Annotated in this window: 48 protein-coding genes and 1 pseudogene; 25 read left to right on the top strand and 24 right to left on the bottom strand. The window is 66.8% G+C overall.

Annotated elements, in window-relative coordinates:
• Nucleotides 1-73: 73 nt before the first annotated feature.
• Nucleotides 74-1,447 carry a DEAD/DEAH box helicase gene (locus CEK65_RS17800; RefSeq protein WP_043093333.1) on the bottom strand — a complete coding sequence of 458 codons (1,374 nt, stop codon included), beginning with the start codon at nt 1,445-1,447 and terminating at the stop codon, nt 74-76.
• Nucleotides 1,448-1,792: 345 nt separating this feature from the next.
• On the opposite strand from CEK65_RS17800, the gene CEK65_RS17790 reads away from it, so the two are divergent.
• Together CEK65_RS17790 and maiA are read left to right on the top strand one after the other, a co-directional pair.
• Complete coding sequence (locus CEK65_RS17790) at nt 1,793-2,782, top strand: fumarylacetoacetate hydrolase family protein (protein ID WP_017908490.1); 990 nt, start codon at nt 1,793-1,795, stop codon at nt 2,780-2,782.
• 89 nt (nt 2,783-2,871) lie between these two features.
• Entirely contained in the window at nt 2,872-3,528 is a 657-nt protein-coding gene (gene maiA, locus CEK65_RS17785) for a maleylacetoacetate isomerase (RefSeq protein WP_152182542.1), read from the top strand.
• A gap of 394 nt (nt 3,529-3,922) precedes the next feature.
• Here maiA and CEK65_RS17780 read toward each other — a convergent pair whose 3' ends face one another.
• Nucleotides 3,923-5,062 carry a PilT/PilU family type 4a pilus ATPase gene (locus CEK65_RS17780; protein WP_017907532.1) on the bottom strand — a complete coding sequence of 380 codons (1,140 nt, stop codon included), beginning with the start codon at nt 5,060-5,062 and terminating at the stop codon, nt 3,923-3,925.
• Between the two features lie 99 nt (nt 5,063-5,161).
• Between CEK65_RS17780 and CEK65_RS17775 the strand changes: the two genes are divergently transcribed.
• From CEK65_RS17775 to CEK65_RS17740, 8 genes are all read left to right on the top strand, one after another.
• Nucleotides 5,162-5,554: a DUF4398 domain-containing protein gene (locus CEK65_RS17775; RefSeq protein WP_026144112.1), complete on the top strand. Its 393-nt coding sequence runs from the start codon at nt 5,162-5,164 to the stop codon at nt 5,552-5,554.
• A 17-nt stretch (nt 5,555-5,571) separates the two neighbouring features.
• Nucleotides 5,572-6,444: a hypothetical protein gene (locus tag CEK65_RS17770; RefSeq protein WP_152182544.1), complete on the top strand. Its 873-nt coding sequence runs from the start codon at nt 5,572-5,574 to the stop codon at nt 6,442-6,444.
• A gap of 334 nt (nt 6,445-6,778) precedes the next feature.
• Nucleotides 6,779-6,997, top strand: coding sequence for a YdcH family protein (locus CEK65_RS17765; RefSeq protein WP_010340228.1), 219 nt, complete (start codon nt 6,779-6,781; stop codon nt 6,995-6,997).
• 190 nt (nt 6,998-7,187) lie between these two features.
• The gene (locus CEK65_RS17760; RefSeq protein ID WP_148827338.1) at nt 7,188-8,558 is read left to right on the top strand and encodes a pyridoxal-phosphate dependent enzyme; all 1,371 of its coding nucleotides are present in this window, start codon (nt 7,188-7,190) and stop codon (nt 8,556-8,558) included.
• A gap of 84 nt (nt 8,559-8,642) precedes the next feature.
• The gene (locus tag CEK65_RS17755) at nt 8,643-9,848 is read left to right on the top strand and encodes a cystathionine gamma-synthase (protein WP_152182541.1); all 1,206 of its coding nucleotides are present in this window, start codon (nt 8,643-8,645) and stop codon (nt 9,846-9,848) included.
• Nucleotides 9,845-10,639, top strand: a complete 795-nt coding sequence (locus CEK65_RS17750) for an ABC transporter permease (RefSeq protein WP_017915641.1) — start codon at nt 9,845-9,847, stop codon at nt 10,637-10,639. Before CEK65_RS17755 ends, CEK65_RS17750 begins: the two co-directional genes overlap by 4 nt.
• Nucleotides 10,629-11,996, top strand: a complete 1,368-nt coding sequence (locus tag CEK65_RS17745) for an ABC transporter ATP-binding protein (protein ID WP_026143508.1) — start codon at nt 10,629-10,631, stop codon at nt 11,994-11,996. The genes CEK65_RS17750 and CEK65_RS17745 overlap by 11 nt, the downstream gene beginning before the upstream one ends.
• A complete protein-coding gene (locus tag CEK65_RS17740) occupies nt 11,993-15,550 on the top strand; it encodes a glycosyltransferase (RefSeq protein WP_152182540.1) in 3,558 nt (1,185 codons plus the stop codon). Before CEK65_RS17745 ends, CEK65_RS17740 begins: the two co-directional genes overlap by 4 nt.
• An 871-nt stretch (nt 15,551-16,421) precedes the next feature.
• Here the strand turns inward: CEK65_RS17740 and CEK65_RS17735 are convergent.
• The 8 genes and pseudogenes from CEK65_RS17735 to CEK65_RS17700 form a co-directional block, all read right to left on the bottom strand.
• Nucleotides 16,422-18,026: a hypothetical protein gene (locus CEK65_RS17735; protein ID WP_152182539.1), complete on the bottom strand. Its 1,605-nt coding sequence runs from the start codon at nt 18,024-18,026 to the stop codon at nt 16,422-16,424.
• Entirely contained in the window at nt 18,023-18,448 is a 426-nt protein-coding gene (locus CEK65_RS17730) for a GtrA family protein (protein WP_152182538.1), read from the bottom strand. Before CEK65_RS17730 ends, CEK65_RS17735 begins: the two co-directional genes overlap by 4 nt.
• The gene (locus tag CEK65_RS17725; RefSeq protein ID WP_026143889.1) at nt 18,445-19,173 is read right to left on the bottom strand and encodes an SDR family oxidoreductase; all 729 of its coding nucleotides are present in this window, start codon (nt 19,171-19,173) and stop codon (nt 18,445-18,447) included. Before CEK65_RS17725 ends, CEK65_RS17730 begins: the two co-directional genes overlap by 4 nt.
• A gap of 2 nt (nt 19,174-19,175) precedes the next feature.
• Nucleotides 19,176-20,483: an FAD-binding oxidoreductase gene (locus tag CEK65_RS17720; RefSeq protein ID WP_017917129.1), complete on the bottom strand. Its 1,308-nt coding sequence runs from the start codon at nt 20,481-20,483 to the stop codon at nt 19,176-19,178.
• Nucleotides 20,483-21,871 carry a UbiA family prenyltransferase gene (locus tag CEK65_RS17715; protein WP_255424553.1) on the bottom strand — a complete coding sequence of 463 codons (1,389 nt, stop codon included), beginning with the start codon at nt 21,869-21,871 and terminating at the stop codon, nt 20,483-20,485. The genes CEK65_RS17720 and CEK65_RS17715 overlap by 1 nt, the downstream gene beginning before the upstream one ends.
• Nucleotides 21,872-21,964: 93 nt before the next feature.
• Nucleotides 21,965-22,967, bottom strand: a pseudogene (locus tag CEK65_RS17710) (lysylphosphatidylglycerol synthase transmembrane domain-containing protein).
• Between the two features lie 20 nt (nt 22,968-22,987).
• Complete coding sequence (locus CEK65_RS17705) at nt 22,988-23,929, bottom strand: electron transfer flavoprotein subunit alpha/FixB family protein (RefSeq protein WP_017917126.1); 942 nt, start codon at nt 23,927-23,929, stop codon at nt 22,988-22,990.
• A complete protein-coding gene (locus tag CEK65_RS17700) occupies nt 23,929-24,675 on the bottom strand; it encodes an electron transfer flavoprotein subunit beta/FixA family protein (RefSeq protein WP_017917125.1) in 747 nt (248 codons plus the stop codon). Before CEK65_RS17700 ends, CEK65_RS17705 begins: the two co-directional genes overlap by 1 nt.
• Before the next feature lie 219 nt (nt 24,676-24,894).
• On the opposite strand from CEK65_RS17700, the gene rfbB reads away from it, so the two are divergent.
• From rfbB to rfbD, 4 genes are read left to right on the top strand one after another with little or no spacing between them, the layout of a single operon-like run.
• On the top strand, nt 24,895-25,950 hold the full coding sequence (rfbB, locus tag CEK65_RS17695; protein WP_017917124.1) for a dTDP-glucose 4,6-dehydratase: 1,056 nt from the start codon (nt 24,895-24,897) through the stop codon (nt 25,948-25,950).
• 58 nt (nt 25,951-26,008) lie between these two features.
• Nucleotides 26,009-26,896, top strand: coding sequence for a glucose-1-phosphate thymidylyltransferase RfbA (gene rfbA, locus CEK65_RS17690; RefSeq protein ID WP_017917123.1), 888 nt, complete (start codon nt 26,009-26,011; stop codon nt 26,894-26,896).
• Nucleotides 26,893-27,450 (top strand): dTDP-4-dehydrorhamnose 3,5-epimerase, encoded by a 558-nt coding sequence (gene rfbC, locus CEK65_RS17685; RefSeq protein ID WP_026143888.1) that lies wholly within the window; start codon nt 26,893-26,895, stop codon nt 27,448-27,450. The genes rfbA and rfbC overlap by 4 nt, the downstream gene beginning before the upstream one ends.
• Nucleotides 27,447-28,361 (top strand): dTDP-4-dehydrorhamnose reductase, encoded by a 915-nt coding sequence (gene rfbD, locus CEK65_RS17680; protein WP_017917121.1) that lies wholly within the window; start codon nt 27,447-27,449, stop codon nt 28,359-28,361. The genes rfbC and rfbD overlap by 4 nt, the downstream gene beginning before the upstream one ends.
• An 83-nt stretch (nt 28,362-28,444) precedes the next feature.
• Here rfbD and CEK65_RS17675 read toward each other — a convergent pair whose 3' ends face one another.
• Together CEK65_RS17675 and CEK65_RS17670 are read right to left on the bottom strand one after the other, a co-directional pair.
• On the bottom strand, nt 28,445-29,848 hold the full coding sequence (locus CEK65_RS17675) for a mannose-1-phosphate guanylyltransferase/mannose-6-phosphate isomerase (RefSeq protein ID WP_152182536.1): 1,404 nt from the start codon (nt 29,846-29,848) through the stop codon (nt 28,445-28,447).
• A gap of 44 nt (nt 29,849-29,892) precedes the next feature.
• On the bottom strand, nt 29,893-31,239 hold the full coding sequence (locus CEK65_RS17670) for a phosphomannomutase (RefSeq protein WP_152182535.1): 1,347 nt from the start codon (nt 31,237-31,239) through the stop codon (nt 29,893-29,895).
• A 133-nt stretch (nt 31,240-31,372) separates the two neighbouring features.
• On the opposite strand from CEK65_RS17670, the gene CEK65_RS17665 reads away from it, so the two are divergent.
• Complete coding sequence (locus CEK65_RS17665; RefSeq protein WP_017907508.1) at nt 31,373-32,110, top strand: CoA transferase subunit A; 738 nt, start codon at nt 31,373-31,375, stop codon at nt 32,108-32,110.
• A gap of 1 nt (nt 32,111) precedes the next feature.
• Nucleotides 32,112-32,744 carry a CoA transferase subunit B gene (locus tag CEK65_RS17660; RefSeq protein ID WP_017917117.1) on the top strand — a complete coding sequence of 211 codons (633 nt, stop codon included), beginning with the start codon at nt 32,112-32,114 and terminating at the stop codon, nt 32,742-32,744.
• 97 nt (nt 32,745-32,841) lie between these two features.
• On the opposite strand, the gene CEK65_RS17655 is transcribed toward CEK65_RS17660, so the two are convergent.
• The gene (locus CEK65_RS17655) at nt 32,842-34,485 is read right to left on the bottom strand and encodes an electron transfer flavoprotein-ubiquinone oxidoreductase (RefSeq protein ID WP_152182534.1); all 1,644 of its coding nucleotides are present in this window, start codon (nt 34,483-34,485) and stop codon (nt 32,842-32,844) included.
• 113 nt (nt 34,486-34,598) lie between these two features.
• Between CEK65_RS17655 and CEK65_RS17650 the strand changes: the two genes are divergently transcribed.
• Nucleotides 34,599-35,174 (top strand): alpha-ketoglutarate-dependent dioxygenase AlkB, encoded by a 576-nt coding sequence (locus tag CEK65_RS17650; RefSeq protein ID WP_152182533.1) that lies wholly within the window; start codon nt 34,599-34,601, stop codon nt 35,172-35,174.
• 586 nt (nt 35,175-35,760) lie between these two features.
• Here the strand turns inward: CEK65_RS17650 and CEK65_RS17645 are convergent.
• The 4 genes from CEK65_RS17645 to CEK65_RS17630 form a co-directional block, all read right to left on the bottom strand.
• On the bottom strand, nt 35,761-36,435 hold the full coding sequence (locus tag CEK65_RS17645; protein ID WP_152182532.1) for an ABC-type transport auxiliary lipoprotein family protein: 675 nt from the start codon (nt 36,433-36,435) through the stop codon (nt 35,761-35,763).
• The gene (locus CEK65_RS17640; protein WP_043093283.1) at nt 36,432-37,358 is read right to left on the bottom strand and encodes an MlaD family protein; all 927 of its coding nucleotides are present in this window, start codon (nt 37,356-37,358) and stop codon (nt 36,432-36,434) included. The genes CEK65_RS17645 and CEK65_RS17640 overlap by 4 nt, the downstream gene beginning before the upstream one ends.
• 4 nt (nt 37,359-37,362) lie before the next feature.
• Nucleotides 37,363-38,184, bottom strand: a complete 822-nt coding sequence (locus CEK65_RS17635) for an ABC transporter ATP-binding protein (protein WP_017907456.1) — start codon at nt 38,182-38,184, stop codon at nt 37,363-37,365.
• 81 nt (nt 38,185-38,265) lie between these two features.
• Nucleotides 38,266-39,378, bottom strand: a complete 1,113-nt coding sequence (locus CEK65_RS17630; RefSeq protein WP_010340194.1) for an ABC transporter permease — start codon at nt 39,376-39,378, stop codon at nt 38,266-38,268.
• Between the two features lie 100 nt (nt 39,379-39,478).
• Here CEK65_RS17630 and CEK65_RS17625 point away from each other — a divergent pair, with 100 nt between their 5' ends.
• Nucleotides 39,479-40,738, top strand: coding sequence for a threonine/serine exporter family protein (locus tag CEK65_RS17625; RefSeq protein ID WP_017907457.1), 1,260 nt, complete (start codon nt 39,479-39,481; stop codon nt 40,736-40,738).
• 59 nt (nt 40,739-40,797) lie between these two features.
• Here the strand turns inward: CEK65_RS17625 and CEK65_RS17620 are convergent, their stop codons facing one another.
• From CEK65_RS17620 to CEK65_RS17610, 3 genes are all read right to left on the bottom strand, one after another.
• A complete protein-coding gene (locus CEK65_RS17620; protein ID WP_152182531.1) occupies nt 40,798-41,259 on the bottom strand; it encodes an H-NS histone family protein in 462 nt (153 codons plus the stop codon).
• Between the two features lie 250 nt (nt 41,260-41,509).
• Nucleotides 41,510-43,204 carry a proline--tRNA ligase gene (locus CEK65_RS17615; protein ID WP_152182530.1) on the bottom strand — a complete coding sequence of 565 codons (1,695 nt, stop codon included), beginning with the start codon at nt 43,202-43,204 and terminating at the stop codon, nt 41,510-41,512.
• A gap of 89 nt (nt 43,205-43,293) precedes the next feature.
• Nucleotides 43,294-43,686: a DUF4124 domain-containing protein gene (locus tag CEK65_RS17610; RefSeq protein ID WP_017907460.1), complete on the bottom strand. Its 393-nt coding sequence runs from the start codon at nt 43,684-43,686 to the stop codon at nt 43,294-43,296.
• 77 nt (nt 43,687-43,763) lie between these two features.
• Here CEK65_RS17610 and pssA point away from each other — a divergent pair, with 77 nt between their 5' ends.
• The 4 genes from pssA to CEK65_RS17590 all read left to right on the top strand — a co-directional run bounded on the left by pssA (nt 43,764) and on the right by CEK65_RS17590 (nt 47,281).
• Nucleotides 43,764-44,540, top strand: a complete 777-nt coding sequence (gene pssA / locus CEK65_RS17605; RefSeq protein ID WP_017913906.1) for a CDP-diacylglycerol--serine O-phosphatidyltransferase — start codon at nt 43,764-43,766, stop codon at nt 44,538-44,540.
• 14 nt (nt 44,541-44,554) lie between these two features.
• Nucleotides 44,555-45,025 carry an alanine acetyltransferase gene (locus CEK65_RS17600; protein WP_193314827.1) on the top strand — a complete coding sequence of 157 codons (471 nt, stop codon included), beginning with the start codon at nt 44,555-44,557 and terminating at the stop codon, nt 45,023-45,025.
• Nucleotides 45,022-45,510, top strand: coding sequence for a ribosomal protein S18-alanine N-acetyltransferase (gene rimI / locus CEK65_RS17595; RefSeq protein ID WP_017907927.1), 489 nt, complete (start codon nt 45,022-45,024; stop codon nt 45,508-45,510). The genes CEK65_RS17600 and rimI overlap by 4 nt, the downstream gene beginning before the upstream one ends.
• 616 nt (nt 45,511-46,126) lie before the next feature.
• Nucleotides 46,127-47,281 (top strand): pectate lyase, encoded by a 1,155-nt coding sequence (locus CEK65_RS17590; protein ID WP_152182528.1) that lies wholly within the window; start codon nt 46,127-46,129, stop codon nt 47,279-47,281.
• Between the two features lie 447 nt (nt 47,282-47,728).
• Here the strand turns inward: CEK65_RS17590 and CEK65_RS17585 are convergent, their stop codons facing one another.
• From CEK65_RS17585 to CEK65_RS17575, 3 genes are all read right to left on the bottom strand, one after another.
• Nucleotides 47,729-50,728, bottom strand: a complete 3,000-nt coding sequence (locus CEK65_RS17585; RefSeq protein WP_152182527.1) for a valine--tRNA ligase — start codon at nt 50,726-50,728, stop codon at nt 47,729-47,731.
• Between the two features lie 115 nt (nt 50,729-50,843).
• On the bottom strand, nt 50,844-51,269 hold the full coding sequence (locus CEK65_RS17580) for a DNA polymerase III subunit chi (protein WP_026144777.1): 426 nt from the start codon (nt 51,267-51,269) through the stop codon (nt 50,844-50,846).
• Between the two features lie 111 nt (nt 51,270-51,380).
• Nucleotides 51,381-52,862 (bottom strand): leucyl aminopeptidase, encoded by a 1,482-nt coding sequence (locus tag CEK65_RS17575; protein WP_152182526.1) that lies wholly within the window; start codon nt 52,860-52,862, stop codon nt 51,381-51,383.
• A gap of 107 nt (nt 52,863-52,969) precedes the next feature.
• Between CEK65_RS17575 and lptF the strand changes: the two genes are divergently transcribed.
• Genes lptF through CEK65_RS17560 form a run of 3 tightly spaced genes read left to right on the top strand, consistent with a single transcriptional unit; the run spans nt 52,970 to nt 55,490 of the window.
• Nucleotides 52,970-54,055, top strand: a complete 1,086-nt coding sequence (gene lptF, locus CEK65_RS17570; protein ID WP_152182525.1) for an LPS export ABC transporter permease LptF — start codon at nt 52,970-52,972, stop codon at nt 54,053-54,055.
• A complete protein-coding gene (gene lptG / locus CEK65_RS17565; protein WP_017916644.1) occupies nt 54,052-55,158 on the top strand; it encodes an LPS export ABC transporter permease LptG in 1,107 nt (368 codons plus the stop codon). The genes lptF and lptG overlap by 4 nt, the downstream gene beginning before the upstream one ends.
• A gap of 2 nt (nt 55,159-55,160) precedes the next feature.
• The gene (locus CEK65_RS17560; RefSeq protein ID WP_043093260.1) at nt 55,161-55,490 is read left to right on the top strand and encodes a hypothetical protein; all 330 of its coding nucleotides are present in this window, start codon (nt 55,161-55,163) and stop codon (nt 55,488-55,490) included.
• 185 nt (nt 55,491-55,675) lie between these two features.
• Here the strand turns inward: CEK65_RS17560 and CEK65_RS17555 are convergent, their stop codons facing one another.
• Complete coding sequence (locus CEK65_RS17555; protein ID WP_152182524.1) at nt 55,676-56,152, bottom strand: RDD family protein; 477 nt, start codon at nt 56,150-56,152, stop codon at nt 55,676-55,678.
• Nucleotides 56,153-56,374: the final 222 nt, after the last annotated feature.

Here is a 56,374-nt window from a genome sequence, read left to right as displayed (position 1 = left end):
CGGGTGGAGCGGACAAAAAAGGCCGCCCCGAAGGGCGGCCCGAGGGCGTGCGCAGCGCGTGGCCGCGGACGGATCAGCGCGGCGCGGCGGGGCGGTTGCCGCCGCCGTTGCCGTGGCGGCGGCCCTGGCCCTGGCGGCGGGCGCCGTCGGCGTGGCTGCCACCGGGCTTCTTGCTGCCGGCGTGCGCATGCGCGTGCGCCGGCGCATCGCCATGGCCGCGACGGGCGTGGCTGCCGCGACGCGGCGGACGCTGGCCGCCCGGACGCTCGTCCGGCGGGTTGTTGTTGCCCCAGCGGATCGGCGTGACCGGCTCAAAGCCCGGCACGTCGCGGATGTCCATCTCGCGCTTGAGCATGCGTGCGATCGCGCGCAGCAGCTTGGCCTCGTCCTGCGCCACCAGCGAAATTGCTTCACCGGTCGAACCGTTGCGGCCGGTGCGGCCGATGCGGTGCACGTAGTCCTCGGCGACCATCGGCAGGTCGTAGTTGATGACCTTGGGCAACTGGTCGATGTCGATGCCGCGCGCGGCGATGTCGGTCGCCACCAGCACGGTGATGCGGCCGGCCTTGAAGTCGCTCAATGCGCGCAGGCGCTGGCCCTGGCTCTTGTTGCCATGGATCGCCGCGGTCTTCAACCCGGACTTGTCCAGGAACATGGTCAGCTTGTCGGCACCGTGCTTGGTGCGGGCGAACACCAGGGTCTGCTTGCGCGAGTCGGCGGCCAGCAGGTGCAGCAGCAGTTCGCGCTTGCGCGCACCGTCCACCGGATGCACGCGGTGGGTGATGGTGTCGGCCACGGTGTTGCTCGGGGTGGCCTGGATTTCCTGCGGGTCGTGCATGAACTCGCGGGCCAGCTGCTTGATGCCTTCCTCGAAGGTGGCCGAGAACAGCAGGGTCTGCCGGTTCTGCTTGGGCAGCTTGGCGAGGATGCGCTTGATCGACGGCAGGAAGCCCATGTCGAGCATGCGGTCGGCTTCGTCCAGCACCAGGATCTCGATGCCCGACAGGTCCACGCTGCGGCGCTCGAGGTGGTCGAGCAGGCGGCCCGGGCAGGCGATCAGCAGGTCCACGCCGCGGCGCAGCGCGTCGAGCTGGTTGCCCATGCCCACGCCGCCGTAGATGGTGGTGCTGGGGATGCGCAGGTACTTGCTGTAGCCGCGCAGGCTGTCGTGGACCTGGGTGGCCAGTTCGCGGGTCGGGGTCAGGATCAGCGCGCGCGGCTTGCGCGGGCCGGGGCCCACCGACTGCGGCGAAGTGCCCAGGTGCTGCAGCAGCGGCAGGCCGAACGCGGCGGTCTTGCCGGTGCCGGTCTGCGCGCCGGCCATCAGGTCATGGCCTTCCAGGGCGACGGGAATGGCCTGCGCCTGGATCGGGGTGGGGGTTTCGTAGCCCTGCTCGGCCAACGCGCGCAGCAGGAAGGGCGCAAGGCCCAGGGATTCGAACGACATGAGAATGCTCCGGATAACGCGCCGACGCCGGGACGGACCCGGCGCGCAGGCGCAAGTAGGTGAGGCTCGGAGCGTTCCCGTGAACCGCGCTGCGAGAGGGTGGATCAACCCGCAGCGCGAGGCTGGGGTTCGTCGGCACCACGAAAGGCGTCGGGCGGGGCGGGCGAGTCGGATCGTTGCGATCCTGGCCTCGCCGGCGATCCCTGAGGGAAACGGACGGCCGCATGCAGACCGGAATAGTGTACCTGAATTGGCGCGCTGCACAAAATGCGGGTCCGTTTCAGTTGAAACCAAGCCGGCGTCTGGCCGTACAATCGCCGGCTCAGCCCCCAGCACTGGACGGACATGAAGCTAGGTTCCCTGAAGGAAGGCGGTCGCGACGGCACCCTGATCGTCGTGTCCCGCGATCTGACCCGCGCCGTGCGCGCCACCGGCATCGCGCCGACCCTGCAGCGCGCGCTGGAGGACTGGAGCAACCTCGCTCCGCGCCTGAACGCCCTGTCCGAGTCGCTCAACGACGGCAGCGCCGACGGCCAGTTCGACCTGGACATGGCAGCGCTGGCGGCACCGCTGCCGCGCGCCTACGAGTTCCTCGACGGCAGCGCCTACCTGCCGCACGTCGAGCGCGTGCGCCGCGCGCGCGGCGCCGAGGTGCCGGAGAGCTTCTACACCGACCCGCTGATGTACCAGGCGGTCAGCGCCGGCTTCTACGGCCCGCGCGATGCGGTCAAGGTGGTCAGCGAGGACTACGGCATCGACCTGGAAGCCGAGATCGTGGTGGTCACCGACGACGTGCCGATGGCGGTCAGCCCGGCGCAGGCCGCCGCGCACATCCAGTTGATCGGCCTGGTCAACGACGTGTCGCTGCGCAACCTGATTCCGCCGGAACTGGCCAAGGGCTTCGGCTTCGTGCAGTCCAAGCCGCGTTCGGCGCTGTCGCCGGTGTTCGTCACTCCCGACGAACTGGGCGAGGCCTGGCAGGGCAACAAGGTGCACCTGCCGCTGCTGACCCACATCAACGGCGCCTGGTTCGGCGCGCCGGAGGCGGGCGAGGACATGCAGTTCGATTTCGCGCAACTGGTCGCGCACGCGGCCAAGACCCGGCCGCTGGCGGCGGGCGCGGTGGTCGGCTCGGGCACCATCGCCAACCAGGACACCACGCGCGGCGCCTCCTGCTTCGCCGAACAGCGCACCGTGGAAACCCTGCGCGACGGCAAGCCGAGCACGCCGTACATGTCCTTCGGCGACGTGGTGCGGATCGAGATGCTGGACCGTGACGGAGTGAGCATCTTCGGCGCGATCGAGCAGCGCATCGAGCAGGCGCCGCTGCCCTGACCCGGCCGGCGGCGGTGCCGGGGCGACCGGCGGCGCCGCAGCCCGGGTGTCCACCGGTATCGTTGTCGATTGCGCAGACGGAGGCGGGCATGGACGAGGCACTGCAGCTCTACACCTACTGGCGCTCCAGCGCCGCGTACCGGGTGCGCATCGGGCTGGAGCTCAAGCGTCTGGCCTACCAGTCGCTGCCGGTGCACCTGGTGCGCGACGGCGGGCAGCAACACTCGCCGGAATATGCGCGGTTGAACCCGCAGGAACTGGTGCCGACCCTGTGCCACGAGGGCCAGCCGATCCGCCAATCGCTGGCGATCCTGGAGTACCTGGACGAGCGCTGGCCGGAGCCGCCGCTGCTGCCGGACGCGCCGATCGATCGCGCCCGCGTGCGCGGTCTGGCGCAACTGATCGCCTGCGACATCCACCCGCTCAACAACCTGCGCGTGACGCAGTTCTTCGAGAGCGCCTGGAACGTGCCGCAACCCGAGCGCGAAGAGTGGATGCGGCACTGGATGCAGACCGGCTTCGATGCGCTGGAGCAGTTGCTGGCCGAGTCGCCCGACACCGGACGCTTCTGCCACGGCGAGCAGCCGGGCCTGGCCGACTGCTGCCTGGTGCCGCAGCTCTACAACGCGCGCCGCTTCGGCGTGGATCTGCAGGCCTACCCGACCCTGGAGCGGATCGAGCGCGCCTGCCTGGCGCTGCCGGCATTCGACGCGGCGCGCCCGGAACACCAGCCCGACGCGCAGTAAGCTGGGACTATCGTCGCAGGAGCGGCTTCAGCCGCGACCGGGCATCCGCTGCTGCCAGTCGGCCACCAGCCCCTGCCGCACCGGTGAGCATGAGGATGTGGGAGGGACTTCAGTCCCGACCGCAGTTTTCCGGACACTTCGGCCTTCACGCGTCGCAACGAAAGTCGCTTCCACACGCGCTTGCGGCGCACTCGCTGGGTGCACTGTGGGAGGGACTTCAGTCCCGACGCGCAGTTGCGTGGAAGTGGCGTTTGTCCGCGCAAGGGCGACCCGCGGCGACCGCCGCTGGACCTACGGTCCGTCGTTGCCGCCGTCGCTGCGGGGCCAGTTCGACCAGGCGGCTGCGAACGCCCGGTCGCGGCTGAAACCGCGCCTACGACAACACGGCGACGCCTCAGACGAAGCCGTGGGTGATCCGCGGCGCGGCGCTGGGGCCGCTGTCGTAGTCGGCGTAGGGATCGTGCTCGCCGCTGCCGCCTTCGGACAGGCGGAACTTCAGGGCCAGGCCGTCGCGCGAGTCGGCCGCGCGCAGCGCTTCCTCCTGCTCGATCTGGCCCTGCTTGACCATGCGGAACAGGCACTGGTCGAAGGTCTCCATGCCTTCCTCCAGCGACTCCTCCATCGCCTGCTTGATCTCGTGGACCTGGCCGCGGCGCAGCAGGTCGCGGATCATCGGCGTGTTCAGCAGCACTTCCGAGGCCGGCCGGCGGCGGCCGCTGCTGTCCTTGACCAGGCGCTGCGAGATCACCGCGCGCAGGTTCAGCGACAGGTTCATCAGCACGTTTTTGTGCGCGCTCTCGGGGAAGAAGTTGAGGATGCGCTCGATGGTCTGGTCGGCGTTGTTGGAGTGCAGGGTGGCCAGGCACAGATGTCCGGTCTCGGCGAAGGCGATGGCCGCCTCCATGGTTTCCGCGTCCAGGATCTCGCCGATCAGGATCACGTCCGGCGCCTCGCGCATCGCGTTCTTCAGTGCGTTGTGGAAGGCGTGGGTGTCCAGGCCGACCTCGCGCTGGTTGACGATGGACATCTTGTGCTTGTGCAGGTATTCGATCGGGTCCTCGATGGTGAGGATGTGCCCGGTGGTGGTGCTGTTGCGGTAGTCGATCATCGACGCCAGCGAGGTGGACTTGCCCGAGCCGGTCGAGCCGACCACCAGGACCAGTCCGCGCGGGGTCATGATCACGTCCTTGAGCACCTGCGGCAGGTGCAGCTCCTCGATGCTGGGGATCTTGCTGCGGATCGCGCGGATCACCATGCCGACCTCGCCGCGCTGCTTGAACACGTTGACGCGGAAGCGCCCGGCGTCCTGCAGGGCGATGGCCATGTTCAATTCCAGCTCCCGCTCGAACTGCGGCACCTGGCCCTCGTCCATCAACGAGTAGGCGATCTTCTTGACCATGCCCGGCGGCAGGCCGGTGGCGCCGAGCGGGTACAGCTTGCCTTCGATCTTGATATAGACCGGTGCTCCTGTGGTCAGGAACATGTCCGAGGCGTTCTTTTCGGTCATCAGCTTCAGGAAATAGCCGATATCCATGCGCAATGGTTCCCCAACGATCCGCAATCGCCCGTTGCAAGCGCGCCACAGGCTTCCGACAATGGCCGTGACCGACGTCTCCGTCCACGGCCCCCCTAGATGAAAACTAGCTTCGCACACTTCCGTTGTCAGCAGTATGTGATGGCCTGCGCATTGGCGTTGTTCGCCGCGCCGGCCGCGTTCGCCCAGGTGGCTTCGCCGGAGCTGCTGTCCGCGCAGCAGGCGGTGCAGCGTGCGGTCCAGGCCGATGCCGACCAGTACGCGCCGGACCTGCTGGCCAGTGCCCGCCAGGGCCTGGAACAGGCGCAACAGGCCGCGCTCGACCGCCGCCAGCGCAAGACCGCACCGCAACTGGCCCTGCGTGTGGCCGCCGATGCCGACCTTGCGCGCGCGCGCAGCGAGGAGGCGGTGGCCAATGCACAGTTGAAGCAGCGTCAGGCCGAGGTGGCCCAGCTGCAACAGACCCTGGGCACCGGGGAGGGCCGTCCATGAGCCGCACCCTGCACGGAATGCGCCGCCTGGCCCTGCTGGCGTTGCTGCTGGCGCCGCTGGGCGCGATGGCCGCGGACGACCCGGAACTGGCCGTGCTCAACCAGCGCCTGGTGGCGCTGCAGGCCGATCCGCTGAACGCCGATGTCGCCGCCTACGAACGCCTGCAGGCGCAGCAGGCGGTGGCCAACTTCGCCAACGCCAAGCGCAAGGAGCGCGACGAGGCGCGCTACCTGGCCGAGCGCCGGGTCGAGATCGCCGAAACCATGGCCCGTGCCGAGATCGCCCGTCGTCAGGTCGACCAGTTGGAGAAGACCCGCAGCGACCTGCTGATCGAGGCCAGCCGCCGCGAGGCCGCGCGGGCCCGGCAGGAGGCCGAGCGCCTGCGCGTGCAGGCGCAGATCCAGGCCGAGGAGGCCGAGAGTCTGCGTCAGGCGGCCGAGGCCGAGCAGGCCGCGCGGGCAGATGCGGATGCGGCGCTGGCCAGCGTCGCCGGTCAGCAGACCGCCAAGCTCAGCGCCGCGCAGCAGAAGTCGGCCAAGCTGGCGCGCGAGGAGGCCGAGCTGGTCGCCGGCACCAAGCTGCCGGCCTCGCGCTTCGAGGCGCGCGGCGAGGTCTTCACCTTCTCCGGCGCGGCCTTCGGCGCCGGCAAGGCGGCGCTGTCGGGCGATGCCACCAACCAGGCCAAGGCCCTGTCGCAGTACCTGCAGATCAGCAAGGGCAAGGTGCGGATCGAGGCCTACGACACCGACGCCGGGGTGGCGCAGAAGCGCGCCGATGCCCTGCGCGCGGCCTTGGTCAGCGGCGGCGTCGCCGCCAACCGGGTGCAGGCGGTCGGCAAGAAGGGGGCCTCGACCAAGGCCCGCTCGGCCGACGTCGTGATCGCGCCCTGAGGTCGGACGGCGCTCTGTGCAGGCGGTTTAACGGGGTTTTTCCCTGGGCCTGAGTGCCGAGCAACTGAATGCGGCAAAGCGGGCCTGCTTCTCTTGTCCACGGCGGTGGGGAGGCGTAGGGTCGGTACTCCAGGTGGCACTCCCGCCGCCTGGTGCCAACGGAGGAGTTCGAGCCGATGACGCAGTGGCGCGCACCGCAGTCCGACGTCCCGGGAACCGTGGTTCCAGGCGTTGCAGCGGTGCAGCCGGCGGCTCGCGCGCTTCCGCTCCCAGGCAACGCCCCGTGCCGCAGCGGCCGGGGCGTTCTTGTTTCTAGCTGAAGGAGGCTATTCCTATGTTCGAAGGGCAACCGCAGACCGAAATCGACGCGTTGATCAAGTCCGATCCGGAGTTCAAGCAGCTCTACCAGCGCCACAAGACCTTGGACAAGAAGTGCATGGACGCCGAGCTCGGCGTGCTGCCGATCGACGATGTCACCCTGGCGCAGATGAAGCGCGAAAAGCTCGCCGCCAAGGAAAAGCTGCTGCGCCTTTACGAGCAGAAGCCGCACTGACCGTACTATTCCCTCTTGTCGCGGGCGGTGGCTGGCCTCCTCGTCGGCTTGCCACCGTCCGCGTCATCCCCTTCGAAAGCCGCGCCCGCGGCTTTTTTCGTCCCTGCGGCGCGCATTCTCTGACTTTCCCTCCCCGAGCGCGGATAATGCCCGGTCCAGCCGCTGCCGCGGCGCGACGCATTCGGACCCGATGGCCATTCACTCCTCCGTACTCGATCTGATCGGCGACACCCCCATCGTCAAGGCCAGCAAGCTCGACACCGGGGTGTGCGAGCTGTACCTGAAGCTGGAGAGCGCCAATCCCGGCGGCTCGATCAAGGATCGGATCGGCCTGTCGATGATCGAGGCGGCCGAGCGCCGCGGCGATCTCAAGCCCGGCGCGGTGCTGGTCGAGGGTACGGCCGGCAACACCGGCATCGGCCTGGCCCTGGTCGCCCAGCAGAAGGGCTACAAGCTGATCCTGGTGGTGCCGGACAAGATGAGCCGGGAAAAGATCTTCAACCTCAAGGCGATGGGCGCCGAGGTGGTGCTGACCCGCTCGGACGTGGCCAAGGGCCACCCCGAGTACTACCAGGACCTGGCCGCGCGCATCGCCGCCGAGACCCCGGGGGCCTACTTCATCAACCAGTTCGGCAACCCCGACAACCCGGCCGCGCACGAGTTCGGCACCGGCCCGGAAATCCTGCGGCAGATGGACGGCCGGCTGGACGCGATCGTGTTCGGCTGCGGCAGCTCCGGCACCATGACCGGCCTGTCGCGCGCCTTCGCTGCCGCCTCGCCGCACACCGAACTGGTCCTGGCCGACCCGGTCGGCTCGATCCTGACCGAGTACATCGAGCAGGGCACGGTCAGCGAGAAGTCCGGCAGCTGGCTGGTGGAAGGCATCGGCGAGGATTTCCTGCCGGCGATCTCCGATTTCACCCGGGTCAAGAAGGCCTATTCGATCAGCGACGCCGAGAGCTTTCACACCGCGCGGGAACTGCTGGCCAAGGAGGGCATCCTTGGCGGCTCCTCCACCGGCACCCTGCTGGCGGCGGCGCTGAAGTACTGCCGCGCACAGACCGAGCCCAAGCGCGTGCTGGTGTTCGTCTGCGACACCGGCAACAAGTACCTGTCGAAGATGTACAACGACTACTGGATGCTGGACAACGGCTTCCTGGAGCGCCCGCAGCACGGCGACCTGCGCGACCTGATCCTGCGCCCCTACAGCCAGCGCGACACGGTGGTGGTCGGTCCCAAGGATCTGCTGACTACTGCGTATCAGCGCATGAAGCTGTACGACGTGTCGCAGCTGCCGGTCATGGAAGGCGATCAATTGGTCGGCATCGTCGACGAAAGCGACGTCTTGTTGCATGTATATGGCGACGAAGCGCGGTTCCGCGACCCCGTGGCCACGGCCATGGTCAGCAAGCTCGACCGGCTGGACGTCAAATCGCCGATCGAGGCCCTGCTGCCGGTGTTCGACCGTGGCCAGGTCGCCATCGTGATGAACGAGGGCGCCTTCCTCGGCCTGATCACCCGGATCGACCTGCTCAACTATCTGCGCCGCCGGGTGCAGTAATCCCTGCGGCCGGCACGGCCCCGTGCTGCATGGGGCCGTTCAGACCGCACTGCTAGAATCACGCCCCTTTTCCGGTAACCCCACATGACGGACAACACGTCGAATCCCCATGGCGACGGCCCCGCGCTGGCGCTGGCGCTGGCGACCCTGGCCATCCATGGCGGACAGCACCCGGACCCGTCCACCGGCGCGGTGATGCCGCCGATCTACGCGACCTCCACCTACGCCCAGTCCAGCCCCGGCGAACACCAGGGCTTCGAGTACTCGCGCACCCACAACCCGACCCGCTTCGCCTACGAGCGCTGCGTGGCGGCCCTGGAAGGCGGCAGCCGCGGCTTCGCCTTCGCCTCGGGCATGGCCGCGACGGCCACGGTGATCGAACTGCTGGACAGCGGCAGCCACGTCATTGCGATGGACGACCTGTACGGCGGCAGCTACCGCCTGTTCGAGCGGGTGCGCAAGCGCACCGCCGCGCTGGAGTTCGGTTTCGTCGACCTGACCGACCCGGCCGCGTTCGAGGCGGCGATCCGCCCGACCACGAAGATGGTGTGGATCGAGACCCCGACCAATCCGATGCTGAAGATCGTCGATATCGCGGCGATCGCCGCGATCGCGCGCAAGCACGGTCTGCTGGTGGTGGTCGACAACACCTTCGCCTCGCCGCTGCTGCAGCGGCCGCTGGCGCTGGGCGCGGACATCGTGGTGCATTCGGCGACCAAATATCTCAACGGCCACTCGGACATGGTCGGCGGCATGGCCGTGGTCGGCGACAACGCCGAGCTGGCCGAACAATTGGCTTTCCTGCAGAACTCGGTGGGCGGCGTGCAGGGCCCGTTCGACAGCTTCCTGGCCCTGCGCGGCCTGAAGACCCTGCCGCTGCGCATGCGCGCGCACTGCGACAACGCCCTGGCGCTGGCGCAGTGGCTGGAGACGCACCCGGCAGTGGAGAAGGTGATCTACCCGGGCCTGCCCTCGCACCCGCAGCACGCCCTGGCCGGCCGGCAGATGAGCGGCTACGGCGGCATCGTCTCGATCGTGCTCAAGGGCGGCTTCGACGCGGCCAAGCGCTTCTGCGAGCGCACCAATCTGTTCACCCTGGCCGAATCGCTGGGCGGCGTGGAGAGCCTGGTCAACCATCCTGCGGTGATGACCCATGCTTCGGTGCCGGTCGCACGCCGCGAGCAGCTCGGCATCAGCGATGCGCTGGTGCGGCTGAGCGTGGGCGTGGAGGATGTGGGGGATTTGCGTGGGGATTTGGACAGGGCGTTGGCACAAGGGCTGTCCGTATGACGATCCTTTCGGTTTTCGGCAAACATCGCTCGCTTGCCTTCGAACTCACCCGGCGCGAGGTGCTGGGCAAGTACCGCGGAGCGACCTTTGGACTGCTTTGGTCGTTGATCAGTCCGTTCTTGATGCTGTTGATCTATACACTCGCCTTTGGCTTCATTATGAAGAGCCGTTGGCCTGGTACCACAGGATCAACTTCTGAGTTCGCATTGATTCTGTTCGCAGGTTTAACGGTTCACGGATTCTTTGCTGAGTGCTTCACCCGCTCGCCTCAACTCATCGTGGCAAACACCGCTTACGTCAAGCGCGTTGTATTTCCGCTGGATGTGCTGGTGTGGAGCATGGCGTTCTCCGGCCTGTTCCATCTGGCGATGAACATGATTGTGCTTTTGGTGTTGCAGGCGGTCTGGGGAACTGGTGTGTCGCCGACTGCTTTACTGCTGCCGCTGGTGCTTGTGCCACTGGTCGTGATGACCGTTGGAGTATGTTGGCTCGTATCTGCTCTAGGTGTGTACTTGCGAGACATCGGCCAGGTTACAGGTGTGCTCGCAACTGCGATGCTGTTTCTGTCTTCGGCCATCATTCCGCTCAACTCCGTGCCGATGACCTATCGTTGGGTGTTCGAGATTAATCCTTTGACATTCATCATCGATCAGGTGCGCGAGGTGGTGATCTGGGGCCACATGCCGGATTGGACCGGGCTGGCTTTGTACTTGATAGCGTCAAGCGCCTTCGCATTTCTGGCGCATACCCTGTTCAGGAAGATGCGTGGAGGGTTTGCCGATGTCCTCTGACGACTCTTTCGATCCGCAACACATGGCCGTCTCCGTTGCGGGAGTCGGCAAGGCGTATCACATGTATGAGCGCCCCTCGCACCGTCTCTGGCAAGGGCTGTTCGGTAAGCGCAAATCGTTCTACCGTGACTACTGGGCGATCCGTGGCGTAGATTTCCAGGTTCGCAAGGGGCAGACAGTCGGTATTGTCGGACGCAATGGGTCAGGCAAGTCCACGTTGTTGCAGATCATCGCTGGCACGCTTACGCCGACCGAAGGACAGGTCAAGGTGAACGGAAAGGTGGCGGCACTGCTTGAACTGGGCAGTGGCTTCAACCCCGAGTTTACGGGGCGTGAGAACGTTTATCTTAACGCCGCGATTCTCGGCCTGAGCCGCGATCAAGTTGAGACGCGCATGGCCAGCATCCTTGCCTTCGCCGACATTGGCGAATTCATCGATCAGCCGGTGCGCAGCTATTCGAGCGGCATGGCTGTACGCCTCGCGTTCGCCGTGATCGTGCACGTGGATGCCGACATATTGATCATCGACGAGGCGCTCGCGGTGGGGGACGCGTTCTTTTCGCAAAAATGCATGCGCTTTCTGCGCGAGTTCCAGAAAAGCGGCACGCTGCTATTCGTCAGCCACGACGCCGCCGCTGTCACCAACCTCTGCGAGTACGCGGTTTGGCTGGACCATGGGCAGATGCGCATGGTGGGCACCTCACAGGAGGTTGTCGAAGCCTACATGACCGAGCAGCACGTGGCCGGCCGGCGCGAAATCGCCGGCGAAAAGCTGGTGGTGTCTTCGGGCGGCGAGCGCAGGGAGTTGGCAGACATGCCGGATTTCCGCCTGCATGCTCTGCTTGCGGAAGGCTGCACCAACCGCATGGCGGTGTTCGAGTTCGATCCCGACCGGACCGGTACCGAGTTCGGTGCGCAGGGTGCGCGGATCGTGGACGTGGCATTGCGGGACGACAACGGCGGCCGGTTGGTGATGGTGCAGGGCGGCGAGGTGGTAACGTTGCGCATCGAGGTCGAACTGCAACAGGCTCTGGGCGACCTGATCGCCGGGTTTTACGTCAAGGATAGGCTTGGGCAGAGGCTTTTCGGCGACAACACCTATTTCGCCTGCCGTGGTATGGAACTGAGCGGCAAGACCGGGGATCGCCTGTCCGCCTCGTTCAAGTTTCGTATGCCGATCCTGCCCTCCGGTTCGTACATGATCGACGCTGCTGTTGCCTCCGGCGACCAGAATGACCACGTGCAGCATCATTGGATCTACGACGCGCTGGAGTTCCGCGCACTGGACGAAACCATGCGCTTCGGGCTGGTTGGCCTGCCGATGATGGCGATTGACGCAAAGATTGAGGCTAAATGATGGAATTTACCGGCGAGCGCTTCGTTCCGACCGAATCTGGTGAACTGGCCTATGAGCATTGGCATCGTTATGCTTGGTGCCAGGAGCTTGCACGCGGGCGTCGCGTCTTGGACGTGGCCTGCGGCGAGGGCTACGGTTCGGCACTGCTCGCGGACGTGGCGGAGGCCGTGGATGGAGTTGACATCGCCGTTGAAGCGGTGAGTAGCGCACGGTCCACATATGGTACTCGCGCAAACCTGCGCTTCCATGAAGCCAGCGCCACCCGGCTTCCCTTCGCTAACGCTTCGTTCGACTTGGTAATCTCGTTCGAGACGGTCGAGCATCTGCTCGAGCAAGAGCAGATGCTGGAAGAATTGCGACGCGTGCTCAGGCCAGATGGCATTCTGGTAATTTCCTCGCCCAATCGCCCGATTTATTCCGATGCTCGTAACTATCGCAACGAATTCCACGTCCGCGAACTCGACTTTGAGGAGTTTTCCGCCTTGCTGGGCCGGCAGTTCCCGGCTGTAGATTTTTACGGCCAACGCATGTCATCGGGGTCGCTGTTGCTTCCATTGCAAGGCAGCCGAGATCAGTACAAGGCTTTCACGTCTTCAGGTAGGTTGGAAAACCGCACGGTCGACGCCGACAAGATCATGTATTTCGTGGCGGTATGTGCGGCTGTGCACGGGCTGCTTCCGCGCATGTCGGCGTCGTTTTACGTCGATGGCGGGTCGGATCTGTATGCACGGCACGAGTCTATCGCACATTGGGCGCAATCGCTGGAATCTGAACTTGTCCTAGCGCGAGGCCAGCTTGATCAGTTGCGCGGCGAGTTTGAAGCCAGAACTGAGTGGGCGCAATCGCTGGAATCCGAGCGCAGTCGTCTGCTAGACATGCTTGAGCAATTGCAGCGCGAATTCGACGAAAAGGTACGTTGGGCACTCAAGCTCGAGAGTGAGAGGGTGGATCTGGTTCAGCGGCTATGTGCTGTGCAAGCGGATTATCAGGAAAAAACTGCGCTGATTGAGGTATTTGCCGAAGACAAGCGCGTGGCTGTGGCTAGCGCGGAGGAAAGCGCGCGGCGGGCCGGTGTGTTGGAGCGTGAAGTGTCAGGGCTTCGCCAAGTCCTTGCTGAAAGCGAGCAGCAACTACAGGCAAACGCAGCTGAAGTGACTGCAAGTCAGGGCAAGATCGATGCGTTGCGCGATGATCTGCATTTCCTTCGCGAATCGGTGTCTTCTTCGAAAGCTCGGCGTCAGCAGGTTGGTGCTATCCGATTAGTCGAGCCCCTTCCCATTGCTGGACACGATTACGGTGCAGATATCGCTGCGTACCGTGCTGTTATTCGCGATCTTGAGCAGCAACTCAAAACTTTACTGGAGTCGCGTTCCTGGAGGTTGACGCGAGCGGTTCGTTTTGGAAGTCGCGTCGCGCGTGGCGATTGGAGTGCTGTAGTTGCGTCGCTCCGCGGAAAGCCGTTTGTGCGTCACCCCGCGCTGAAGCACCTGCGCACGCTGGTGCGGCGCTGGATGGCAGAGCGCGAGGCTGAGGCGCGGCCGCTACCGCCGCAACTTGTGGCGGCAAAAGTGGAGCAGGACCCAGAGACGTCATTGCGCGGAATCCGCTTTGAGAACGAGGAGCGACCTCTAGTCTCGGTGCTGATTCCGGTCTACGGCAACCTGTCATGCACATTGGTGTGCCTGCAATCATTATATGATCATTTGCCGAGTGTGCCGATCGAGATACTGGTCGCTGAGGATGCGTCCGGCGATCCGCAGATTTCGCGAATCGCTCAGATTCCCGGCCTTATATATTACGAAAATCCTCAGAATATGGGCTTCCTCCGCTCATGCAATGAGCTTGCGCGCAGGGCGCGCGGCGAGTACGTGTACTTCCTTAACAATGACACCGAAGTAACGAAGGGTTGGCTGGAGGCGCTTCTGTCTGTATTTCAGCGCGAAGACGCTGGTATGGTCGGTTCTAAGCTAATCTATCCCGACGGTCGCTTGCAGGAGGCTGGTGGAATCGTCTGGAAGGACGGTAGCGCTTGGAACTTCGGTCGCATGGAGAATCCGGCACGCGCACCGTATTCGTATCTGAAGGAGGTCGACTATATATCGGGCGCGTCGATCATGCTGCGTCGCGATCTGTTCGAAACGCTTGGTCGCTTCGACGAGCATTACGCACCGGCGTATTATGAGGACACTGACTTGGCATTCCGGGTCCGCGCGCAGGGCCTGAAGGTTTACCTGCAGCCGGCCTCGATTGTGGTGCATTATGAGGGCATTTCCAGCGGCACGGATGAGTCGAGCGGGGTTAAGGCTTACCAGGCCGTCAATCGCCTGAAATTCTTTGAGCGCTGGCGCCAGACCCTGGAGCGCGATCACCTTCCCAATGCGCAGGATGTTTTTTTGGCACGCGACCGTTCTATCGGACGTTCACACGTTCTGGTGGTTGATCATTACGTGCCGCAGCCAGACCGCGATGCTGGCTCTCGTGCCACCTGGCAATTGATGTCGCTACTGGTGCAGAAGGGCTATGCTGTGCACTTCTGGCCGGAAAATGCTTATTTCGATGCTGATTACACCCCGGCATTGCAGCAGCTCGGCATCGAGTCACTGTGCGGAGGGGAATATTTCGGTAGGTTCGAGGATTGGATGCGCGACAATGGCCATTATCTCTCTACAGTAATTCTTAATCGCCCGCATGTTTCGATTGGTTTGGTGGATATTGTCCGCGCGCATTCTGGCGCGCGTGTCATTTATTATGGGCACGATATTCATCACCTGAGGATGATGGAGCAACTCAAGCTAGCGCACGATGCCGGTCTTGAGGCGGAGATGACTCGTTTTCGCGACATGGAGTACACGATGTGGCGCAAGTCTGACGTGGTTCTGTATCCGTCAGCCGACGAAACCCGTCATGTCGAACAGTGGTTCATGGCTGAGGCTGTACAGGGAGCGGCGGCGACCGTGCCCTTGTATGCATATGATCCGGTCAGTGGCCCGGCGCTGGAAGGCCCGCGAGGCCGTCAAGGCATTCTGTTTGTCGCCGGTTTCGCGCATCCACCGAACGTCGATGCCGCCATCTGGTTCGTCAGCGAGGTATTGCCATTGGTGCGCAAGGACATGCCAGATGCTCATCTGACGATGGTCGGGTCAAATCCTCACGCGGACGTACAAGCGCTTGCTAGCGATTCTATTCGCGTTACCGGCTACGTTAGCGACGCAGATCTGGAGCGCTATTACCGAACTTCCCGAGTGTCTGTGGCTCCGTTGCGCTTTGGAGGCGGCGTTAAGGGAAAGGTAGTCGAAAGCATGCGCTTCGGTTTGCCATGCGTCACAACGCCTACGGGCATGCAAGGGTTGGGCGAGGCAGCGATCTTCATGCCGCACAGTGCAGACCCTCAGAATATGGCCGCTTCAATTGTTACGCTGTTACGCGATGATGCGGAGTGGGAGCGAGTGTCCGGCGCGTCGCGTGATTTTATTGCAAAAAATTATTCGCGCGAGGCTGTCTGGCGAGTGATAAGTGATGCATTCGATTCGCGTGTGAAAAATGGAGCTAGTTGAAAATAAGGTGCGATTTAGTCTACAAGATTTGAGTAGTGTTTTTGGGGGGGCGATTTTCCGTTCTCTTGATGTGCTCTGTATCGCTCCCGTCGGTTCTGCATCGATATCCGCATGCTGCCATGGATGGGATAGTGAACGCCGATCCAGGTGGCCATGGCAGGTTCTTGCTGCCGTGGTTTATTCCGGCCGGTCCTCGTATGCCGAACGCCGGGATAGTCGGTTTTCTAAGAAGGCTGCATGCGTGGCCGGGCTTTGCCATCCAGCTTGCTGCCTGACAAAGACGCATTTGCTGCGTTTTTTCAGTCAATGCATATAGATTGGGTAATGCGATACATCATTGGTGAGTCACCTAAATCCCGTCTTATTTTCTCGTATTTCCCACTATAGATTGTTCATGGCCTGATCATTTTCGTCGGTGCCCATTACCGCTATGGGCAGGCGGTGCCAGGTATTATTAATCTGTCCAGTTCTTGATTGCTGTGGCTGGCGCGCAGTGTAAATATTTGCCCGGGCGCGACCCAGCCAGGAATTGTTGGGCTCTCGTTGCTTCCGCCGGCGAACACTAGTTGCTTCTTGTCCTCTGGTCCGACCCATAGCTCTGTACCGTCCTTGGTCGGACTATTCCACTTGATAATCGCTGTGACCAGTTTCGAGCATGTCGGCTGCATTAGCTCAGCTCGCATCAAGCCCTTTACGCCACTTAATTTAAGAAAGGAGGTGTCGGCAGTTGCAGAGGGGGGCGTGTTCGCTATGTTGGAATCAGTTTCAGGCGGTGGCGGATTCTGGGTCAGCAGTGCTTCTGCATCACTAGGCTTGCCCCCGCATCCCCCCAAGAACAGAAGCCCAATGTAAATGACTTTGATCGGATGCCTCACTTCGCTTCCCTCCCTTTAGCGGGCTCCAATACCCGATACTGGTTAATGCAGAGAGCCTGCTTGGGTAGTACCCAATGGCATTTCGTGCGCGCTTTGGAGTAATCGCGGTCCTCCATCGCCCAGACATCAAGTACTGGAATCGGGTGACCAACACGATTAACGATATCTTGAGCATCTTCAAGTGCTGTCCGACGCAATTTGGTTGGATAAAAATAGCGCATGTGGCTTTGGGTGACCAAAGGGTTGTCCAAGGGTTGTGCCAAGCCGGCTGAATCCCATTGGAAAATCGGTAGTGTCGAATAATAGGAAATCATCCCAATTTCAGGATTTCGCAAGATGAATTCCCCGGTCTCGGGAAGTTTAAAGGTGCCATGATCGGTGCGCGACACTGCAAGTGACAAATAGCCTTGGGCTCGCGTTTGCTCGCCAGTGCGCCATTGGTTTGGGCCGTCGTTCGGTAGCCTTCCATAGCACAGTGACGTGATCAGTAAAACGCCCAGGGCGCCGGCTATCATATTTTGTGAGTCCTTTCGCTGCGTGAAAAAGGAGCGGCCTAATAGTGCTCCGATTATCAGGCTAAGGATATTCTGATAATACCACCAGAAATTTGCTGGCATGCGAAAAAAAATAATGACGTAGCACAAGACCATTGCGGCGATGGCAACTCGATTGATTCGTGGTTTATTGAGGGCTAGCGCTCCTAGTGTGCCGAGAATGCATGCCCAGCCAGCAATCGTGTTGACATTCGATGGAAATTGCGAGCGTAATAGGAGTGAAATGCCAAGTCGTTCGGGTAAGGCAACAAGTAGTGTTGTCTTCTCAAACAAGAACGGGAGGGCGGATTTCCCCCAGTATGTGACCGGAACTGGCCAGACCCTGAGTAGCGCGCAAAGAGTGACCCATGCAATTGAAAAGACTACTAGCGGCATCAGGATGGATTTGATCTGAGGCAGTAGTTGTGCTTTCCGGTTGCGGGTGCCGATATGCACGAAGTAAAGAGCCAGAATTGGTAGGCTCACATCGGGGCGAATGAGTGGGCCCAGTGGAAGCAGCCAGCTTAGCAAGCGCAGGTTTGTGGGCTGTTGGCGTACCAGCATTGCTAAAGTGGCAACCCACATCAGTAGAAGGCCACCCTCAAACTCGAAAATAGTGTCTAGGCAGGTGGACAGAAGTGCCAATGTTGCGCCTAGCCAAGCAAATGCGGTCAAATTCCGTCGCCAAAATGGCAAAAAGACCAGCCACGTGATCATACCGCTGAGTAAGATCGTGATTTTTGCATCTAGAAGGGTGCGTTGTCCGTGGCCGAAAAGCTCGGACAACGCGGCGGCCGCGGTCAATACCACGATCCTTATCGGTGAAGATGCCAGTAGCGCGCCGCGCTCTGCCAGGTGTGGGTAGTACTGCCACGTGCCGTAGTCCATCGCATTGCGCGCAACGGCGAGGTAGATGTATACGTCGTCGAAGAAGCCCTTTTTAAGCTCTAGGTAGTAATGAATGCAGAATGCGCCGGAGGCGAGTAGGGCCAGCCAAGGCAGTACGCGCATCCAGGTCGTACTCGCGGGGCGGGTGGATTGCGCGGCAGGGATGGAACGACTGATCATGGGTAGTAGGAAGTCCCACGGTTGATGAAAACAAAGCGCTTATCGAGTTGGTATTTGGAAACGTAGCCGATCGCAAGGCCAATGATGGCACCCACATAGCGCATTCCCTCGCTGCCGAACAGGCAATGAAAAACCAGTTCGCTACCCCAAAAGACTAGCGTGGTCATGCCTCCCATCACGGTATACATAGCAAAGGTGCGCGTATCGTGGCGGGCGTCACGCGTGGCGAAACGGAAAATCCAACGCTTATCCAGCAGGTACTTCACAAGCAGCCCTGTGAGTGTGCCGGCGGCGATGCTGGCCGGAACTGTGGTTGATGGCCACAGCCAAGCTCGTACAGCGATACACTGGGTGCCGATATTGACTGCGGCGGCGACCGCTGCGAAAGCCAGGTACAGCGTGATCAAGCGGATGCGCTTCATAGCTTGATCCGCATGAAAATTGGTTCTGGGATTAGCTTGATTACATGCATGATCGCCCACCAGAAACCGGGCAGGTAGGCGACCGCGCGGCGGCCGTCCACCGCGCGCAGGATGCCCTTGGCGATCTGGTCGGGCTTGGCCCACAGCACGCCCTTCTTGAAGGCGGCGGTCATCGGCGTATCGACGAAACCCGGCTTGATCGTGAGCACGTTGATGCCCTCCGAGCGCAGACGTTGGCCGAGGCCGCTCAGGTAGGCGCTGACCGCGGCCTTGGCACTGCCGTATAAGTAATTGCTGGCGCGGCCGCGGTCGCCGGCCACCGACGAGATCACCGCCAACGTCGCGCCCGTGCGCAGGCGCGGCACCAGTGCGGCGCACAGCGCGATGGTCGAGGTGCCGTTGGTGGCGAACTCGCGCATCGACAGCTCGACCGAGGCGTCGCACGCGGCCTGGTCGGGCAGTGTGCCGTGGGCGATCAGCACCACGTCCACGCCACCCAGCGCGGCCCAGGCGGCATCGAAGGCCGCCGCATGGCCGGCGCTGTCGTTGACGTCGAGCACGCCGACGCTGGCCCTGCCGCCGCGCGCCGACAGGTCCGACGCGATCGCGTCCAGGCGCGCGGCCTGGCGGCCGAGCAGGTGGAGGGCCGCGCCGCGCGCGGCGTAGTGCCGGGCGGTGGCCTCGGCGATCGCCGAGGTGGCACCGATGATGAGGACGCGTTGCATGTTCACTCCGTGACCCGGCGCCAGAAGCCGGAAGAAAAGCGGGGATCGAGATAGCGGTTGAAGTCCTGCCAGCGGGCATAGGCGCGCTGGAACGAGGCGGCGGACATGCGCGCGTCCTTGGCAGGGTACAGAGCGCCGCCAGCGGCGTCGACAATCCGGTCCAGCCGCTCCAGCAGGCGCAGTACGTCGGCGCCGTCGTTGGGGAAGTCCAGCGCCAGCGTGGTGCCCGGGCGAGGGAAGGACAGCATGCCGCGCGAAGGAAGGTCGCCGAATTCCTTAAGTACCGCCAGGAAGGAGCCGCTGCCGCTGCGGGCGATTTCCGCCAGCAGCGCATCCACACCGTCGCGTGCGGTGGCCGGCGGCAGCAAGCACTGATACTGCAGGAAGCCGCGCGGGCCGTACATGCGGTTCCAGTGGCGGATACCGTCCAGCGGATAGAAGAACGGCAGCACATGGCTCAGCCGGCGTTTGCTGCGCGCGGGCTGGCGCCAGTAGTACAGCGCGTTGAACGGCCGCAGCGACAGCTTGTTGACCAGCGAGACCGGCGGGGTCAGCGGCATCGCCAGGCCCTTGCCGGGCGAGACCGGGCGCTCCTCGGGCAGGCCGGCGCAGTGATCGGCGCGGGTGAAATGGCCGCGGCCGCGGGCGCGACCGCTGGCCAGGCAGTCGATCCAGGCGACGCTGTACTCGTGGCTGTCGGCCGAGGCGGCGGACAGCGCGAAGAACTCGTCGAGCGAGCCGAAGCGGATGTTCTCCGTCTCCAGGGCCGGGCCCGGCACGCGGCGCAACTGGATCTCCGCCCAGGTGATCAGCCCGGTCAGGCCAAGTCCGCCAACCGTGGCCGCGAACCAGCCCCCGGCATCGTCGTGCGGTGTGCACAGGCGGCGGCTGCCGTCGCTGCGCAGCAGTTCGAAGGCGAGCACGTGGTGGCCGAAATTGCCGGTGCGGTGATGGTTCTTGCCGTGCACGTCGTTGGCGATGGCGCCGGCCACGGTGACGTAGCGGGTGCCCGGGGTCACCGGCAGGAACCAGCCCTGCGGCAGTGCCAGATCGATGATCTCGGCGAGGGTGACCCCCGCCTCGCAGCGCAGGCGGCCGGAGGCCGGGTCGAAGCCGATGAAGCGGTCCAGGCCGCGGGCGCACAGCAGGGTGCCGTCCGGGTTGAGGCAGCTGTCGCCGTAGCTGCGGCCATTGCCCCGCGGCAGTGCGTGGCCGGCGAAGGCCGGCAGCGCAGCCGCCCGGTCGGCGATCGGCAGCAGCGTTTGCGTCACCCGTGGGTAGCGCCCCCAGGACTGCCCGGCGTCCGCCATCAGATGGCGCTCAGCGCGAACAGCCCGCACAACACGACGACCATCTGGCTGACCCGGTCCGTGGCGGCGAACACGATCGGGTCGTCGTGCATGTCGCCGCGGTGCGCCACGATCCACACCCGGCTGACCCAGTACAGCAGCACCGGGCAGATCAGCCACAGCAGCTGCGGATGCCGATACAACTGCACGCTTGCCGGGCTATTGATGTACAGCGCCATCACCAGCACCGCGATGTAGCCGGCCGCCGCGCCCATCGACTGCAGCAGCACCAGGTCCTCCACCGAATAGGCGCGCCCGCTAGCTTTGGTCTTGCCGCTGCCCAGCATGGCGTGCAACTCGGTGTAGCGCTTGAGCAGCGCCAGCGAGAGGAAAATGAACATCGAGAACGCCAGCAGCCAGAACGACAGCTCCAGGTCGATCGCGACCGCGCCGCCGATGATGCGCACGGTGTACAGCGCCGCCAGCAGCACCACGTCGATCATCACGATGCGCTTGAGGCGCAGCGAGTACGCCAGCGTCATCACGTAATAGGCCAGCAGCACCAGGGTGAACTGCAGGTTGCAGGCCAGCGACAGCGCCAGTCCGGCCAGGGTCAGGGCGGGCGCGGCGAACAGGCCCTGCAGCAGTGGCAGCCGGCCGGCGGCGAACGGCCGCTTGCGCTTGCGCGGATGCTGGCGGTCGGGGGTGAGGTCGAGCAGGTCGTTGAGCACGTAGACGCCGGAGGCGCAGAGCCCGAACGCGACCATGGCGATCACCGACTGCAGCACCGAGGCGCCGTCCAGGAAGCGATGCGCGGTCAGCAGCGGCACGAACACCAGCAGGTTCTTCAGCCATTGGTGCAGGCGCAGCGCCTTGAGCCAGGCACGGGCGCGCGGCGGCGCCGGCCAGTGGCCGTGGACGGTGGTGCGCTGTGCGGCAGCGGCGCGCAGTCCGTTGCCGTTGTTGACCACCCAGGCGCCACCGGCCTTGTCCCATACGTGCAGGTCCACGCGGCCATTGCCGGCGTAGTCGAAATTGCCTTCGCCGAACCGCTGCACCAGCACGTCGGCCTTGTTGCGGCCGGACAGGTTGCGCTGGCCGTCGCTGGCGATGACCTCTTCGAACAGGCCCAGGTGCGCGGCGATCGGCGCGACCAGCAGCTGGTCTGAGGCGGTGCACAGCACGCGCGGGCGCTGCGTGGTCGTACGCAGCAGCTCCAGCACGTGCTCGTTGTAGGGCAGGGTCTCGGCCGGGAGCGTGACCCGCGCGGCCAGTTCGCGCTTCAGCGCGGCCTTGCCGCGCAGCAGCCACAGCGGCAGCAGGAACACGTACAGCGGATTGCGCGCCAGCAGGGCCAGCAGGGACTCGTAGAGGATGTCCGAATTCAGCAGGGTGCCGTCCAGATCCACACAGAGCGCGCGCCCTGAAGCAGCCGGGCGGTCGGCGGGAAAGCTGGGGGGGACGGACATTCTGCGGCCTGGTGATGCATAGCGGGGCCGCGATTATACCCGCGACACGCCCTGGCCCCGCTCAGTCCGCTGACGCCGTTGCAGGAACTCGGTTGCGCTCATCGCCAGGGCGCCCACGGCGACCGCATACCAGAGCGTCACCAGCCGCGCGGCCACCGCGACTGCGATCGCATCGGCGGTGGCGACGCCCAGCCGGTCCAGCATCAGCACGATCGCCAGTTCGGTGGTGCCGACACCGCCGGGCACGAAGGACAGCGCGCCGATCAGCATCGCCAGCGGGTAGATGCCGAACGCGACCAGCGGGTCCAGGTCCAGGCCCAGGCCGCTGCACAGCCCGACGAAGACCGCCGAGGTCAGGCCCCAGGCGCCGGCACCGGCAATCAGGCTGCGCACCAGTTGCGAGGCGCCCAGGCAGGCACGCAACTCCATGGCGGCGAATACGGCGAACTGCGCCGTCCCCCGCAGCCAGCGGCCGGGCAGGCGCGCCCACATTCTCCAGCCATGTAAGCAGGGCCGGCCAGGCGGCAGCGCCGAACAGCAGCGCGACGAAGCCCAACACCACCGCGGCGAGGGTGCCCAGGGTGGGGAAGACCGGCGCAGCCAACAGCGACAGCGCCAGGATCACCAGCAGGTCGGAGGCGCGCTCGAACACGAATACCGCCAGCGTCCGCCCGGCCGGTACGCCCATGCGGGCGAAATAGCGGATGCGCAGCAATTCCCCGGCCTTGCCCGGGGTCGCGGTCAAGGCGAAGCCGGCCAGGTAGGCGGCCCAGCCCAGCCAGAACGGCACCGCATGGCCTTGCCGTTGCAGCAGCCAGCGCCAGCGCCAGAAGCGCAACAGGTAGCTGACCGAGACCGGCAGCACCGCCAGCGCGAGCAACGGCCAGACCGCGCCGAGCCGGGCGAACGTGCCGTTGCCGCGGTCCACCCACCATAGGGCAGCCAGGTAGCCGCCGCACAGCAGCACGACGAACGCCGCCAGATGATCCGCACGGTGGCGCGGCGCGGGCACGCCGTCGGCGCCGTGCGGCATCATCCCCAGGTCCTCCTGACTGCTCAGCCCAGTGCCTTTTCCAGCTCCGGCAGCACCGTGAACAGGTCGCCGACCAGGCCGATGTCGGCGATCTCGAAGATCGGCGATTCCGGGTCCTTGTTGATCGCGACGATGGTGCCGGCGTCCTTGATGCCGGTCAGGTGCTGGATGGCGCCGGAGATGCCGATCGCCACGTACAGCTCCGGCGCGATGATCTTGCCGGTCTGGCCGACCTGCAGTTCGTTGGGCACGTAGCCGGCGTCGACCGCCGCGCGCGAGGCGCCGACCGCCGCGCCCAGCTTGTCGGCGAGCTGGTACACGATCTGGAAGTTCTCCGCCGAACCGACGCCGCGGCCGCCGGAGACCACGCGCTTGGCGCTCTGCAGGTCGGGGCGGTCGGACTTGCCCGCAGCCAGGCCGACGAAGCGGGTGTGGCTCGGCAGCGCCGCGTCGACGCTGGCCGCTTCGACCGCCGCGCTGCCGCCCTGCGCCGCTTCCGGCCACGAGGCGCTGCGCACGGTGGCGACCACGATCTGGTCGGCCGGGGCCTGCACGCTGATGATGGCGTTGCCGGCGTAGATCGGGCGCTTGAACGCGTAGTCGCCGTCCACCGCCATCAGGTCGGAGATCTGGTTGACGCCGAGCAGGGCCGCCACCACCGGCATCAGGTCCTTGCCGAACGTGGTGGAGGGGCCGAACACGTGGGTGTAGCTCTTCGCCAAGGCGGCGATCTGCGGGCCCAGCACCTGCGCGATGGCGTGTTCGTTGGCGGAGTTGGCGACGGTGAGGACGCGGGCGACGCCGGCGATCTGCGCGGCCTGGGCAGCCACCGCGGCCGGATCGGACGCCAGCACCACGATGTCGATGGCCTCGGCCGACAGCGCCTGCGCGGCGCTGACGCACTTGGCGGTGGCGGCGTTGAGCTGCCCGTTGAGATGTTCGGCGACGACGAGGATCTTGGCCATTACAGCAACCCCTTCTGCTTGAGTGCGGCCACCAGTTCGGCGGCATCCTTGACCATCACGCCGCGGCTGCGCTTGGCCGGCGGGGCGTAGTGGGTGGTGGTGAGGCTGTCGTTGGCCTCCACGCCCAGGTCGGCGAAGGCCAGCGTCTGCAGCGGCTTGCTCTTGGCCTTCATGATGTCCGGCAGCTTGATGAAGCGCGGCTCGTTCAGGCGCAGGTCGGTGGTGACCACCGCCGGCAGGTCCACTTCCAGGGTCTCCAGGCCGGCGTCGACCTCGCGGGTCACCGTCGCCTTGCCGTCGGCCACCACCAGCTTGCCGGCGAAGGTCGCCTGCGGACGGCCCCACAGCGTGGCCAGCATCTGCCCGGTCTGGTTGGCGTCGTCGTCGATCGCCTGCTTGCCCAGGATCACCAGGTCCGGCTGCTCCTGCTCGACCAGCTTGAGCAGGGTGCGCGCCGCGGTCAGCGGCTGGATCGCCGCGTCGGCGACCACGTGGATGGCACGGTTGGCGCCCATCGCCAGGCCGTTGCGCAGGTGCGCGGCGGCGTCGGCCGGGGCGATGGTGGCGACCACCACCTCGCTGGCGATGCCGGCGTCGCGCAGGCGCAGCGCCTCTTCCAGGGCGATTTCGTCGAACGGGTTGGCGGAGAGCTTGACGCCCTCGGTGATCACGCCGGAGCCGTCCGGCTTGACCTGGATGCGGACGTTGTAGTCCACCACGCGCTTGTAGGCGACGAGGATTTTCATCGTGTACGAGATCCTTCAGCAGTGCGGGAAGGCCCGGCCGCGGCGGCTGGCGCGGGGCAGTCGGAGGATTCTAACCGGGCGCGGAGAACCATGCGAGGGCGTATGGTCTGGTTTGGTGCACTTCATCGGAGGCATCGAACGACGATCTGTTCATATAAAGCGTATATCCTGCGAGGTTTGCATAAGGCGCGCTTTCGGCGCGAAATTGGGAGAAATACAGTGGCGACTTGGCTCGTAACCGGCGGTGCCGGCTTCATCGGCGGTAACTTCGTGCTCGAGGCGGTGGCGCGCGGCATCCGTGTGATCAACCTGGACGCGTTGACCTATGCCGGGAACCTGAACACGCTGGCGTCGCTGGACGGCAACCCGGACCATGTGTTCGTGCACGGGGATATCGGCGACCGCGATCTGGTGGGCCGCCTGCTCGCCGAGCACCAGCCCGACGCGGTGGTCAATTTCGCCGCCGAAAGTCACGTGGACCGCTCGATCGACGGGCCCGGCGCCTTCATCCAGACCAACGTGGTGGGCACCCTCGGCCTGCTGGAGTCTGTGCGCGATCATTGGAAGGCGCTGCCTGAAGACCGCCGCGACGCGTTCCGCTTCCTGCACGTGTCCACCGACGAGGTCTACGGCACGCTCGGCGAGACCGGCAAGTTCAGCGAAACCACGCCTTACGCGCCGAACTCGCCGTATTCGGCGTCCAAGGCCGCGTCCGACCATCTGGTGCGCGCGTTCCACCACACCTACGGCCTGCCGGTGCTGACCACCAACTGCTCCAACAACTACGGCCCGTACCACTTCCCCGAGAAGCTCATCCCGCTGGTGATCGCCAAGGCGCTGGCCGGCGAGCCGCTGCCGGTGTACGGCGACGGCAAGCAGGTACGCGATTGGCTGTTCGTCGGCGACCACTGCGAGGCGATCCGCACCGTGCTGGCCAAGGGCAAGGTGGGCGAGACCTACAACGTCGGCGGCAATTCCGAGAAACAGAACATCGAGGTGGTGCAGGCGATCTGCGCGCTGCTGGACGCGCGGCGTCCGCGCGAGGACGGCAAGCCGCGCGCCAGCCAGATCACCTACGTCGCCGATCGGCCCGGCCACGACCGCCGCTACGCCATCGATGCGTCCAAGCTGAAGAACGAACTGGGCTGGGAGCCGCAGTACACCTTCGAACAGGGCATCGCGCTCACCGTGGACTGGTACCTGAGCCACCAGGACTGGGTGCAGGGCGTGCTCGACGGCAGCTATCGGCTGGAACGCATCGGCACCGCGGCATAACGCCAGTCCCTCGCAAGAATCCGCCCATGCGCGTGCGGACTTCACCAGGAAATACCTCATGACACAACGCAAGGGCATCATCCTCGCTGGCGGCTCCGGCACGCGGCTGTACCCGATCACCAAGGGCGTCAGCAAGCAGCTGCTGCCGGTGTACGACAAGCCGATGATCTACTACCCGCTCAGCGTGCTGATGCTGGCCGGCATCCGCGAGGTGCTGATCATCAACACCCCGCACGAGCAGGCGCTGTTCCAGGCGCTGCTGGGCGATGGCGCGCAGTGGGGCATGGACATCCAGTACGCGGTGCAGCCGAGCCCGGACGGGCTGGCCCAGGCCTACCTGATCGGCCGCGACTTCGTCGCCGGCAAACCGAGTTGCCTGGTGCTGGGCGACAACATCTTCCACGGCCACGGCCTGACCGAGACCCTGCGCCGCGCCGATGCGCGCCAGCATGGCGCGACCGTGTTCGGCTACTGGGTCAACGACCCCGAGCGCTACGGCGTGGCCGAGTTCGACGCCTCCGGCAAGGTCATCGACATCGAGGAAAAGCCGGCCAAGCCGCGCTCCAACTACGCGGTTACCGGCCTGTATTTCTACGATGGTCAGGCCAGCGACCATGCCGCGGAGCTGACGCCGTCGCCGCGCGGCGAACTGGAGATCACCGATCTCAACCGCCGTTACCTGGAGGCCGGCGAACTGCACCTGGAGGCATTGGGTCGCGGCTACGCGTGGCTGGATACCGGCACCCACCAGTCGCTGCACGAGGCCTCCAATTTCATCGAGACCATCCAGTCGCGACAGGGCCTGCAGGTCTGCTGCCCGGAAGAGATCGCCTTCGGGCAGGGATGGATCGACGCGGCGCAGCTGGAGACACTTGCCGCTCCGCTGCGCAAGAACGCTTATGGCACCTACCTGCATGAACTGGCTGTACGAGGATCCGTTCCGTGAAAGTGATTGAAACCAATCTGCCTGGCTGCGTGGTGATCGAGCCGGCAGTGTTCGGCGACGCGCGTGGCTATTTCTTCGAGACCTGGAACGCCGAGCGTTTTGGTGAACACGGCTTGCCGACCAAGTTCGTGCAGAGCAACGTCTCCACCTCGGCCAAGGGCGTGCTGCGCGGCCTGCATTACCAGTGGCCGCGGCCGCAGGGCAAGCTGGTCAGCGTGCTGGAAGGCGAGGTGTACGACGTCGCCGTCGACATCCGCCACGGCTCGCCGCACTTCGGCCGCTGGGCCGCGGTGGTGCTGAGCGCGGAGAACAAGAAGCAGTTCTGGATTCCGGAAGGCTTCGCCCACGGGTTTGCCGTGCTGTCGGAGCGCGCGGTGTTCAGCTATCTGTGCACCGACGTGTACGTCAAGGAAGCCGATGCCGGCGTGCGCTGGGACGATGCTGCGATCGGCGTGGACTGGCCGATCTCCGAGCCGGTGCTGTCGGGCAAGGACGCGGTTGCGCCGTCCCTGGCCGACATCCCGGTCGAGCGCCTGCCGGTCTACCAGCCATGAGCGTGCTGGTCTTCGGCGGCAACGGCCAGGTCGGGCAGGAACTGCTGCGGGCGCTGGCCGGGCAGGGGCCGGTGGTCGCGACCACGCGCAGCGGCCAGTTGCCAGACGGCAGCGCCTGCGAGCGCGCCGATTTCGACCAGCCGCAGACCCTGGGCGAACTGCTGGACCGGCTGCGGCCGACGGCGGTGGTCAACGCCGCGGCCTACACTGCGGTCGATCGTGCCGAGCAGGACGCGGAAGCGGCGCACCGCGCCAATGCCGAGTCGCCGGCGGCGATCGCCGCCTGGTGCGCGGCGCACGGCATGCCGCTGGTGCATTACTCCACCGACTATGTGTTCGATGGCCAGGGCACCCAGCCTTATCCGGAGGACGCGCCGACCGCGCCGCTGGGCGTGTACGGCGCCACCAAGCTCGCTGGCGAAGAGGCGATCCGCGCCTCCGGGGCGCAGCACCTGATCTTCCGCACTGCCTGGGTCTACGCCGCGCACGGGCACAATTTCCTGCGCACCATGTTGCGGGTCGGCGCCGACCGCGACGAACTCAAGGTGGTCGCCGACCAGGTCGGCACGCCGACGCCGGCGGTGCTGATCGCCGATGTCACCGCGCGCGTGCTGGCCCAGCGCGCGACGCTGCCGTCCGGCACCTGGCATCTGACCGCGGCCGGCGAGACCACCTGGCACGGTTTCGCCGAGGCGATCTTCGCCGAGGCGGTGGCGGCGGGATTGTTGCCGCGCGCGCCGCGTGTGCTGCCGATCACCACCGCGGACTATCCGACCCCGGCCAAGCGTCCGGCGTATTCGCGCCTGGACGTGTCGCGCCTGCAGCGCGATTTCGCGCTGGAGCTGCCGCAGTGGCGCGATGGTCTGCGCCAGGTGATCGGCGAACTCGCCGCGGCAGCGCCGGCCGCCTGACCGCCGCACACGTTAAACCACGCAGCCGAAAAACAAAGAGCCGGGCAATGCCCGGCTCTTTGCGTTTGCGGCGCGCGCCGAACTCAGGTGCGCCCGTAGGTGTCCTCGAAGCGCACGATGTCGTCCTCGCCCAGGTAGCTGCCCGACTGCACTTCGATCAGCTCCAGCGGCAGCTTGCCCGGGTTCTTCAAACGATGCGTCACGCCGAGCGGGATGTAGGTGCTCTGGTTCTCGGTGAGCAGCAGCACCTCTTCGCCACGCGTGACCTCGGCGGTGCCGCTGACCACGATCCAGTGCTCGGCACGGTGGTGATGCATCTGCAGGCTCAGCGTGGCGCCGGGCTTGACCGTGATGCGCTTGACCTGGAAGCGCTGGCCGTTGTCGATCGAATCGTAGGCGCCCCACGGGCGGTACACCTTGCGGTGCCAGGTGGCTTCGGAACGCCCATCGGCCTTGATCCTGCCGACGATGTCCTTCACTTCCTGGATGCGTTGGCGATGGCCGACCAGTACCGCGTCGTCGGTCTCCACCACCACCACGTCCTGCAGGCCCACCATCGCGATCAGGCGCGAGCCGTAGGCGTAGGTGTTGCGGCAATCGATCTCGATCACATCGCCATGGTGGGCGTTGCCGTTGGCGTCCTGCGGCGACACGTCCAGCAGCGCCGACCACGAGCCGACGTCGCTCCACTTGGCGTCCAGCGGCACCACCACCGCGTCGGCGGTCTTCTCCATCACCGCGTAGTCGATGGAATCGGAGGGACTGGCGGCGAAGGCCTCCTTGTCCAGGCGGGTGAAGTCGGCATCGCGCTTGGCCGATTGCCAGGCCTTGGTGCAGGCATCGGCGATGGCGGGCTGGAACTTGCGCAGTTCTTCCAGGTAGCGCGAAGCGCGGAACAGGAACATGCCGCTGTTCCAGTAGTACTCGCCAGAGGCCAGGTAGCTTTTCGCGGTCGCCAGGTCGGGCTTTTCGACGAAGCGCTCGACCGCGCGTGCGCCGTCGCCGGCCGCCGCCTTGATGTAGCCGTAGCCGGTTTCCGGTGCGGTCGGCTTGATCCCGAACGTCACCAGCTTGCCTTGCTCGGCCGCAACGGCGGCCACGCGTACCGCTACCTGGAAGGCGGCTTCGTCGCCGATCACGTGGTCGGACGGCAGGACCAGCAACAGCGGATCGGCGCCATCGCGCGCGGCCTCCAGCGCCGCCACGGCGATCGCCGGCGCGGTGTTGCGGCCCTTGGGTTCGAGCAGGATCGCATGCGGCTTCACGCCGATCTGCTGCAATTGCTCGGCCGCGACGAAGCGGTGCTCCTCGTTGGCGACCACGATGGGGGCATGCGCGGCGACCGGGGCCGCGCGCTGCCAGGTGGCCTGAAGCATGCTCTGTTCGCCGACCAGCGGCAGGAACTGCTTCGGATACGACTCGCGCGACAACGGCCACAGGCGCGTGCCGGAGCCGCCGGACAGGATGATGGGAAGGACGTCGCTCATGGGCGATGGAACTCCATAGTGCGTCTAGGGGGAGGGTGGTGGGATCAGCCGCGCAGCAGCTCGGAGATCTCCTGGGTGCGCTGCTCCAGCAGCGCCGCGTCGCCGCGGGTTTCCACGTTCAGGCGCAGCAGCGGTTCGGTGTTGGAACTGCGCAGGTTGAAACGCCAGTCGGCGAATTCGGCGCTGACGCCGTCGGTGTAGTCCAGCGTCGGCGCATGCGAGGCGAAGTGCTCCATCACCCGCGCCACGGCGGCCTTGGCGTCGGCGACCTTGAAGTTGATCTCGCCGCTGCACGGGAATTTCTGCATGCGCGCCTCGACCAGGTCGGCCAGCGAGCGGCCGGACTGCGACACCAGTTCGGCGATCAGCAGCCACGGGATCATCCCCGAGTCGGCGTAGGCGAATTCGCGGAAGTAATGGTGCGCGCTCATTTCGCCGCCATATACGGCGTTTTCGCTGCGCATCTTCTCCTTGATGAAGGCATGGCCGCTCTTGCACAGCACCGGGATGCCGCCGGCTTCTTCGACCTGTTCGATGGTGTTCCAGGTCAGGCGCGGGTCGTGCACGACCTTGCCGCCCGGCTGCTTGGCCAGGATCGCCTGCGCCAGCAGGCCCACCAGGTAGTAGCCCTCGATGAAGCGGCCGTCGGCGTCGAAGAAGAAGCAGCGGTCGAAGTCGCCGTCCCAGGCGATACCGAAGTCGGCGCCGTGCTGCTTGACCGCGTTGGCGGTGGCGGCGCGGTTCTCCGGCAGCAGCGGGTTGGGAATGCCGTTGGGGAAGTGGCCGTCCGGCTCGTGGAAGACGCGCACGAACTCGAACGGCAGGTGCGGCGCCAGCAGATCGACGATGGCGCCGGCACCGCCGTTGCCGGCATTGACCACCAGCTTCAGCGGCTTGAGCGTGGCGCGGTCGACATAGCTGAGCAGGTGTTCGATGTAGGCGCTCTTGTCCGGACGGTGGTGCTCGGCAGCGGTCGGCTCGACGGCCGCCGCGGTGTCGGCGGCGACGGTGTCGCGGATCGCGAACAGGCCGGTATCGGAGCTGATCGGGCGCGCGTTCTCGCGCACCAGCTTCATGCCGTTGTAGTCCATCGGGTTGTGGCTGGCGGTGACCATCACGCCGCCGGCGGCCTGCAGGTGGTCGGTCTGGAAATACACTTCCTCGGTGCCGCACAGGCCGATGTCGATGACCTCGCGGCCGCTGGCGCGCAGGCCCGCCGACAGCGCGTCCTGCAGCCCCTGGCTGGCCAGGCGCACGTCGTGGCCGACCACCACCGGGCCGCTACCCAATTGCCCCGCCAGCGCCACGCCGATGCGGCGGGCCAAGTCCTCGTTCAGTTCGTCGGGTACGCGACCGCGGATGTCGTAGGCCTTGAATGCGGGAAGCGACATGGAAGAGGGTCCTAGTTGGGGGAAGCCGGAGTGTAACGTTACGGCGCTTAATCGGTCGTTGCGGCGGTGCGGCGGGGGTCGCAGTCCCCAAGCGGCTAAACTAGCTGTCTACATTCCAATGCGGAGCTGGCGAATGGGCGACACCTCTACCCCTGCGGGCGGGCGGCGCGGCAAGCTTTTCCCCGATGCGGCCACGGCGCTGGCCGATGTGGTGGCGGACGGACAGACCCTGGCGGTCGGCGGGTTCGGCCTGTGCGGTATTCCCGAGGCCTTGATCGCGGCCTTGCGCGACAGCGGCGTCGGCGGCCTCACGGTGATCTCCAACAATGCCGGCGTCGATGGCTTCGGCCTGGGCCAGCTGCTGGCGACGCGGCAGATCCGCAAGATGATTTCGTCCTACGTCGGCGAGAACAAGGAGTTCGAGCGCCAGTACCTGGCCGGCGAACTGGAACTGGAGTTCAACCCGCAGGGCACCCTGGCCGAGCGCCTGCGCGCTGGTGGTGCCGGCATCCCCGCGTTCTTCACCGCCACCGGCTACGGCACGGTGGTGGCCGAGGGCAAGGAGACCCGCGAGTTCGACGGCAAGCACTACGTGCTGGAGACCGCGTTGCGCGCCGACGTGGCCCTGGTCAAGGCGTGGAAGGCCGATGCCGCTGGCAACCTGGTGTTCCGCAAGACCGCGCGCAACTTCAACCCGGCCTGCGCGATGGCCGGCAAGCTTTGCATCGCCGAGGTCGAGGACGTCGTGGAGACCGGCAGCCTGGATCCGGACCAGGTGCACCTGCCCGGCATCTACGTCGACCGCATCGTGCACAACCCGCATCCCGAAAAACGCATCGAACAGCGCACCCTGCGCCAGAAGGACGCCTGACATGGCCTGGACCCGCGACGACATGGCGCAGCGCGCCGCCCGCGAACTCACCGACGGCGCCTACGTGAACCTGGGCATCGGCCTGCCGACCCTGGTCGCCAACCACATTCCCGAGGGCGTGGACGTGTGGCTGCAATCGGAGAACGGCCTGCTCGGCATCGGCCCGTTCCCGACCGAGGACGAGGTCGACGCCGACCTGATCAACGCCGGCAAGCAGACCGTCACCGCCCGCGCCGGCGCCAGCTACTTCGGCAGCCACGACTCCTTCGCGATGATCCGCGGTGGTCATATCGATCTGGCGATTCTCGGCGCGATGCAAGTGAGCGAGAAGGGCGACCTGGCCAACTGGATGGTGCCCGGCAAGATGGTCAAGGGCATGGGCGGGGCGATGGACTTGGTGGCCGGGGTCAAGCGCGTGGTCGTGCTGATGGAACACGTGGCCAAGGACGGCAGTCACAAGATCCTGCCGGCCTGCGACCTGCCGCTGACCGGCGTCGGCGTGGTCGACCGCATCATCACCGACCTGGCCGTGTTCGACGTCACCGACAGCGGCCTGGTGCTGGTGGAAACCGCCGAGGGTGTGGACGAGGCCGAACTGGTCGCCAAGACCGGCGTGCCGTTTCGCCTTGCCTAAATGGGAGGCGAAATTACTGCCCCTTTCTCAATGAGCGCATAAGCGCAGCACGTGAGTAAATGCCGCTCTGCGACATCGCGTCGCAGACGACATGCGCTCACAGGTTCTGGTAATTCGGCCCGGAGCCGCCTTCCGGCGTCACCCAGTCGATGATCGCGTAGGGATCCTTGATGTCGCAGGTCTTGCAGTGCACGCAGTTGGCGGCGTTGATCTGCAGGCGCTTGCCGGCCGCGTCGTCGACGATCTCGTACACCGCCGCCGGGCAGAAGCGCGTGCAGGGGTTGCCGTATTCCTCGGTGCAGCGGGTCACGCAGATCTGCGGATCGAGCACGTGTAGGTGCACCGGCTGGTCCTCGTCGTGCTCGGTGGCGGCGAAGTACACGCCCTGCAGGCGGTCGCGCGGCGCCAGCTCGCGCTGCACGTAATCGCGCTTGGGTTGCTCGTGCTCGCCCAGCCGGTCCAGGCTCTTCCAGTCGGCACCGACCTTCAGCGTCCACGGCGAGGCGCCCTTGACCAGGGTTTCCCAGGCGCCGTTGAGCAGGCCGAACCACAGCCCCTTCTTGAAGCCGGGCTTGATGTTGCGTACCTGACGGAGCTCGGCCATCACTTCGGAGTTGCGCAGGCGCGCGTCGAAGCCGGCCGGGTCCAGCGCGGCACCGGCGGCGAGGTGTTCGGCGGCGAGCATGCCGCTGCGGATCGCCTGGTGGGTACCCTTGATCTTGGGCACGTTGAGCAGGCCGGCGGTGTCGCCGATCAGCAGCGCGCCGGGCATCTCCACCTTCGGCAGCGACTGCCAGCCGCCGCTGGCGATGGCGCGCGCACCCGCCGAGAGGATGGTGCCGCCGTCCAGCAGCGACTTCATCATCGGGTGGTTCTTCCATTGCTGGAAGGCTTCCCACGGGCGGTATTCGGGGTCGTGGTAGTCCAGGCCGCTGACGTAGCCCAGCGCCACCTGGTTGTTCTCCAGGTGGTACAGGAAGCTGCCGCCATAGGTCTTGCTGTCGGCCGGCCAGCCCAGGGTGTGCACGATCTTGCCGGGGCTGACGCGGCCTTCGGGCAGCTGCCACAGCTCCTTGATGCCGATCGAGAACGCCTGCGGATCGTGCCCGGCGTCGAGCCCGAAGCGCGCGATCAGGCGCTTGGTCAGGTGTCCGCGCGCGCCTTCGGCCAGCACCGTGACCTTGGCGCGGATGTCGATGCCGGCGGTGTAGCCGGGCTTGTGCGATCCGTCCTTGGCCACGCCCATGTCGCCGATGCGCACGCCCAGCACCGTGCCGTTCTCGGCGTGCAGGGTCTCGGCGGCGGCGAAGCCCGGGTAGATCTCCACGCCCAGTGCCTCGGCCTGCGGCGCCAGCCAGGCGCACATCGCGCCGAGGCTGACGATGAAGTTGCCGTGGTTGCGCATGCCCGGCGGCACCATCGGGAACTTGTGCCCGCCGTCCTTGCTCAGGTACCAGAACTCGTCCTCGGCCGCGGGTACGCAGATCGGCGGCGGGTTGTCGCGCCAGCCCGGCAGCAGCGCATCCAGCGGCGCCGGTTCGATCACCGCGCCGGACAGGATGTGCGCGCCTATGGTGCTGGCTTTCTCGATCACGCAGACCGAGAGGTCGGGGTTGAGCTGCTTGAGCCGGATCGCGAACGCCAACCCGGCCGGGCCTGCGCCGACGGTGACGACGTCGTATTCCATGACGTCGCGCTCCACTGGCTGCGGCGCGTTGGCGCCGCCCTCGGTTCCCGTCATCTGCTCCGCTCCCGTTGGCTCGTTCTGGCTGCCTGCATTTTCAGGGTTTGCGCGTGAAGGGGCAAATTCCGCACGCCGGCGTATGGTGGTGGCCGGCATGCTAGCGTGGTGCGATGGAACTGGACCTGCCCGGCGCGGATCTGCGCTGGTATCCCGAGTGGCTGGACCCAGCTGCGGCGTCGGCGCTGTGCGCGCAGTTGCTGCAGGACGTGCCATGGGAGGTGCACCGCATCCGCCTGTTCGGCAAGCTGGTCGATTCGCCGCGGCTGAGCTGCTGGATCGGCGACGCCGACGCCAGCTACCGTTATTCTGGCACCCGCTTCGCGCCGCATCCGTGGCCAGCAGCGCTGCTGCCGCTGCGCGCGCGCTTGGTGGCCGAGACCGGGGTGGCGTTCAACAGCGTGCTCGCCAATCGTTACCGCGACGGCCGCGACGCCATGGGCTGGCACAGCGACGACGAGCGCGAACTCGGTCCGACGCCGGTGATCGCCTCGCTGAGCCTGGGTGCGACGCGTCGCTTCGTGCTGCGCCATCGTCGGGAGCCGGCACTGCGCCAGGCGCTGGAACTGACCTCCGGCGGGCTGCTGCTGATGGCGGGCGAGACCCAGCGCTTGTACCAGCATGCGCTGCCGCGTACGACCAAGCCGGTGGGGGAGCGGATCAATCTGACCTTCCGCAGGATCGTGTGATGCCTGATTCCTTCTCCCTTTGGGAGAAGGTGCCCCGAAGGGGCGGATGAGGGTCGGATGGCTAGGGGCGTGTCTGGGGAACTGACTCCGCGGCCGCCGCACCCTCACCCCCGACCCCTCTCCCTGTGGGAGAGGGGAGCGAAGCCGTGATCCTTCTCCCTTTGGGAGAAGGTGCCCCGAAGGGGCGGATGAGGGTTGGGTGGCTAGGCAGGTGTCTGGAGAAGACGGCTCCGCGGTCGTCGCACCCTCGCCCCCGACCCCTCTCCCGGTGGGAGAGCGGAGCGAAGCTGTGAGCCCTTCTCCCTTTGGGAGAAGGTGCCCCGAAGGGGCGGATGAGGGTCGGGTGGCTGGGGAGGTGTCTGGAGAAGACGACTCCGCGGTCGTCGCACCCTCACCCCCGGCCCCTCTCCCGGTGGGAGAGGGGAGCGAAGCCGTGATCCCTTTTCCCGCCGGGACCACGGCCCCCTTTTTGGGGGAAGGTACCCCGAAGGGGCGGATGAGGGTTGGGTGGCTAGGGAGGTGTCTGGAGAAGACGGCTCCGCGGCCGCCGCACCCCCGACCCCTCTCCCGATGGGGGAGGGAGTCATCAGCGCCGCGGTGGCTTCTGGCTGGCCGGCGGTGGCACGCTGGGCGCCAGCGCGGTGGTGGCGTCGGCCTGGCCCTGCTGCAGGGTCCAGCCGACCACGTCGTGGCCGAGTTGCGACATGGCCTGGCCGAAGGCGTCGACCACCTGCGATTCGGCTGTGCCGGCGGCGGGCTGGGTCACCAGGAAGGTGCGCGAGGCGACCACGCGCTGGTCGGCGCTGTACAGCAGCTTGGCGTTGAGCTCGATGGTCGCCGACGGCACCGTGCGCCCGGCGTAGTCCGATTCGAAACGGCGCAGGTCCAGCAGCAGCTTGTAGTCGGCGCGGATGCCGGTGCCGAGCCGGGCCACGCCGGGAATGCGCCCGGAATCCTCGAACGCGCGCAGCAGCATGTCCTCAAGCATGTCGGTGGCCGGTTGCGCCCAGCTGACGCCGCCGTACACCTGCAGTTCGTCAGGCGTCGGCCGCACCGCGATGCGCGAACTGTCGACCACGCGCGCGGCGCTGGGCTTGGTCAGCGCCAGTTGCCAGCTCACCTGCGGCCAGGCCGGGTCGGCGGTGACCCGCACGTCCGGCGCGTAGATCGTCACCGGCTCCTTGTTGCCGCCGGGCAGCGAACAGCCGGCCAGCAGCAGGGCCGGGACGGCGAGCAGGAGGAAGGCGCGCATCGGCTTCATTTGGGTTTGAACTCCTTCGGGGCGTCGCGGCCGAGCAGGTAGCGCGCGGGATTGTTGTCCAGGCGGTCGCTGACCCGGCGCAGGTCGCGGATCAGACCGCGCAGTTCGGTCAGGGTCGGGCCGAGCTGGCCGAGGCCGTCGTTGGCGAAGCTGTTGATCGCCGAGCGGTTCTCGCCAAGGATCTTGTCGGCATTGCCGGCGGCCGAATCCAGCTTGCTCAGCGTGTCCTCCAGCTTGTCCAGGATCGGCGGCAGCTGCTGCACCAGGTTCTGGTCCAGGCGCTGGATGGTGCCGTTGGTGGTCTTGAGCGTGGTGTCCAGGTTGCGCGCCGCATCGCGCGCGCTGACGATCAGCGACTGCATGCCCTGGTCGCGGTCGGCCAGGCCGCCGCTGATGGTCTCCAGGTTGTGCAGGGTGGCGGTGATGCTGGCGACGTTGCGGTCGCTGAGCACCTCGTCCAGGCGCTCGACGATGCGGTTGGCGGTGTCGGTGATGTTCTGCAGCGCCGAGGGCGTGGTCTGGATGATCGGCGCATCGCTGTTGTCGATCGAGGTCAGCGACGGCGCTTCCGGAGTGCCGCCGGAGAGCTGGATGATCGACGGGCCGGTCAGGCTGGTGATGCCCAGCTTGGCGCGGGTGTCGCTCTTGATCGGCGTGGTCGAGTTGACCCGGATCCGCGCCACCACTTGGCGCGGATCGTTCGGCGCCAGGGTCAGCTCGGTGATCGAGCCCACCGCGATGCCGTTGTACTGCACCGGGCTGCCGACCGACAGGCCGGTCACCGCCTCGCGGAACACCACGCGGTATTCCTGCCAGGTGCGGTCGGAGGAGTATTTGGCGGCCCAGAGTCCGAACAGCAGTAGCGCGATCCCCACCACGATGGTGAAGGCGCCGATCAGCACGTAATTGGCTTTGGTTTCCATGGGCTCAGGGGGTCTCGGTCCAGGCGGTCTTGGCATCGCGCGCGGCGCGGGCGCGCGGGCCGTGGAAATACTCTTGGATCCACGGATGGTCCACTTGCTCGATCTCGGCCAGCGGCGCGTTGGCGATGACCTTGCGGTCGGCCAGCACCGCCACGCGGTCGCAGATAGCGTACAAGGTGTCCAGATCGTGGGTGATGAGGAACACGGTCAGGCCCAGCGCTTCCTGCAGGGTGCGGATCAGCCGGTCGAAAGCGGCCGCGCCAATCGGGTCCAGGCCGGCGGTGGGTTCGTCCAGGAACAACAGAGGCGGATCCAGCGCCAGCGCGCGCGCCAGCCCGGCGCGCTTGCGCATGCCGCCGGACAGCTGCGACGGCAGCTTGTTCAGCGCGTCGGCGGGCAGGCCGGCCAGCTTCACCTTCAGCAGCGCCAGCTCGTAGTGCCAGCTGTCGGGCAGTTCGCCGAAATGCTCCTTCAGCGGCACCTGCACGTTCTCGCCGACGGTCAGCGAGGAGAACAGCGCGCCGTCCTGGAACAGCACGCCGGTGTTGCGCTCCACGTGCAGGCGATCGGCGCGGCGGCCGGAATCGGTATCCACGCCGAGCACCTGGATCTTGCCGGCATCGGGCTCGCGCAGGCCGAGGATGGTGCGCATCAGCACCGACTTGCCGGTGCCCGATCCGCCGACCACGCCGAGGATCTCGCCGCGGCGCACGTCCAGGTCCAGGTCCTCGTGCACGGTCTGGCTGCCGAAGCGATTGACCAGGCCGCGGACGGAGATGGCGAGTTCCTGGTCGGGAATCGGGAGTGGGGAATCGGGAATGGTCAAGGCATGCGCTCCCGGTCGACGTCGCTGACGCGGCCGGCGTTCCCCATTCCCGATTCTCGATTCCCGATTCCCGGCTTCAACTCACCACCCCATGTTCATGAACCACAGCGCGGCGATCGCGTCGATGATGATCACCAGCGAGATCGTCTGCACCACGCTGGAGGTGGTGCGCTCACCGACGGACTGCGCGGTGCCTTCCACGCGCAGTCCCTCCAGGCAGCCGATCAGGCCGATCACGATGGCGAAGATCGGCGCCTTGGACAGGCCCACCAGCATGTGCCGGATCTGGATGGTGTCGTGCATGCGCGCCAGGTACATCTGCGGCGGGATGCCCAGGTCGAAGGCGCCGACGGTGACGCCGCCGGCCAGACCGGCGATCATCGCCACGAAGGTCAGCAGCGGCAGCATCAGCAGCAGCGCCACCAGCCGCGGGATCACCAGCAGATCCATCGGGTCCAGGCCCAGGGTCTGGATCGCGTCGACCTCCTCGCGCGCCTTCATCGCGCCGATCTGCGCGGTGAACGCGCTGGCGGTGCGTCCGGCCAGCACGATCGCGGTCAGCAGCACCGCGAACTCGCGCAGGAAGGCGATGCTGACCAGTTCCACCACGTAGATCTCGGCGCCGAAGTCGCGCAGGATCGTGGAGCCGAGGAAGGCGATCACCGCGCCGACCAGATACGACAGCAGCGCCACCAGCGGCACCGCGTCCAGGCCGACCTGCTCCATGTGGTGCACGGTGGCGGTCAGGCGGAACCGGCGCGGCGCGTGCAGCAGCCGCAGCAGCTTGACCAGGGTCTCGCCGAGGAAACCGACCAGGGCGACGATTTCCTTGCCGTTGCGGTGCACCGCGTAGCCCAGGCGTTCCAGCGCCGCGGCGAAACCGTAGTCGCGCTTGCGCTTGGGGCGGTCGTCGGCCACGTCCTCGATGGTCGAGACCAGGGCGCGGTGATCCTGGCGGAAATCCAGCGCCTCGTGGGCGATGCCGTTGCGGGTGGCGTAGCGCATCAGTTGCAGCACCCCGGCCGAATCCAGCTGGCCGATGCCGCTGGCGTCGATGCCGGTGGTGCCGGCCGGCATGCCGCGCAGCACTTCCGAGGAGGCCAGGGCGGTGGCCAGGGTCCAACTGCCGGTCAGCCGCACCCGCGAGGGGTCTCGGTCGTCCTGGCTGAGTTTGGGCGGTTGCGGTTCGATCATGGGGGCGTCCGGTGCGCGAGCATACCTGTTTCGCCCGTGTTGCAGATGTGGTGATCGCGACGGGGTGGCCGGGCGCGGCGTTCGCGCCATACTAGCCGACATGCCCGCCGCTCCCACCGTCAGTCCCTCCGCCAACGCGACCTACGCGCAGCGCATCGCCTTCGTTTCCGACATCGCCGGGCGACTGCACACCTACGGCACCACCGCGCAGCGGCTGGAGGCGGCGGTGGTGGCGCTGGCGCAGCAGTTGGACCTGGACTGCGAGCCCTGGTCCAACCCGACCGGGCTGATCCTCAGCTTCAGCGACCCGACCAAGGCGATCGGCTCCAGCGACATCACCCGCGTGGTGCGGCTGGCGCCCGGCGACAACGACCTGCACAAGCTCAGCGTCGCCGACCGCATCGCCGACGACGTGGCCAGCGGGCGCATGAGCGTGGCCCAGGGCCACACCGCGCTGCGCCAGTTGGACCAGCCGCCGGGGCGGCGCTGGATGGCGATGCAGGTGCTCGGCTTCGGCCTGGCCGCGGCCGGCGTGGCCGGGTTGTGGCGCCTGCCGTGGCTGGACATCGCCACCGCCAGCGCGATCGGCCTGCTGATCGGCGTGCTCACCCAGCTCACCGACAAGCGCCCGGCCACCAAGGAAGCCAACGACGCGCTGGCGGCCTTGCTGGCCGGTTTCGTCGCGACCCTGGTGGCCAGTTTCGTGGCGCCGCTGAATCTCAATACGGTGATCATCGCCTCGCTGGTGGTGCTGCTGCCGGGTATGGCGCTGACCAATGCGGTCAACGAACTCACCAGCCAGCACTGGGTCTCGGGCACGGCGCGCTTCGCCGGCGCGGTCACTACCATCGTCAAGCTGACCGTCGGCGCGGTGATCGCGGTGACCCTGGCGCAACTGCTGGGCCTGGAGCCGATGGTGCGGGCATCGCGGCCGCAGCACGGCTGGGTGGAATGGGCCTCGCTGCTGGTGGCCGCCTACGCGTTCGCACTGCTGTTCAAGGCCAGCCTGCGCGATTATCCGTTCGTGATGGCGGCATCGGTGGCCGGCTACGCGATCGCGCGTTTCGCCGGCGACGCCTGGGGCAGCCCGGTCGGCATCTTCCTGTCGGCGATGGTATTGACCGCGGCCGGCAATCTGTTCGGACGCATCGTGCACCGGCCGGGTGCGCTGGTGCGGTTGCCGGGCATCATCATGCTGGTGCCCGGGAGTGCCAGCTTGCGCGGGCTGTTGACCCTGGTCCAGCAGCAGGACGTGCTCGGCGGGCAATCGGCGCTGCTGACGGTGACCAATATCGTGATGGCGCTGGTCGCCGGCCTGCTGTTCGGCAATCTGTTGGTGCCGGCGCGCAAGAATCTTTGAATGCGGCAATAAAAAACGCCGGCATGCGCCGGCGTTTCGACTGCGGTTGCCGTGGCGGATCAGGCCTTCGGCGCAGCGCTCTTGCTGGCCTTCTTGGGGACGCGCTTGACCGCCTTCTTGGCGGTCTTTTTGGCCGGCGCGGCGGATTTGGCGGCGCCGCCGGCGATCAGGAAATCGTCGACCTTCTTGCCCTTGGCGACCAGATCGGCCAGCCAGCGCGGCTGCTTGCCGCGGCCGGTCCAGGTTTCGGCGGCATTGGCGGGGTTGCGGTATTTCGGCGGAACCTTGCCCAGTTTGCGGCCCGGCTTCGGACCCGGCTTGCCGGCCTTGCGACCGCGCGCGGCGGGGGCGCCGCCGAAGACTTCCTCGATGCTGTAGCCGTGGCTCTTGGCCAGGCGCGCCAGCTGGGTGCGGACCTTGGCGATGGGGGTGCGCTTGGCGACGATGGACTGCTGCTTCTTGGCGGTCTTGATGAGGGCGCCCAACTGCTTGGCCGACAGGCCACTGAGATCGATGGTCATCTTTACTCCGGAAAATGGGTGGTGGCTTCCGCCATTCCCTGGCCAGCGCAGGATCATAATGATGCTTTATCGGATTGACAAATACCCTGCTTAATTCGCGGCGGGTATTTTCGGTCGCAATGCCGTGGGAATATGTCCTTATGGATCCCTGGCGGCCGTAATCAATTGAAAACAGACCGCTCTGGTTTCCCCCATAAGGCGTGACGGCGGCGTAAAGAAAAAGGGCCGGGATATCCTCCCGGCCCTTTCGTCATGCCTGCAGGCGTGCCAGCAAGGCGGTCCGATCCAGGTGTTCGGCATCGCCGCCGCTGCGCGCGCGATATTCGAAGGTGCCGGCGGCCAGGCCCCGCTCCGAGACCACCACCCGGTGCGGAACGCCGATCAATTCGATATCGGCGAACATCGCGCCGGGGCGCAGGCCGCGGTCGTCCAGCACCGCGTCCAGTCCGGCCTGCTGCAGCTCGGCCAGCAGCGCCTCGCCGGCGGCGTCGACCGCCGGATCGCGCTTGGGATTGATCACGCACACCGCCACCGTCCACGGCGCCATCGGCTGCGGCCAGCGGATGCCGGCGTCGTCGTGGTTCTGCTCGATCGCCGCGGCGACGATGCGGGAAATGCCGATGCCGTAGCAGCCCATCGCCAGCGTCACGGTCTTGCCATTCTCGTCCACCACGGTGGCGTCCAGCGCCTGCGCATACTGGCGGCCGAGCTGGAACACATGGCCGACCTCGATGCCGCGGGCCAGGCGGATCTCGCCGCCGTCGTGGGCGCGCTCGCCCTCGACCACGTTGCGCAGATCGGCGACGGCGTCCGGTTCCGGCAGGTCGCGGCCCCAGTTGACCCCGGCCAGGTGGAAGCCGCGTTCGTTGGCGCCGACCACGAAGTCGGCCAGCGCCGCCACGTCGCGGTCGGCGACCACGCGGATCGCCTGGCGCGGGCCCAGCGGGCCGAGGAAGCCCGGCTCGCTGCCCAGGTGCGCGAGGATCTCGGCCTCGCTGGCCATGCGGTAGCCGGCCAGGCCGGCGACCTTGCCCAGCTTGATCTCGTTGACCGTGTGGTCGCCGCGCACCAGCGCCAGCACGAAGCTTTCGCCAGCCATCACCGCCACCGACTTGACCGTGCGCTGCAGCGGCAGGCCGAGCAGCTCGGCCACCGCCTCGCAGGTCTTCTGGGTGGGCGTGGCGACCTTGCGCAGCTCCTCGCCGGCAGCCGGGCGCGGGGCCGGGGCCGCGGCGACGGCGGCTTCGACGTTGGCCGCGTAGTCCGAGCCGGTGGAGAACGCCAGCGAATCCTCGCCGGAGGCGGCCAGCACGTGGAATTCCTGCGAGGCGTCGCCGCCGATGTCGCCCGAATCGGCCTGCACCGCGCGGAACTGCAGCCCCAGGCGGGTGAAGATGCGGGTGTAGGCCGCCTTCATGTTCTCGTACTCGCGCGCCAGGTCCTCGTCGCTGATGTGGAACGAGTAGGCATCCTTCATCAGGAATTCGCGCGCGCGCATCACCCCGAAGCGCGGGCGGATCTCGTCGCGGAACTTGGTCTGGATCTGGTAGAAATTGACCGGCAACTGCTTGTAGCTGCTCAGCTCCTGCCGCGCGAAATCGGCGGCGGCCTCTTCGGCGGTCGGGCTGTAGCAGTAGTCCTGTTCCTTGCGGTCCTGCATGCGCAGCATCAGCCCGCCGAACTTGCTCCAGCGCCCGGTGGCGTCCCACAGCTCGCGCGGCTGGATGGTCGGGAACAGCACTTCCACCGCACCGGCGCGGTTCATTTCCTCGCGCACCACCGCTTCCACCTTGCGCAGCACGCGCAGGCCCAGCGGCGACCAGGTGTACAGGCCGGAGGCGAGCTTGCGGATCATGCCCGCGCGCAGCATCAGCTGGTGGCTGACCAGTTCGGCGTCGGCCGGGGTTTCCTTGGTGGTGTGCAGGTGGAACTGGGAAAGGCGCATCGAGGGGCTTCGCAGACGGCGGGTCGCCCATTTTGCCAGTCATTGCCGGCGCTGCGGGCATCGCCCGCGGCCGGCCGCGCGCGTTCGGCTTACTTGGCGGGTGCGGCGGCCGGGGTGCAGTAGGCCTTGATCGCGGCCTCGGCCAGGGCCTTCTGCGCGCCGCGCTGGGATTCGTCCAGTTCCCCGTCCGGCTTGCCGTCGCCGTCGCTGTCGGTGGTGATCTTGCCGGGCTTGTCGAGGATGTCCAGGTTCTTGCGCGCGGTCAGGCACTTGGCGTTCTCGGCCGGGGCCACCTCGGGTGTCTCGGCCGGGGCGTCGCCACGGGTGTCGACCTTGCGCACCTGGTACTTGCCGCCGGGGGGCGGGGTCTCGGCATAGTGGGTAACGCCCTGCGCGTCCTTCCATTGGTACAGGGTGGTGGCGCCGAGCATGCCGCTGACGGCGAGCAGGGGCAGGCAGCAAAACCGGGGCAGGGCGCGCATCTCGGTCTCCAGGGCGCGGCGGGAGCGCCGATTGCAGCACCCGCCGACGGGCCTGGCAAGTCGATTAGACTGGCGGGATGGACCCATCCCGACCGCCCCCCCGTTCGCGCACCATCTACCTGCTGCCGAACCTGTTCACCACCGCCGGCCTGTTCTCCGGTTTCTACGCCATCATCGCCGCCGCCAACGGCCAGTTCGTGCACGCCAGCGTGGCGGTGTTCGTGGCTGCGGTGATGGACGGGCTGGACGGGCGCGTGGCGCGGCTGACCGGCACCAGCAGCGAATTCGGCGTGCAGTACGACTCGCTGGCCGACCTGGTCAGCTTCGGCATGGCGCCGGCGCTGGTGATGTACCACTGGTCGCTGTCGGCGCTGAAGTTCGACGGCAGCATGCTGGGCCGGGTCGGCTGGTCGGCGGCGTTCCTGTACGCGGCCTGCGCCGCGCTGCGCCTGGCCCGCTTCAACACCCAGGTCGGCACGGTCGACAAGCGCTGGTTCGTGGGCCTGGCCAGTCCGGCCGCGGCCGGGCTGATGATGGCCTTCGTGTGGTCCTTCGCCGACGGCTCGCTGGGCTGGGACGGCGAACAGCTGCGCTACGTGGCGCTGGGCCTGACCGTGACCGCGGCGCTGCTGATGGTCAGCCGCATCCGCTTCTGGAGCTTCAAGGGCAGCGGCGAGAAGGGCCCGCGCACCGACCGGGTGCCGTTCCTGATGCTGGTGCTGGCGCCGATCGTGCTGGCAGTGCTGGTCATCGACCTGGCCCGGGCGCTGCTGGCGATCGGCGTGCTGTACGCGCTGTCCGGGCCGTGCCTGTGGCTGTGGCGGCGTTGGCGCAAGGTGCCGGACGCGGCATGAGCGAGCCCGCGTCCATGCATGCGCCGTTGTGGTCGGCCGAACAGGTCGGCTGGCTGCAGGCGCTGGGTCACACCGTGTATGTGGATGCCGCGGCCGTGGTCGACGCGGTTCCGCCGCCGCAGGAGGAGCCGGTGGCGCCGGTGCAGCGGTCGGCACCGGGATCGGCACCCTCGCGTGGAGGCCATGCCGCCGAGATGCCGGCGACCGAGGTGACAGAACGGCGACGAGCGCCGGCACCACCGGCACCGGCGGTGCAGCCGGATTCCGTGCGTGCGGCGCCCGCGGCAGGGGCGCGCCGGGTCGGGCTGCGCCTGCCCGACCGTCTGCAGATCGCCCTGCTGCGCGCCTCCGGACTCAATCCCAACGATCCGGCCACGCAGGCGCTGATGGCGACCTGGCCGCTGGACGAACTGCGCGGCAATGCGGCGGCCAAACGCGCGCTGTGGCCGCAGTTGCGCGCGCTGCGCAAGCGGGCGCCGCGATGAGCGCGCTGGGGTCGGCATCGGCGCCCACGGCCACGCTGCGCGCCTTGCGCGAGGCCGATCTGGACGCGGTGATGGAGATCGAACGCCGCGCCTATCCGTTCCCCTGGACCCGCGGCATCTTCCGCGACTGCCTGCAGGCCGGTTATCCGGGCTGGGTGCTGGTGGAGGAGGGCACGATCGTCGGCTACGGCGTGATCAGCGTCGCCGCCGACGAGGCGCACATCCTCAACGTCTGCGTGGCGCCCGAGCGGCAGTCGCGCGGCTACGGCCGGCTGCTGCTGCGCGCACTGATCAAGTACGGCGTCGATCTCGGCGCGCGCCGGGTGTTCCTGGAAGTGCGGCCGTCCAATCCCAATGCGATCGCCCTGTACCACAGCGAAGGCTTCAACGAGATCGGCCGGCGCCCGCGCTACTACCCGGCCGCCAACGGCCGCGAGGACGCGCTGGTGATGGCGATCGAGCTGTTCTTCGACGGCATGTCCTGAGCCTCTGCGCGTCCGCCACGGGCGGCGTGCGGTTTCGTTCGAGTGCTGCCGCCTGGATGCGGAAGGCGGTGGCGCAAGCGCCGGTGTAGGTGGTACCGGCCTACTCCCGGCCGGCGCGGCGGCGCTGTGCCGCATGCGCGCCGCAACCTGATCCTGGCGATGCCGCTGCAGGCGGTTTGCGATGGTGCCGGCAGTGTTCGTTGTGGCAATCGCACCTGCGTGCTGCGTGTCGATGGGCGAGGCCCGGCGGCCGCCACCTGCCGTTTGCGGCTTTCGGTGTTTTTGCGCTGTCGCAGGCGGCTTCCGCAATGTCGCCTTCTGTCGGTGGGACAGCGTTGTTGTCCCGCAGCGATGGTGCCGCGTCGCCCTGGCGCGCGCAGGCGATTCGTGCGACGTGGTTCACACATTGTGCGGTTGGATCGCGCGTTTCTCCAACGCCTCTTTACACGTGCCACGCGCTGCCTACAGTGCGCGCCTCTTCGGCGCCTGCCTCCCACGAAGGCATGACCCGCAGTTGTCCGAGGGGACAGCGATCGCGCAGGCGTCGCCGTGCATTCCGCTGCTGCGGAGCGCGCGCGCCTGCGTCCAAACCACGCACGCTCACGAGGTTTCCAGGATGACCACGCAGTCCCTCATCGCTTCATCGCCACGCTCGCCGCTGCGCACGTTCGGCCTGGCCCTGTGCCTGGCCGGCCTGGCCGGCGCCGCCCATGCCGACGCCAGCCTGGAGGTCGCCAGCACCGGCTGGGCCACGCAGAACGGCGGTACCAAGGGCGGTTCCAAGGCCGCCGCGGCCGACGTCTACAGCGTCAGCACCGCGGCACAGCTGAAGGCCGCGCTGAAGGCCAGTGCCGGCAGCAACGGCCGCATCATCAAGGTCAACGGCATCATCGACATCAGCGAAGGCACGCCGTACAGCACCACCGCGGACATGAAGAGCCGCGCGCGCCTGGACGTGCCCACCAAGACCACGCTGATCGGCGTCGGCAGCAACGCCGAGATCCGCGAGGGCTACTTCTACGTCAAGGCCAACGACGTGATCGTGCGCAACCTGACCATCGAGAATCCATGGGATCCGCAACCGGTGTGGGATCCGAACGACGGCAGCGCCGGCAACTGGAACTCCGAATACGACGGCATGACCATCGAGGGCGCCAGCAACGTGTGGGTGGACCACGTGACCTTCACCGACGGCCGCCGCACCGACGACCAGAACGGCACCGCCAACGGCCGTCCCAAGCAGCACCACGACGGCGCGCTGGACATCAAGAAAGGCGCCAACTACGTCACCGTGTCGTACTCGGTGTTCAAGTCGCACGAGAAGAACAACCTGATCGGCTCCAGCGACAGCGCCTCCAACACCGACAGTGGCAAGCTCAAGGTGACCATCCACAACACCTTGTTCGAGAACATCTCCGCGCGCGCGCCGCGGGTGCGCTTCGGCCAGGTGCACCTGTACAACAACTACCACGTGGGCAGCACCAGCAATTCGGTGTATCCGTTCTCCTACGCGCACGGCGTCGGCAAGGAATCGAAGATCTTCTCCGAGAACAACGTCTTCGACATCAGCGGCGTGAGCAGCTGCGACAAGATCGCGGCCGACTACGGCGGCAGCGTCTACCGCGATTTCGGCTCGCTGCTCAACGGCCAGGCGCTGACCTGTTCCTGGAACAACAACATCGGCTGGACCCCGCCGTACACCTATTCGCTGTTGCCGGCGAACAAGGTGGCGGCGGACGTCAAGGCCAAGGCCGGCGCCGGGAAGCTCTGAGGGATCGCTGCGCCGCCGCCTGGAAGGCCGGGCGGCGGTGTGCGTGTTGCGTGGAATGCCAGTGCTCGGGCGCAGAGCGGCTTTCAACGTTGGCCGCGCTCGTCGCAGGTGCGTTGTGGGAGCCACCTGAGGGAGCGACTTCAGTCGCGACGAGCGAAGTGCAGATCGCCACCGGCTTCGATAGCGGTCTGGGCTAGGTCCTTCCACCAGTGCACCAAACAACTCGCCGAGAATTTCTGTGGGAACGACTCCAGAGCGGATCCAATAACGACGGAGACCCGCTGCAGGAGCGGCTTCGGCCACGACAGACAGCATTGCTTGCCGTCTGATGGTGCAGCGCGTCGGGACTGAAGTCCCTCCCACATCGCGCATCCGTCAGACGCGCGATACTGCATGATGATGCCTCCGCCACCGCCGTGATGGGCGGAGGCGGCCCAATCGCTCGCGCTACAGCTTGGCGCGCTGCGCGCGCAGACCGTCGAGTTGCGCGCTCCAGTCGGCCAGGCGCTGGCGTTCCTGTTCGATCACTGCGGCCGGCACCTTGTCGGTGAACTTGCCCAGCTTGGCCTCGCTCTTGTCCTTCTCGGACGCGACACGGGCGATCTCCTTGTCCAGGCGCAGGCGTTCGGCATCCAGGTCGACCAGGCCTTCCAGCGGCACCAGCAGCGTCAGTTCGCCGACGATCGCGGTGGCCGCGGCCGGCGACGGCGCGCCGTCGTCCAGCCACTGGATGGACTCCAGCTTGAGCAGGAAGCGCAGCTGCGCGGCGAAACGTTCGATTCGCGCGCGGTCTTCTGCCTGGCCGCCCTGCAGCAGCAGCGGCACCTGCCGCGACGGCGCCACCTGCAGTTCGCTGCGCACGCGGCGCAGCGCCGACACCATCGCCTTCAGCCATTCCACGTCGGCCGCGGCGCCGGCGTAGGCGGCCACGTCCATCGCCGCCGCCTCCGGATAGGGCTGCAGCGAGATGGTCGGTGCGGCGATGCCCAGGCGCGGCGCCACCTGCTGCCACAGCTCCTCGGTGAGGAACGGGGTCAGCGGGTGCAGCAGGCGCAGCAGGGTTTCCAGCACGTGCAGCAGGGTGTGGCGGGTGCTGTCGGCGGCGGCCGCATCGTCGCCGCTCAGCGCCGGCTTGGCCAGTTCCAGGAACCAGTCGCAGAACTCGTTCCAGGCGAATTCGTACAGGCACTGCGCCAGCAGGTCGAAACGGTACGCGGCGAACTGCGCCTGCGCCTCGGCCGTGACCGCCTGCAACCGCAGCAGGATCCACTTCTCGGCATCGGTGGCCGGTGCAAGCGAGGCTGAACCGGCATTCGAAGCGGTGTCCGCGTGGTTCGCCACCTGGGCGCGTGGCGACGCGTTCGTGATGGTCGCTGCGTCCACATCTTCCTGGCGCGTGTTCATCAGCACGAACCGGCTGGCATTCCACAGCTTGTTGCAGAAGTTCTTGTAGCCCTCGGCGCGGCCCAGGTCGAACTTGATCTCGCGGCCGTGGCCGGCCAGCGCGGCGATGGTGAAGCGCAGCGCGTCGGCGCCGTGGGCGATGATGCCGTTCGGGAATTCCTTGCGGGTGGCCTTCTCGATCTTGGGGGCGTCCTGCGGCTTCATCAGTCCGGTGGTGCGCTTGGCGACCAGGGCCTCGATGTCGATGCCGTCGATGATGTCCAGCGGATCGAGCACGTTGCCCTTGGACTTGGACATCTTCTGGCCTTGCCCGTCGCGGATCAGGCCGGTGATGTAGACGTCGCGGAACGGCACCTTGCCGGTGAAGCTGTCGGTGGCCATGATCATGCGCGCCACCCAGAAGAAGATGATGTCGAAGCCGGTGACCAGCACGCTCGACGGCAGGTAGCGGTCGAAGCCGCGCTCGGCCATCGCCTGCGGATCCGGCCAGCCCATGGTCGAGAACGGCCACAGCTGCGAGGAGAACCAGGTTTCCAGCACGTCGCTGTCCTGGTGCAGGGCGACGTCGGCGCCGAGGCCGGCCTTGGCACGCGCGTCGGCCTCGTCGCGGCCGACGTAGTACTTGCCCGTGTCGTCGAACCAGGCCGGAATGCGATGGCCCCACCACAGCTGGCGGCTGATGCACCAGTCCTGGATGTTCTCCATCCAGTGGCGGTAGGTGTTGATCCAGTTCGGCGGCACGAACTGGATCTGCCCGGACTCGACCAGCTCCAGGCCACGCTTGGCCAGCGCGTCCATCTTCACGAACCACTGGTCGGTGAGGTACGGCTCGATCACTTGGCCGGTGCGGTCGCCGCGCGGCACCTGCAGCTTGTGCGGCTTGGTCTCGACCAGGATGCCGAGGTCTTCGAGGTCGGCCAGCACGGCCTTGCGCGCGTCGAAGCGGTCCAGACCGCGGTACTTGGCTGGAATACGTTCGGGGCTGAAGAGGTCATCGGGGATGAGCACGCCGCTACCGGACGGATCGTTTTTCGACAGCTCGGCGCTGATTTCTGCATGGCTCTCTGGTGCACCGATGATCTTTGCGTCCTTGGTCAGGATGTTGATCATCGGCAACCCATGCCGCACGCCGACCTGGTAGTCGTTGAAGTCGTGCGCCGGCGTCACCTTGACCACGCCGGTGCCGAACGCGCGATCGACGTAGTCGTCGCCGATCACCGGCACGCGGCGGCCGGTCAGCGGCAGCGTCACCGTCTTGCCGATCAGGTGCGCGTAGCGCGCATCCTCCGGGTGCACCATCACCGCGGTATCGCCGAGCAGGGTTTCCGGGCGGGTGGTGGCGACCACCAGGTAGTCGCGGGTCTCGCGCAGGGTCTCGTTGCCGTCGGCGTCGTGCTCGACGTGTTCGTAGCTGGCGCCGTCGTCCAGTGTGTAGGCGATCGACCACAGGAAGCCGTCTTCCTCGACGTTCTCCACTTCCAGGTCGGAGATCGCGGTCTTCAGCACCGGGTCCCAGTTGACCAGGCGCTGGCCGCGGTAGATCAGGCCCTGTTCGTGCCAGCGCACGAAGGCCTCGATCACCGCCGCCGACGGCTGCGGATCCATGGTGAAGGTGCTGCGCGACCAGTCGGCCGAGGTGCCGAGGCGGCGCATCTGCCGCTCGATGGTGTCGCCGGAGTGCTGCTTCCACTCCCAGACCTTGGCGATGAAGCCGTCGCGGCCCAGCGAATCGCGGGTCTCGCCCTTGCCTTCCAGGGTCAGGTTGCGCGACACCACCATCTCGGTGGCGATGCCGGCGTGGTCGCTGCCGACCTGCCACAGCGTGTCGAAGCCGCGCATGCGGTGGTAGCGCACCAGTGCATCCATCAGCGTCTGCTGGAAGGCGTGGCCCATGTGCAGCGTGCCGGTCACGTTCGGCGGCGGCAGCAGCACCGTGTACGGCGCGCCTTTCCCGGACGGCGCGAAGTAACCGGACGCTTCCCATTGCGCGTACAGGCGCGATTCGAAGGAGGTGGGATCGTAGCTGGAGGCGAGGGTGGTCATGGGCTGGGAATCGGGAATCGGGAATGGGGAATCGATGGAGCGCAGAGCAGGGACCGCCTCAATGCGGCGCTTGGAGAAACGATTCCCGATTCTCCATTCCCGATTCTCCGCTTCATCACATATCGTGCTTGCTGACCGCGTAGCCCTGGGCCTTGTACTGCTTCCAGCGCTCGCGCAGCGGGTCGCGCGCGGATGGGTCGGCCGGCACCACTTCGAGGACGCGGTCGCAGGCGCCGAGGTAGGGCGCATCGCGCAGGTTGATCACCAGCGGCCGCTGCGGCGCGTCGACGCCGGGCGGGACGATCAGCACCTGCGCCTCTTCCTCGTCGGCATCGGCGTCGGCGATCTGGTGCGGGATGTAGGCGTCGGCATCGAACGCCCACAACAGCTCGTCCAGTTCCTCGGCCTGGGCCATGTCGCGCGCCAGCACCAGCGTCCACAGGTTGGCGTCGTTGGCCTTGCGCGCCAGTTCGCACACCAGCCGCAGCGGTTCGTTGAGGAACCGCGGCTTGGCGATCAGGTAGAAGTCGGCGCGCATCAGGGCTGGGAGTGGGGAATGGGGAATAGGGAGTGGGAACAGCGGGTGGCGGCGCGTGCGCCGCCTCCGGTTGGGTCAGACAGGGCGCTTTTCACGATTCCCGATTCCCGGTTCTCAATTCCCGGCCGCAACGCGGTCGAGCAACCACTGCGACAGCAAGCCCACCGGGCGGCCGGTGGCCATGCCGCGCTTGCCTTCGTCGCTGGCGACGCCGGCGATGTCCAGGTGCGCCCAGCGCTGGCCTTCGGTGAAGCGCGACAGGAAGCAGCCGGCGGTGATCGCGCCAGCCCAGCGGCCGCCGATGTTGTAGACGTCGGCGAAGCTGGAATCCAGCAGGCCCTGGTACTCGTCCCACAGCGGCAGGCGCCAGGCGCGGTCGAACACGTGCTCGCCGGCGGCCAGCAGTTCGGCGGCCAGGTCGTCGTGCTTGCTCATCAGGCCGGCGGTCTGGTGGCCGAGGGCGACCATGCACGCGCCGGTGAGGGTGGCCACGTCGATCAGCGCCGCCGGCTTGAAGCGTTCGGCGTAGGTCAGCGCATCGCACAGGATCAGGCGGCCCTCGGCGTCGGTGTTGCCGACCTCGATGGTCTTGCCGGACATGCTGGTGATCACGTCCGACGGGCGATAGGCGTTGCCGTCGATCGCGTTCTCCACCGCCGGCACCACCACCACCAGGTTCAGCGGCAGGCGCGCGGTCGCGGCGGCGACGAAGGTGCCGATGACGTTGGCGCCACCGCACATGTCGTATTTCATCTCCTCGATGCCGCCCTGGGTCTTCAGGTTGACGCCGCCGGTGTCGAAGGTGATGCCCTTGCCGACCAGCACGTAGGGCTGGGCGTCGCCGCCACCATGCCACTTCAGCACCAGCAGGCGCGGGCGGTTGGCCGAGCCGCGCGCCACCGCCAGCAGCGAGCCCATGCCCAGTTCCTGCATCTGCGTCTCGTCGAGGATCTCGGCCTCGGCGCCGTCCACGCCCCGGGCGAAGGCGGCGGCGGTCTCGGCCAGGTAGGCCGGGGTGCACAGGTTCGGCGGCAGGTTGCCCAGTTCGCGGGCGAATTTCACGCCGGCGGCGATCGCCTCGCCCTGGGCCAGCGCGGTGGCGTCGTCGCCGTGCACGGCCAGGCGGGCGAGGCCGCTGTCGTCGGGCTTCTTCTTGCCGAGGGTGGCGGTGTAGCGGTAGCAGGCGTGGTCGCTGGCGATCACCGCCTGGCGGATCGCCCAGGCCTGGTCGCGGCCCTTGACCTCCAGCTCGCTCAGGGTCAGCAGCGCGCTGGCCGCCGGCCCGCTCTTGAGGGCGCGCGCGGCGTCGCCGACCGCCTTCAGGTACTGCGGCACGCCGAACTTGGCGGCGTCGCCCAGGCCCACCGTCAGCACGCGCGGCGCCTGCACGCCGGGCAGGTCGTGGAGCAGGGCGGTGGCGCCGGTCTTGCCGCTGACGTCGCCGCGCTCGGCCAGCGCGGTCAGGCGTCCGCCGCTGGCCGCGTCCAGGGCCTGGGCGGCCGGGGACAGGCGCTTGTCGGCGAACACGCCGACGACGATGCAGTCGCACGCCGCGGTGGCCGGGGCGTCGTGGTTCAGGGTGAATTCCAGGGCCATTGATCAGATTCCGTTGGCAAATCCGTACAATCGCGGACTCTTTACCCCCAGTCGGATAGGCTGGGGCAGCCGCGAACGAATCCGAGAGTTTAAATCAACCCACCCCCATGCCGAAGCTCGATCGATACCTGCTGCGCGATTTCGTCCAGAGCTTCTCGGCCACCCTGATCGTGCTGCTGGTGGTCAGCGTCGGTGGTGTGCTGGTGGACATCCTGGGCAACATCGCCGATGGCCGCATCCCGGCCAAGTTGTTGTTTTCACAGCTGGGCCTGCAGTTCGTGGTGTACCTGCCGCTGATCCTGCCGCTGGCGCTGATGCTGGGCCTGCTGCTGGCGCTGGCGCGGCTGTACCGCGACTCGGAAATGGCGGTGATCACCGCCATCGGCGTGGGCCCGCGGCGCCTGCTGCGGCCGATCCTGATGCTGGTGATCCCGGTGGTGACCCTGGTCGGCATGTGCTCGCTGTGGCTGGGCCCCTGGGCCGACCGTACCTCCGACCGGCTGATCGACGAGGCCAACCACAGCCTGCTGATGGCCGGGCTGGAGGCGGGGCGCTTCACCCCGCTGTCCGACGGCGGCATCGTCTACATCAGCACCCTGTCCGGGGACGGCACCAAGCTCAGCAAGGTGTTCATGCAGCGGCAGAAGGACGGCCGCCTGGACGTGGTCACCGCGCAGCGCGGCGCCATGTTCTTCGAGGGCAAGGCCGACCGCTACCTGCGCCTGGAGGACGGCTACCGGGTCGAGGGGCCGCTGGCCGGCGACGGGCTGGACTACCGGATGATGCGCTTCGTCAGCAACGACGTGGCGCTGCCCGACCGCAACGCCGCGCTCAAGGACGATGACCCCGAACTGCTGCCCACCGCCAAGCTGATCGGCGATCCGCGCCCGCAGGCCAATGCGCAGCTGCATGCGCGCCTGGCGCCGCCGCTGCTGGCGCTGGCCTTCGCGCTGCTGACCCTGCCGCTGTCGCGCAGCTCGCCGCGGCAGCAGCGCTATGGCCGGATCATGCTGGCGTTCCTGGCCTACCTGGTCGGCACCAACCTGATGTTCCTCGGCACCCAGTGGCTGAGCACCGAGAAGCTGCCGCGCGCGCTCGGCCTGTGGTGGCTGACCCTGCCGTTGCTGACGCTGGCGGTGTGGATGTACCTGCGCGATGGCCGGCTGTCGCGGCCGCGGAGGCAGCCGGCATGAGGCTGCGTCCGAACCTGCACGATGTGTACGTGGGCCGCGCCGTGCTCGGCACGGTGCTGCTGACCTGGGCGGTGCTGCTGGGCCTGGACGTGATCATGGCCCTGTCCAACGAGTTCAAGGTCATCGGCACCGGCAGCTACAGCCTGGGCCATGCCGCCGCGTTCGTGGCCTACACGGTGCCGCGCCGCGCCTACACCCTGTTCCCCACCGGCGCGGTGATCGGCGTGCTGATGGGCCTGGGCCAGCTTGCGGCCACCTCCGAACTGACCGCGCTGCGCGCGCTGGGTCTGTCGCGGCGTCGGCTGAGCCTGGCCGCGGCCTCGACCATGGCCGTGCTGACCGTGGTCATGGTGGTCAACGGCGAGACCCTGGCGCCATGGGCGCAGAACCAGGCCGACGCGATCAAGGCCAACGCCAAGTACAACGGCGACATGAGCATGGCGCGCTATTCCGGGCTGTGGGCGCGCGAGGGCAACACCTTCCTCAATGCCCAGGCCGGCGAAGAGCACCTGGAGGACGGCGGCGGCACCTGGCTGGAGCTGCGCGACGTGCGCCTGTACACGCTGGACGAGAGCGGCCGGCTGGCGTCGCTGACCCATGCCGCCATCGCCGAGCACCGGCACAACGGCTGGACGCTCAAGCAGGCCTACCGCGACACCTTCGCCGAACGCTCGGTGCAGCGCGAGAAGTTCGACAGCCTGCCGTGGCAATCGCAGCTGGACGCGGCGGCGCTGGCCTCGGGCCTGGCCAAGCCGCGCAACCTGTCGGCGCGCGACCTGCACACCAGCATCGAGTACCGCCGCCGCAACGGCCTGGACGCGCGCGACTACGAGGACCAGTACTGGAGCCGCTGGTTCTATCCGCTGAACGTGCTGGCGCTGTGCTTCGCCGCGATCCCGTTCGCGTTCGGCGCGCTGCGCAGCGGCGGCATGGGCAAGCGCCTGTTCCTCGGCATCCTGTTCGCCCTGGTGTTCTGGCTGCTGCAGCTGTTCTTCGGACGCATGGCCGGCGCGCTGAAGTTCGACTACCGCATCGCCTACGCCTTGCCGCCGCTGGTGATGCTCACCGTGTCCTGGTTGCTGTTCCGCAAACGCAGCAGTTAGCGATGCGGCGTCCGAGCACGACCGGGCTGGCGTTCTGCGTTCTGTATCTGGCAACGATGGCGTGCTGTCAGTGGCTGGCGAGCAATCCGCATTTTGATGGCCATGTCCGGTCGTTGGTGAAGATACTGCCGTTCCTGCCCATCTTGCTTCCGCTGGCCACAATCGGACTGATGCCGCTGCTGGATCGGTTGCCGCAGGCCGTCGTGCCGTTGCTGTTGCTCCTGTGCATGCTGTGGGCGAGCTATTGGCTTGGCCGATTCCTGGAGCGGTGGATCGGCGCCAAGCTCGCCTCGCGCAAGGCCGAATCGCTGCGCAAGCACCAGGATCGGTAATGACGATGCTCGCCGTCTTCGCACGCCACGTGGGTCACACCCCGCCGCGCGCCCAGGCAGTGCAGTCAGGGCTTCGTTTTCGGTAGCCGGGTCAGGCGAGTGCCGCTGGCGCGGTCATGCCGCGCCGCAGCGGTCTCGATGTGCCAGGAGCGGTTGGCGCGCTGCCGCGCGGCCATGTGCTGCGGTCAGGGCTTGGCCTTGGGCTGGCGGCTCAAGCGGGTACCGCTGGCCCTGTCATGCCATGTCAACCGTTCGCGATCAAAAAGCGCCCACCAGAACCCCAGCCCGCCCAGCAGCAACGATACCGTGCCGACCAGATAGCGCCGCCACAGCGCGCCCCAGCCTGGCGCGTTGCCATCGGCGCCGTGTAGGCGCAGCCGCCATGGACGCATGCCCAGGGTCTGGCCGCCGCGACGCCAGCTCAGCGTCGCGTACAGGCCGGCCACCACCCAGCAGCACAGCCACAGCAGCCACTGCAGGGCGCTGAACGGTGCGATGTTCTCGCGCGGCGCATGGCCTTCCAGCGTGTAGCCGAGGGTGAACAGCGCCGAGACCAAGAACCACAGCGCCAGCACCGGCCAGGCGTCGTAGAACAGTGCCAGCAGCCGCCACAGCAGCAGCGCGCGTGGACGGGGGGCGGAAGCGGGAGGCGGTGCGCTCATCGGCACAGCTTAGAGCCAGTCGCACGCTTTGCGGTGGACTGCGTTGCGCGCGGCTCGGGCATGCGCAGCCCTGCGCTCGTCCCGCCCACATCGGCCTTGCGCCCCCCGGCAAAGCCGCTAGGCTTTCCCGATTCCCGATTCCCGATTCCCGATTCCCGATTCCCGATTCCCGATTCCCGATTCCCGATTCCCAATCCCCAATCCCCAATCCCCAATCCCCCA

Source organism: Xanthomonas sp. LMG 12459, from assembly GCF_009192905.1.
GTDB lineage: Bacteria > Pseudomonadota > Gammaproteobacteria > Xanthomonadales > Xanthomonadaceae > Xanthomonas_A > Xanthomonas_A sontii.
The sequence above is the reverse complement of the archived record's forward strand: the minus strand, read 5'-3'. Positions and strand labels throughout refer to the sequence as shown.

Coding starts and splice junctions, on each gene's coding strand:
- CEK65_RS17630 (WP_010340194.1), bottom strand. CDS start 39,378: ATGATCGAACCGCAACCGCCCAAACTCAGCCAGGACGACCGAGACCCC.
- maiA (WP_152182542.1), top strand. CDS start 2,872: ATGGACGAGGCACTGCAGCTCTACACCTACTGGCGCTCCAGCGCCGCG.
- CEK65_RS17610 (WP_017907460.1), bottom strand. CDS start 43,686: ATGCGCGCCCTGCCCCGGTTTTGCTGCCTGCCCCTGCTCGCCGTCAGC.
- CEK65_RS17675 (WP_152182536.1), bottom strand. CDS start 29,848: ATGAGCGACGTCCTTCCCATCATCCTGTCCGGCGGCTCCGGCACGCGC.
- CEK65_RS17800 (WP_043093333.1), bottom strand. CDS start 1,447: ATGTCGTTCGAATCCCTGGGCCTTGCGCCCTTCCTGCTGCGCGCGTTG.
- CEK65_RS17725 (WP_026143889.1), bottom strand. CDS start 19,173: ATGCAACGCGTCCTCATCATCGGTGCCACCTCGGCGATCGCCGAGGCC.
- CEK65_RS17770 (WP_152182544.1), top strand. CDS start 5,572: ATGCGCCGCCTGGCCCTGCTGGCGTTGCTGCTGGCGCCGCTGGGCGCG.
- CEK65_RS17735 (WP_152182539.1), bottom strand. CDS start 18,026: ATGATCAGTCGTTCCATCCCTGCCGCGCAATCCACCCGCCCCGCGAGT.
- CEK65_RS17575 (WP_152182526.1), bottom strand. CDS start 52,862: ATGGCCCTGGAATTCACCCTGAACCACGACGCCCCGGCCACCGCGGCG.
- CEK65_RS17620 (WP_152182531.1), bottom strand. CDS start 41,259: ATGACCATCGATCTCAGTGGCCTGTCGGCCAAGCAGTTGGGCGCCCTC.
- CEK65_RS17775 (WP_026144112.1), top strand. CDS start 5,162: ATGAAAACTAGCTTCGCACACTTCCGTTGTCAGCAGTATGTGATGGCC.
- CEK65_RS17555 (WP_152182524.1), bottom strand. CDS start 56,152: ATGAGCGCACCGCCTCCCGCTTCCGCCCCCCGTCCACGCGCGCTGCTG.
- pssA (WP_017913906.1), top strand. CDS start 43,764: ATGGACCCATCCCGACCGCCCCCCCGTTCGCGCACCATCTACCTGCTG.
- CEK65_RS17745 (WP_026143508.1), top strand. CDS start 10,629: ATGTCCTCTGACGACTCTTTCGATCCGCAACACATGGCCGTCTCCGTT.
- CEK65_RS17755 (WP_152182541.1), top strand. CDS start 8,643: ATGACGGACAACACGTCGAATCCCCATGGCGACGGCCCCGCGCTGGCG.
- CEK65_RS17625 (WP_017907457.1), top strand. CDS start 39,479: ATGCCCGCCGCTCCCACCGTCAGTCCCTCCGCCAACGCGACCTACGCG.
- CEK65_RS17615 (WP_152182530.1), bottom strand. CDS start 43,204: ATGCGCCTTTCCCAGTTCCACCTGCACACCACCAAGGAAACCCCGGCC.
- CEK65_RS17660 (WP_017917117.1), top strand. CDS start 32,112: ATGGCCTGGACCCGCGACGACATGGCGCAGCGCGCCGCCCGCGAACTC.
- lptF (WP_152182525.1), top strand. CDS start 52,970: ATGCCGAAGCTCGATCGATACCTGCTGCGCGATTTCGTCCAGAGCTTC.
- CEK65_RS17765 (WP_010340228.1), top strand. CDS start 6,779: ATGTTCGAAGGGCAACCGCAGACCGAAATCGACGCGTTGATCAAGTCC.
- rfbA (WP_017917123.1), top strand. CDS start 26,009: ATGACACAACGCAAGGGCATCATCCTCGCTGGCGGCTCCGGCACGCGG.
- CEK65_RS17665 (WP_017907508.1), top strand. CDS start 31,373: ATGGGCGACACCTCTACCCCTGCGGGCGGGCGGCGCGGCAAGCTTTTC.
- CEK65_RS17750 (WP_017915641.1), top strand. CDS start 9,845: ATGACGATCCTTTCGGTTTTCGGCAAACATCGCTCGCTTGCCTTCGAA.
- CEK65_RS17655 (WP_152182534.1), bottom strand. CDS start 34,485: ATGACGGGAACCGAGGGCGGCGCCAACGCGCCGCAGCCAGTGGAGCGC.
- CEK65_RS17600 (WP_193314827.1), top strand. CDS start 44,555: ATGCATGCGCCGTTGTGGTCGGCCGAACAGGTCGGCTGGCTGCAGGCG.
- CEK65_RS17590 (WP_152182528.1), top strand. CDS start 46,127: ATGACCACGCAGTCCCTCATCGCTTCATCGCCACGCTCGCCGCTGCGC.
- rimI (WP_017907927.1), top strand. CDS start 45,022: ATGAGCGCGCTGGGGTCGGCATCGGCGCCCACGGCCACGCTGCGCGCC.
- CEK65_RS17740 (WP_152182540.1), top strand. CDS start 11,993: ATGATGGAATTTACCGGCGAGCGCTTCGTTCCGACCGAATCTGGTGAA.
- CEK65_RS17645 (WP_152182532.1), bottom strand. CDS start 36,435: ATGAAGCCGATGCGCGCCTTCCTCCTGCTCGCCGTCCCGGCCCTGCTG.
- CEK65_RS17705 (WP_017917126.1), bottom strand. CDS start 23,929: ATGGCCAAGATCCTCGTCGTCGCCGAACATCTCAACGGGCAGCTCAAC.
- CEK65_RS17790 (WP_017908490.1), top strand. CDS start 1,793: ATGAAGCTAGGTTCCCTGAAGGAAGGCGGTCGCGACGGCACCCTGATC.
- CEK65_RS17650 (WP_152182533.1), top strand. CDS start 34,599: ATGGAACTGGACCTGCCCGGCGCGGATCTGCGCTGGTATCCCGAGTGG.
- CEK65_RS17670 (WP_152182535.1), bottom strand. CDS start 31,239: ATGTCGCTTCCCGCATTCAAGGCCTACGACATCCGCGGTCGCGTACCC.
- CEK65_RS17585 (WP_152182527.1), bottom strand. CDS start 50,728: ATGACCACCCTCGCCTCCAGCTACGATCCCACCTCCTTCGAATCGCGC.
- CEK65_RS17640 (WP_043093283.1), bottom strand. CDS start 37,358: ATGGAAACCAAAGCCAATTACGTGCTGATCGGCGCCTTCACCATCGTG.
- CEK65_RS17730 (WP_152182538.1), bottom strand. CDS start 18,448: ATGAAGCGCATCCGCTTGATCACGCTGTACCTGGCTTTCGCAGCGGTC.
- CEK65_RS17560 (WP_043093260.1), top strand. CDS start 55,161: ATGCGGCGTCCGAGCACGACCGGGCTGGCGTTCTGCGTTCTGTATCTG.
- CEK65_RS17720 (WP_017917129.1), bottom strand. CDS start 20,483: ATGGCGGACGCCGGGCAGTCCTGGGGGCGCTACCCACGGGTGACGCAA.
- rfbD (WP_017917121.1), top strand. CDS start 27,447: ATGAGCGTGCTGGTCTTCGGCGGCAACGGCCAGGTCGGGCAGGAACTG.
- lptG (WP_017916644.1), top strand. CDS start 54,052: ATGAGGCTGCGTCCGAACCTGCACGATGTGTACGTGGGCCGCGCCGTG.
- CEK65_RS17760 (WP_148827338.1), top strand. CDS start 7,188: ATGGCCATTCACTCCTCCGTACTCGATCTGATCGGCGACACCCCCATC.
- CEK65_RS17780 (WP_017907532.1), bottom strand. CDS start 5,062: ATGGATATCGGCTATTTCCTGAAGCTGATGACCGAAAAGAACGCCTCG.
- CEK65_RS17700 (WP_017917125.1), bottom strand. CDS start 24,675: ATGAAAATCCTCGTCGCCTACAAGCGCGTGGTGGACTACAACGTCCGC.